Source organism: Rhizobium rhizoryzae (assembly GCF_011046895.1).
Classification (GTDB): Bacteria; Pseudomonadota; Alphaproteobacteria; order Rhizobiales; family Rhizobiaceae; genus Neorhizobium; species Neorhizobium rhizoryzae.
The window spans coordinates 1,462,501-1,520,171 of record NZ_CP049250.1 but is presented as its reverse complement, the minus strand read 5'-3'; the positions used below and the strand labels follow the sequence as shown (position 1 = coordinate 1,520,171).

The 57,671-nt window shown below is 58.2% G+C and carries 50 protein-coding genes, 1 tRNA gene, 2 rRNA genes and 1 pseudogene (2 of these 54 only partly in view); 27 read left to right on the top strand and 27 right to left on the bottom strand.

The features are described 5' to 3' along the window. The 5 genes in view from cyoB to G6N80_RS13345 are tightly spaced (at most 49 nt apart) and all read left to right on the top strand, a layout consistent with a single transcriptional unit that may run on beyond the window. A protein-coding gene (gene cyoB / locus G6N80_RS13365) for a cytochrome o ubiquinol oxidase subunit I (protein WP_165134443.1) crosses the window boundary here: on the top strand, positions 1-1,719 show its 3' portion. 288 nt of this gene lie to the left of the window's left edge; 1,719 of the gene's 2,007 nt are visible here — the last part of the coding sequence; its start codon lies beyond the left edge, outside the window; it ends in the stop codon at positions 1,717-1,719. A gap of 5 nt (positions 1,720-1,724) precedes the next feature. Next, on the top strand, positions 1,725-2,345 hold the full coding sequence (gene cyoC, locus G6N80_RS13360) for a cytochrome o ubiquinol oxidase subunit III (protein WP_062555901.1): 621 nt from the start codon (positions 1,725-1,727) through the stop codon (positions 2,343-2,345). Continuing rightward, positions 2,342-2,749: a cytochrome o ubiquinol oxidase subunit IV gene (cyoD, locus tag G6N80_RS13355; protein WP_062555902.1), complete on the top strand. Its 408-nt coding sequence runs from the start codon at positions 2,342-2,344 to the stop codon at positions 2,747-2,749. Before cyoC ends, cyoD begins: the two co-directional genes overlap by 4 nt. Positions 2,750-2,779: 30 nt before the next feature. After that, positions 2,780-3,505, top strand: a complete 726-nt coding sequence (locus G6N80_RS13350) for an SURF1 family protein (RefSeq protein WP_165134440.1) — start codon at positions 2,780-2,782, stop codon at positions 3,503-3,505. Positions 3,506-3,554: 49 nt separating this feature from the next. Next, positions 3,555-3,728 (top strand): hypothetical protein, encoded by a 174-nt coding sequence (locus tag G6N80_RS13345; RefSeq protein WP_156379270.1) that lies wholly within the window; start codon positions 3,555-3,557, stop codon positions 3,726-3,728. Here the strand turns inward: G6N80_RS13345 and G6N80_RS13340 are convergent, their stop codons facing one another. From G6N80_RS13340 to G6N80_RS13330, 3 genes are all read right to left on the bottom strand, one after another. Then, positions 3,729-4,175 carry a DUF4112 domain-containing protein gene (locus G6N80_RS13340; protein WP_082547262.1) on the bottom strand — a complete coding sequence of 149 codons (447 nt, stop codon included), beginning with the start codon at positions 4,173-4,175 and terminating at the stop codon, positions 3,729-3,731. Positions 4,176-4,277: 102 nt separating this feature from the next. Then, positions 4,278-5,810 (bottom strand): UxaA family hydrolase, encoded by a 1,533-nt coding sequence (locus G6N80_RS13335; protein WP_165134437.1) that lies wholly within the window; start codon positions 5,808-5,810, stop codon positions 4,278-4,280. 198 nt (positions 5,811-6,008) lie between these two features. Then, positions 6,009-6,701: a FadR/GntR family transcriptional regulator gene (locus G6N80_RS13330; protein ID WP_062555994.1), complete on the bottom strand. Its 693-nt coding sequence runs from the start codon at positions 6,699-6,701 to the stop codon at positions 6,009-6,011. 218 nt (positions 6,702-6,919) lie between these two features. Here G6N80_RS13330 and G6N80_RS13325 point away from each other — a divergent pair, with 218 nt between their 5' ends. From G6N80_RS13325 to G6N80_RS13285, 9 genes are all read left to right on the top strand, one after another. After that, entirely contained in the window at positions 6,920-7,933 is a 1,014-nt protein-coding gene (locus tag G6N80_RS13325) for an aldo/keto reductase (protein WP_165134434.1), read from the top strand. Between the two features lie 4 nt (positions 7,934-7,937). Beyond that, complete coding sequence (locus tag G6N80_RS13320) at positions 7,938-8,759, top strand: amidohydrolase family protein (RefSeq protein WP_165134431.1); 822 nt, start codon at positions 7,938-7,940, stop codon at positions 8,757-8,759. Positions 8,760-8,763: 4 nt separating this feature from the next. Further along, on the top strand, positions 8,764-9,771 hold the full coding sequence (locus G6N80_RS13315; protein ID WP_165134428.1) for a zinc-binding alcohol dehydrogenase family protein: 1,008 nt from the start codon (positions 8,764-8,766) through the stop codon (positions 9,769-9,771). Between the two features lie 96 nt (positions 9,772-9,867). Next, on the top strand, positions 9,868-10,599 hold the full coding sequence (locus G6N80_RS13310; RefSeq protein ID WP_165134425.1) for an SDR family oxidoreductase: 732 nt from the start codon (positions 9,868-9,870) through the stop codon (positions 10,597-10,599). A gap of 25 nt (positions 10,600-10,624) precedes the next feature. Continuing rightward, positions 10,625-11,470 carry a fumarylacetoacetate hydrolase family protein gene (locus tag G6N80_RS13305; protein WP_165134422.1) on the top strand — a complete coding sequence of 282 codons (846 nt, stop codon included), beginning with the start codon at positions 10,625-10,627 and terminating at the stop codon, positions 11,468-11,470. Between the two features lie 36 nt (positions 11,471-11,506). Beyond that, positions 11,507-12,817, top strand: coding sequence for an L-fuconate dehydratase (locus tag G6N80_RS13300; protein ID WP_165134419.1), 1,311 nt, complete (start codon positions 11,507-11,509; stop codon positions 12,815-12,817). Between the two features lie 165 nt (positions 12,818-12,982). Continuing rightward, positions 12,983-14,758, top strand: a complete 1,776-nt coding sequence (locus tag G6N80_RS13295) for an N-acetylglutaminylglutamine amidotransferase (RefSeq protein ID WP_165134416.1) — start codon at positions 12,983-12,985, stop codon at positions 14,756-14,758. Positions 14,759-14,760: 2 nt separating this feature from the next. After that, positions 14,761-16,557 (top strand): N-acetylglutaminylglutamine synthetase, encoded by a 1,797-nt coding sequence (gene ngg / locus G6N80_RS13290; RefSeq protein WP_165134413.1) that lies wholly within the window; start codon positions 14,761-14,763, stop codon positions 16,555-16,557. 8 nt (positions 16,558-16,565) lie between these two features. Further along, on the top strand, positions 16,566-17,687 hold the full coding sequence (locus tag G6N80_RS13285) for an osmoprotectant NAGGN system M42 family peptidase (protein ID WP_165134410.1): 1,122 nt from the start codon (positions 16,566-16,568) through the stop codon (positions 17,685-17,687). A 60-nt stretch (positions 17,688-17,747) separates the two neighbouring features. On the opposite strand, the gene iolB is transcribed toward G6N80_RS13285, so the two are convergent. From iolB to G6N80_RS13255, 6 genes are all read right to left on the bottom strand, one after another. Continuing rightward, complete coding sequence (iolB, locus tag G6N80_RS13280; protein ID WP_165134407.1) at positions 17,748-18,557, bottom strand: 5-deoxy-glucuronate isomerase; 810 nt, start codon at positions 18,555-18,557, stop codon at positions 17,748-17,750. Continuing rightward, positions 18,554-18,799 (bottom strand): hypothetical protein, encoded by a 246-nt coding sequence (locus G6N80_RS13275; RefSeq protein ID WP_156379271.1) that lies wholly within the window; start codon positions 18,797-18,799, stop codon positions 18,554-18,556. Before G6N80_RS13275 ends, iolB begins: the two co-directional genes overlap by 4 nt. A gap of 23 nt (positions 18,800-18,822) precedes the next feature. Next, on the bottom strand, positions 18,823-19,716 hold the full coding sequence (gene iolE, locus G6N80_RS13270) for a myo-inosose-2 dehydratase (protein WP_062555913.1): 894 nt from the start codon (positions 19,714-19,716) through the stop codon (positions 18,823-18,825). Position 19,717: 1 nt separating this feature from the next. After that, complete coding sequence (iolD, locus tag G6N80_RS13265) at positions 19,718-21,538, bottom strand: 3D-(3,5/4)-trihydroxycyclohexane-1,2-dione acylhydrolase (decyclizing) (RefSeq protein WP_165134404.1); 1,821 nt, start codon at positions 21,536-21,538, stop codon at positions 19,718-19,720. After that, entirely contained in the window at positions 21,535-23,478 is a 1,944-nt protein-coding gene (locus tag G6N80_RS13260) for a bifunctional 5-dehydro-2-deoxygluconokinase/5-dehydro-2-deoxyphosphogluconate aldolase (RefSeq protein WP_062555915.1), read from the bottom strand. Before G6N80_RS13260 ends, iolD begins: the two co-directional genes overlap by 4 nt. Before the next feature lie 113 nt (positions 23,479-23,591). Next, positions 23,592-24,407 (bottom strand): MurR/RpiR family transcriptional regulator, encoded by an 816-nt coding sequence (locus G6N80_RS13255; RefSeq protein ID WP_062555916.1) that lies wholly within the window; start codon positions 24,405-24,407, stop codon positions 23,592-23,594. Between the two features lie 119 nt (positions 24,408-24,526). Here G6N80_RS13255 and iolG point away from each other — a divergent pair, with 119 nt between their 5' ends. Continuing rightward, a complete protein-coding gene (gene iolG, locus G6N80_RS13250; protein ID WP_165134401.1) occupies positions 24,527-25,516 on the top strand; it encodes an inositol 2-dehydrogenase in 990 nt (329 codons plus the stop codon). Between the two features lie 31 nt (positions 25,517-25,547). Here the strand turns inward: iolG and G6N80_RS13245 are convergent, their stop codons facing one another. From G6N80_RS13245 to G6N80_RS13215, 7 genes are all read right to left on the bottom strand, one after another. Beyond that, positions 25,548-26,930: an FGGY-family carbohydrate kinase gene (locus G6N80_RS13245; RefSeq protein ID WP_165134398.1), complete on the bottom strand. Its 1,383-nt coding sequence runs from the start codon at positions 26,928-26,930 to the stop codon at positions 25,548-25,550. Beyond that, complete coding sequence (rhaM, locus tag G6N80_RS13240; protein ID WP_062555919.1) at positions 26,927-27,247, bottom strand: L-rhamnose mutarotase; 321 nt, start codon at positions 27,245-27,247, stop codon at positions 26,927-26,929. Before rhaM ends, G6N80_RS13245 begins: the two co-directional genes overlap by 4 nt. Further along, positions 27,244-28,254, bottom strand: coding sequence for an ABC transporter permease (locus G6N80_RS13235; RefSeq protein WP_165134395.1), 1,011 nt, complete (start codon positions 28,252-28,254; stop codon positions 27,244-27,246). The genes rhaM and G6N80_RS13235 overlap by 4 nt, the downstream gene beginning before the upstream one ends. After that, positions 28,251-29,240: an ABC transporter permease gene (locus tag G6N80_RS13230; protein WP_062555997.1), complete on the bottom strand. Its 990-nt coding sequence runs from the start codon at positions 29,238-29,240 to the stop codon at positions 28,251-28,253. Before G6N80_RS13230 ends, G6N80_RS13235 begins: the two co-directional genes overlap by 4 nt. A gap of 9 nt (positions 29,241-29,249) precedes the next feature. Then, entirely contained in the window at positions 29,250-30,785 is a 1,536-nt protein-coding gene (locus tag G6N80_RS13225) for a sugar ABC transporter ATP-binding protein (protein ID WP_165134392.1), read from the bottom strand. Positions 30,786-31,037: 252 nt separating this feature from the next. After that, positions 31,038-32,042, bottom strand: a complete 1,005-nt coding sequence (rhaS, locus tag G6N80_RS13220; RefSeq protein ID WP_062555922.1) for a rhamnose ABC transporter substrate-binding protein — start codon at positions 32,040-32,042, stop codon at positions 31,038-31,040. Positions 32,043-32,095: 53 nt separating this feature from the next. Then, entirely contained in the window at positions 32,096-32,908 is an 813-nt protein-coding gene (locus G6N80_RS13215; RefSeq protein ID WP_062555923.1) for a DeoR/GlpR family DNA-binding transcription regulator, read from the bottom strand. Between the two features lie 203 nt (positions 32,909-33,111). On the opposite strand from G6N80_RS13215, the gene G6N80_RS13210 reads away from it, so the two are divergent. From G6N80_RS13210 to G6N80_RS13170, 9 genes are all read left to right on the top strand, one after another. Continuing rightward, a complete protein-coding gene (locus G6N80_RS13210; RefSeq protein WP_165134389.1) occupies positions 33,112-35,208 on the top strand; it encodes a bifunctional rhamnulose-1-phosphate aldolase/short-chain dehydrogenase in 2,097 nt (698 codons plus the stop codon). 284 nt (positions 35,209-35,492) lie between these two features. After that, on the top strand, positions 35,493-36,785 hold the full coding sequence (rhaI, locus tag G6N80_RS13205; protein ID WP_165134386.1) for an L-rhamnose catabolism isomerase: 1,293 nt from the start codon (positions 35,493-35,495) through the stop codon (positions 36,783-36,785). 142 nt (positions 36,786-36,927) lie between these two features. Beyond that, positions 36,928-37,317 carry a DUF2946 family protein gene (locus G6N80_RS13200; RefSeq protein WP_165134383.1) on the top strand — a complete coding sequence of 130 codons (390 nt, stop codon included), beginning with the start codon at positions 36,928-36,930 and terminating at the stop codon, positions 37,315-37,317. 85 nt (positions 37,318-37,402) lie between these two features. Beyond that, positions 37,403-38,059: a helix-turn-helix domain-containing protein gene (locus tag G6N80_RS13195; protein WP_165134380.1), complete on the top strand. Its 657-nt coding sequence runs from the start codon at positions 37,403-37,405 to the stop codon at positions 38,057-38,059. Between the two features lie 54 nt (positions 38,060-38,113). Next, positions 38,114-38,614: a copper chaperone PCu(A)C gene (locus G6N80_RS13190; RefSeq protein ID WP_062555928.1), complete on the top strand. Its 501-nt coding sequence runs from the start codon at positions 38,114-38,116 to the stop codon at positions 38,612-38,614. After that, positions 38,611-39,213 (top strand): SCO family protein, encoded by a 603-nt coding sequence (locus tag G6N80_RS13185; RefSeq protein ID WP_062555929.1) that lies wholly within the window; start codon positions 38,611-38,613, stop codon positions 39,211-39,213. The genes G6N80_RS13190 and G6N80_RS13185 overlap by 4 nt, the downstream gene beginning before the upstream one ends. Before the next feature lie 476 nt (positions 39,214-39,689). Beyond that, a complete protein-coding gene (locus G6N80_RS13180) occupies positions 39,690-41,195 on the top strand; it encodes a sugar ABC transporter ATP-binding protein (protein ID WP_165134377.1) in 1,506 nt (501 codons plus the stop codon). Positions 41,196-41,222: 27 nt separating this feature from the next. Next, positions 41,223-42,227, top strand: a complete 1,005-nt coding sequence (locus G6N80_RS13175; protein WP_062555931.1) for an ABC transporter permease — start codon at positions 41,223-41,225, stop codon at positions 42,225-42,227. A gap of 94 nt (positions 42,228-42,321) precedes the next feature. Continuing rightward, positions 42,322-43,257, top strand: a complete 936-nt coding sequence (locus G6N80_RS13170) for an ABC transporter substrate-binding protein (RefSeq protein ID WP_062555932.1) — start codon at positions 42,322-42,324, stop codon at positions 43,255-43,257. A 124-nt stretch (positions 43,258-43,381) separates the two neighbouring features. Here the strand turns inward: G6N80_RS13170 and G6N80_RS13165 are convergent, their stop codons facing one another. The 5 genes from G6N80_RS13165 to G6N80_RS13145 form a co-directional block, all read right to left on the bottom strand. Then, positions 43,382-45,016, bottom strand: a complete 1,635-nt coding sequence (locus G6N80_RS13165; protein WP_165134374.1) for an FGGY-family carbohydrate kinase — start codon at positions 45,014-45,016, stop codon at positions 43,382-43,384. Between the two features lie 51 nt (positions 45,017-45,067). Beyond that, positions 45,068-45,796, bottom strand: a complete 729-nt coding sequence (locus G6N80_RS13160) for an SDR family oxidoreductase (RefSeq protein ID WP_165134371.1) — start codon at positions 45,794-45,796, stop codon at positions 45,068-45,070. Positions 45,797-45,819: 23 nt separating this feature from the next. Continuing rightward, positions 45,820-47,088 (bottom strand): sugar ABC transporter permease, encoded by a 1,269-nt coding sequence (locus tag G6N80_RS13155; RefSeq protein ID WP_165134368.1) that lies wholly within the window; start codon positions 47,086-47,088, stop codon positions 45,820-45,822. Further along, positions 47,085-47,906: an ATP-binding cassette domain-containing protein gene (locus G6N80_RS13150; protein WP_165134365.1), complete on the bottom strand. Its 822-nt coding sequence runs from the start codon at positions 47,904-47,906 to the stop codon at positions 47,085-47,087. Before G6N80_RS13150 ends, G6N80_RS13155 begins: the two co-directional genes overlap by 4 nt. Positions 47,907-47,980: 74 nt before the next feature. Beyond that, a complete protein-coding gene (locus tag G6N80_RS13145) occupies positions 47,981-49,027 on the bottom strand; it encodes an ABC transporter substrate-binding protein (protein ID WP_165134362.1) in 1,047 nt (348 codons plus the stop codon). Positions 49,028-49,302: 275 nt separating this feature from the next. Here G6N80_RS13145 and G6N80_RS13140 point away from each other — a divergent pair, with 275 nt between their 5' ends. Next, on the top strand, positions 49,303-50,316 hold the full coding sequence (locus G6N80_RS13140) for a LacI family DNA-binding transcriptional regulator (protein WP_246251483.1): 1,014 nt from the start codon (positions 49,303-49,305) through the stop codon (positions 50,314-50,316). A gap of 389 nt (positions 50,317-50,705) precedes the next feature. Next, positions 50,706-51,641: a helix-turn-helix domain-containing protein gene (locus G6N80_RS13135; RefSeq protein ID WP_165134356.1), complete on the top strand. Its 936-nt coding sequence runs from the start codon at positions 50,706-50,708 to the stop codon at positions 51,639-51,641. Positions 51,642-51,664: 23 nt separating this feature from the next. Here G6N80_RS13135 and G6N80_RS13130 read toward each other — a convergent pair whose 3' ends face one another. The 3 genes from G6N80_RS13130 to G6N80_RS13120 all read right to left on the bottom strand — a co-directional run bounded on the left by G6N80_RS13130 (position 51,665) and on the right by G6N80_RS13120 (position 53,305). Continuing rightward, positions 51,665-52,558, bottom strand: coding sequence for an alpha/beta hydrolase (locus G6N80_RS13130; RefSeq protein WP_165134353.1), 894 nt, complete (start codon positions 52,556-52,558; stop codon positions 51,665-51,667). Positions 52,559-52,703: 145 nt separating this feature from the next. Beyond that, positions 52,704-52,895: a hypothetical protein gene (locus G6N80_RS13125; protein ID WP_165134350.1), complete on the bottom strand. Its 192-nt coding sequence runs from the start codon at positions 52,893-52,895 to the stop codon at positions 52,704-52,706. 161 nt (positions 52,896-53,056) lie between these two features. After that, positions 53,057-53,305, bottom strand: coding sequence for an SDR family oxidoreductase (locus G6N80_RS13120; RefSeq protein WP_062555940.1), 249 nt, complete (start codon positions 53,303-53,305; stop codon positions 53,057-53,059). 217 nt (positions 53,306-53,522) lie between these two features. Between G6N80_RS13120 and G6N80_RS13115 the strand changes: the two are divergent. Further along, positions 53,523-53,831, top strand: a pseudogene (locus G6N80_RS13115) (SDR family oxidoreductase); the annotation flags it as partial. A gap of 382 nt (positions 53,832-54,213) precedes the next feature. On the opposite strand, the gene G6N80_RS13110 reads toward G6N80_RS13115, so the two are convergent. The 3 genes from G6N80_RS13110 to G6N80_RS13100 all read right to left on the bottom strand — a co-directional run. Beyond that, positions 54,214-54,290, bottom strand: a tRNA-Met gene (locus G6N80_RS13110). Between the two features lie 262 nt (positions 54,291-54,552). Beyond that, positions 54,553-54,667 (bottom strand): 5S ribosomal RNA (gene rrf / locus G6N80_RS13105). A 253-nt stretch (positions 54,668-54,920) separates the two neighbouring features. After that, positions 54,921-57,671: ribosomal RNA gene (locus G6N80_RS13100) — 23S ribosomal RNA — on the bottom strand (it continues 53 nt past the right edge of the window).

The window sequence follows — 57,671 nt, the reverse complement described above, 5'->3', positions numbered from 1 at the left end:
GCTTTCGGTGAGAACCAGGGCTACTTGCCGCCGCACCATTACGACCAGATCTTTACCGCCCACGGCGTGATCATGATCTTCTTCTTCGCCATGCCGCTGGTGACGGGGATCATGAACTACGTGGTGCCGCTGCAGATCGGCGCGCGCGACGTTTCCTTCCCCTTCCTGAACAACTTCTCGTTCTGGATGACCACGGCAGGTGCTGTCATCATCATGATGTCGCTCTTCGTCGGTGAATTCGCCCGTACAGGCTGGCTGGCCTACCCGCCGCTGTCGGGTGCAGACTACTCACCGGGGGTCGGCGTCGACTACTACATCTGGGGCCTGCAGGTCGCCGGTGTCGGAACGACGCTTTCCGGTATCAACCTCATCGCAACGATCGTGAAGATGCGTGCGCCCGGCATGACCATGATGAAGATGCCGATCTTCACCTGGACATCGCTCTGCACGAACGTTCTGATCGTGGCATCCTTCCCGATCCTGACGGCAACACTCGTCCTCCTGACCCTTGACCGCTACGTTGGCACGAACTTCTTCACTAACGATCTGGGCGGCAATCCGATGATGTATGTAAACCTCATCTGGATCTGGGGCCATCCGGAAGTCTACATTCTCATCCTGCCGGCCTTCGGTATCTTCTCGGAAATCGTTTCCACCTTCTCCGGCAAGCGCCTCTTCGGTTACGCCTCGATGGTTTACGCCACGGTCGTCATCACGATCCTGTCCTATATCGTCTGGCTGCACCACTTCTTCACCATGGGTTCGGGCGCAAGCGTCAATGCCTTCTTCGGCATCACGACGATGATCATCTCGATCCCGACCGGCGCGAAGATCTTCAACTGGCTCTTCACCATGTATCGCGGCCGTATTCGCTACGAAGTGCCGATGTACTGGACGATCGGCTTCATGGTGACCTTCGTCATCGGTGGCATGACCGGCGTCATGCTGGCCATTCCTCCGGCCGACTTCGTCCTCCACAACTCGCTGTTCCTGATCGCGCACTTCCATAACGTGATCATCGGCGGCGTGGTGTTTGGCCTGCTGGCGGGTATCAACTTCTGGTACCCGAAGGCCTTCGGCTACCGTCTCGATCCGTTCTGGGGCAAGATGTCCTTCTGGTTCTGGCTGACCGGCTTCTACTTCGCCTTCATGCCGCTGTACGTTCTCGGCCTGATGGGTGTTACGCGCCGCGTCAACCACTTCGAGGATCCGTCTCTGCAGATCTGGTTCATCATCGCAGCCTTTGGTGCCTTCCTAATCGCGCTTGGTATCGCTTCCTTCGTAATCCAGCTTGTCGTCAGCTTCTTCAAGCGCGAACAGTTGCGGGATACGACGGGCGATCCGTGGAATGGCCGTACGCTGGAGTGGTCCACGTCCTCGCCGCCGCCGGAATACAACTTCGCCTTCACGCCCGTCGTTTACGATCATGACGGCTGGTATGACATGAAGAACCGCGGCTATGTGCGTCCGCTGGAAGGTTTCAAGCCGATCCACATGCCAAAGAACACCGGAACAGGTGTCATCCTCTCGGCGTTCAGCGTCACGCTGGCCTTCGGATTGATCTGGTACATGTGGTGGCTCGCAGCCCTGTCGTTCCTCGCCATCCTGGTGGTGTCGATCGCACATACCTTCAACTACAAGCGTGACTACTACATTCAGGCTGAAACCGTCGTTGCGACGGAGAACGCCCGGACCAAGCAGCTTGCGGAACAGGCCTGATCACCATGAGCAACACACAAGCGGCGACGTCCGAAAAGCCCGTCTTCTACCTGACGGAAGAACATCATCCGGAAAACAGCACCAATCTGGGCTTCTGGATCTACCTGATGAGCGACTGCCTGATGTTCGCAGTGCTCTTTGCAACCTACGCCGTCCTCGGCCGCAATTATGCGGCCGGACCATCTCCAGCCGATCTCTTCGATCTCAAGCTGGTGGCTATCAACACCGCCATGCTGCTCTTCTCCTCCATCACCTACGGCTTTGCCATGTTGCGGATGGAAAAGGGTGACAAGAGCGGCACCCTGATGTGGCTGGGTATCACCGGCCTCTTCGGCCTCGCCTTCCTGGGGATCGAGCTCTATGAGTTCTATCACCTGATCCATGAAGGCGCGACACCGCAGCGCTCGGCCTTCCTGTCTGCGTTCTTCACGCTGGTCGGAACCCACGGTCTGCACGTCACCTTCGGCTGCATCTGGCTCGTTACACTGATGGTGCAGGTCGCGAAATTCGGCCTCATCGAAGAAAACCGCCGCCGTCTGATGTGCCTGTCCATGTTCTGGCACTTCCTTGACGTGATCTGGATCGGCGTCTTCTCCCTCGTTTACCTGGTTGGAGTGCTCGGATGAGTTCGCACCCTCACGCACCGGCGCATGAGAGCGCCCATAACACGCATCATGCTCACAGCCACGGTCACGAGGCGGCTCATGGCAGCTTCAAGAGCTACATGACCGGCTTCATCCTGTCTGTCATCCTGACCGCCATTCCATTCTGGCTGGTCATGGGCGATGTGCTGGAAAGCCGCGCGCTGACCGTTGGCATCATCATCATTTTCGGCGGCATTCAGATGGTCGTCCACATGATCTACTTCCTGCACATGAACACCAGTTCGGAAGGCGGGTGGACCATGCTGGCTATGATCTTCACCATCATCATCGTGGTAATCATGCTGGCAGGCTCCATGTGGGTCATGCACCACCTGAACACGAACATGATGCCGATGAACCCTGAAATGATGAAGAACATGCCCTGACGGGCAGGTTTTGCAGCAGAGTAAAACGTCATGACCGAGGCCCGCCCGACGACCGCAAAACGCCATACAGCCTTTGCGGCCATCATGGCGGGCCTCGTTCTCGTTTTTCTGGCCCTCGGCACCTGGCAGGTACAACGCCTGTTCTGGAAGCTGGATCTGATTGCCCGCGTCGATGCCCGTGTTCATGCGGAACCGGTTCCCGCCCCTCCCCCATCGACGAGTGTCAGCGCGGCGAATGACGAATACAAGCGCGTGACGACAACGGGGCGCCTTTTGAACGACAAGGAAGCGCTCGTTCAGGCCGTGACCGAACTCGGCCCCGGTTTCTGGGTGGTCACACCGCTTGAGACAGCAGATCAGGGGATCGTCCTCATCAATCGCGGCTTCGTGCCGAAAGAGAAGCGTGATCCTGCGGCCCGCGGGCAAGCGCAATATGAAAATCCTGTTACCGTGACAGGCCTCCTGCGGCTGAGCGAGCCGAAAGGCGGCTTTCTGCGTGCCAACGATCCGTCAGCCGACCGGTGGTACTCCCGCGACGTGGAGGCGATCGCCAAGGCACGCGGCCTCACAAATGTCGCTCCCTATTTCATTGACGCGGACGCGACACCCAATCCGGGTGGCTTTCCAGTGGGCGGGCTCACGATCGTGAATTTTCGCAACAGCCATCTGGTCTATGCGCTGACCTGGTACAGCCTGGCTGCCATGTCTGCGGGTGCGGTCTATTTCCTTCTGCGGCGCAGAAAAATGCCCGCCTGAAACTCAAGCGGGCATTGCTTGTTGGCTCTCTTTGAAGAGAGGTGAGCCCATGAACATGAAGCCCGAAAACGATCCCATCACGAACCCCGAAGACAGCCGCCCGGCAGCAGTGCGAAAGCAGCGGGCAGGACGCGGTATCGTTACCTTCTTCATCATCTTCGCGCTTGGCGCCTTCAGCCTCTACTTGTTTATTGTGCTGTATGGATCGCTGACGTCGAATTGATCAGCGAGACGCTCTCATCGCCTGCTCTCGGCTTACGCCAAAATGATCGAGGATCATCTGCACGTTGCGGCGGTGGGACTTGAAGTAGACGTCAAAGACATCGCCCAGCAGCGGCACGCTGCCGAGCACTGCATCGGCGCCGATGTTTCCCGCCATCTTCAGAAGCTTGTCGTTCGGCAGGCCAAGCCGTCGTGCCTCGTTGATGATGAAGACGCCGATCAGCGCACCGCTCGCATCGCCCACCACGGGCAGAAGACCGAGAATGGAGTCGGCGCCAAAACGAATGCCGACACCCGGGATGCGGATGGCCGTATCCATGACACGGGCAAGGCGCACAAGCCGCCCGATCCGGCGCAGTTTTTCCGCGTCCAGCGCGCCCGTGGCATGAGCCCGCCGGGAATTCCCAGACGAAAAACCGAATTGAGCCTTCGTACCTGCACCTGCCATTTTTGATGCCTCCAGAACGTCCGCGGCCCTTTGACCGCGAACAGAGAAGTGGGAAGCACCAATGGCGTTTGCAACAGTGATTACGAATATATTAGTGACGACTTATGTAACAGCTCCGACCTGCCACGGCACGAATTCATTGTCGCCGTAGTCGTAGATCTCGCTGAGTGTCTTCTGGCCAGATGCGACGGCAAGGATTTGTTCAAAGATGCGTTCACCGGATTGTTCGATGGTTTCGTCCCCCGTGACGATACCGCCGCAGTTCAGATCCATATCCTCCTTCATATGCTCATACATGTCGGTATTGGTTGCAATCTTGATGCAAGGCGAAGGCTTGAAACCGGAAACCGAGCCGCGGCCCGTGGTGAAACAGATGACATTACAGCCGCCCGCCACTTGGCCCGTCACGGCAACCGGATCGTAACCGGGCGTATCCATGAAGACGAATCCAGGTTCAGTGACCGTTTCGGCAAACTCGTAGACCGCCTTCAGCGGCATGGAGCCCCCCTTGGCAACGGCACCGAGCGACTTTTCCAGAATGGTGGTCAGGCCTCCGAGCTTGTTGCCATGGGATGGATTATTGTTCAGCTCATCACCGTTGCGGGCTGTGTAATCCCGCCACCAGTCGATCCGGTCTAGCAGCTTCTGGGCAACAGCGGGCGTCACCGCACGGCGCGTCAAAAGATGCTCGGCGCCATAAATCTCTGGCGTTTCGGACAGAACGATGGTCCCGCCATGGCGCACGATGAGATCCGAAGCATAACCCAGCGCCGGATTGGCCGAAATGCCGGAATAGCCGTCGGAGCCACCACATTCCAGCGCCAGCTTCAGCTTGGAAAGCGGCTGCGGCGTGCGTTGCGCGGCATTCACTGATGGAAGCATTTCCTTGATCATCGCGATGGCCGCATCGATGGTCTTCTTTGTACCGCCATATTGCTGGATGGTCATCGTGCGCAGCCGATCCCCCTCCTCCATTTTGTAATGTTCGAGGATCGGCGCGATCTGGTTCGTCTCGCAGCCAAGACCGATCATCAGGATGCCGCCGAAATTGGGGTGGCGCGCATAGCCCTGAATGGTGCGGATGAGCAGCCGATACCCTTCCGATTTATTGTTCAGCGCGCAGCCGCCGCCATGGGTCAGCGCCACGACGCCATCCACATTCTCGAAGCCTTCCAGCCCGCCCATGCGATTGAAGTAATCGGCAATGTAGCGCGAGACGGTGGCGGAACAGTTCACCGACGAGATGATGCCGATATAGTTGCGCGTGCCAGCGCCGCCGATGCCGCGATCATAGCCCATGAAGGTGCGGCGCTCTTCCAACGGCACCATGCCCTTTTCCTCGATATCGACGCAGAATTGATGCTCGTGCTCGGAGGGCAGCATGGCGAGATTATGCAGGTGAACGGCCGATCCTGCTTCGATATCCTGCGTGGCGAGACCAATGATCTGGCCGTATTTGCGCACTTCATGACCCGAGGGAATGGACCGAATGGCAACCTTGTGGCCGCGAGCAATCAGTTCGCGCGCGTTGAGATCACGATAACCGGTCGGTTGTCCGGCAGGAATGGCGCGGCGGGCTACAGCCACATCGTCGATTTCGTTGAGCAGAATAGTAGGCGAAACAGTATCACTCATGATGTCTTCCTCCTCCCCGGAGGTCCTTGGTTCAGCGAGCATTTCCAGCAAAGGTGTCGATCGGTTTTGCGTCCGGAAATGCGTTGAAGAAATCGGCTAGAGCGTCGGGCGACTAATCGGAAACGGCCCGCCGCTCTAAATTTTTTGTTGACGCATCGGTTTAGCGAAAAACCGGATTCCACTTTTTCGCCCGATGCTCTAACGCGGTTCACTGTCGAGCCAGCGGCGTTTGGATTGTTCCAGATGACGGTGCATGGCTACCTGCGCCAGAAGCGGATCGCGGGCTTCGAGCGCGGCAAAAATCGCCTCGTGCTCGGAAAGAGCCAGACTCCAGGTGTCCGGCGTCTCAAAATGCTCGCGCAATTGTGTTGCCAGTGGGCTATGCCGCTCATCGAAGAGATCACCGACAAGTCGCGTCAAAACACCGTTTCCAGCCTGCTGCGCGATAGTGAGGTGAAATTGACGGTCCAGTTCAACGGGCTTGCGCCCCTCGGCAACATCGGTGCGCATGCTTTCAAGAATCTGGCGAACGGATTTCAAACCCTCCAGTGTTATTCGCGCGCAGGCCTGTACAATGATCGTGCTCTCGACCATAGCCCGGGCCTCCATCAGCTCGACCGGGCTTTCGCCGATTGAGCTTGAAACGCTACGGCGCTCGGTGCTGGAGCTGACATAGATGCCGGACCCCATGCGGATCTCGACGGCACCTTCGATCTCAAGCGCAATCAGGGCCTCGCGAAGAGACGGCCGTGAAACCCCCAACTGTTGAGCGAGTTCCCGCTCCGCAGGCAAGCGCTGCCCCAGCCGGAAATGCCCCGTCTGGATCAAGGCGCGGATCTGGTCCGCTACCTGCTGGTAAAGCCGTCGCTCGACGGGCCGGATACTGTTCATGACGGCTCTCGATGATTTGGCCTTACCATAGGCATGGAAAAATAAACTGGCAAGACCGGCATAGATGCATTGAATTACAAGATCTATCATCAAACCTGCATGTGGCGACCGAAGGCATTTCGAAATTGGCTTGACCAGTTTCGTCAGCGCGCGTACCACTAGCCTCCAAGGGAGAATGCCTGGCAAATGTGACATGTCGGGCCGGAGGAAGACCTCGGATGAACATTACCGATCGACACATTCATGCACGTACCGGTGTCAGCCTGACTGGCATGGGCCTCGGCTGTGCCCAGATGGGCAATCTCTACCGTGTGACATCCTATGACGAATCCAAGAGCGCCTTCACGGCATCCTGGGATGCAGGGCTGCGCTACTTCGATACGGCTCCGTTTTACGGCTTCACCCGTTCCGAACGACGGCTCGGAACGATGCTGACTGATCTTCCGCGCGAAGATTATGTCGTGAGCACCAAGGTCGGGCGTGTGATGGTACCGGACGAGAGCGTCGGTCCGGAAGAACAGGGCTATGCAGAACCGCTGCCGTTTCGCCCGGTGTTCGACTATACCTATGACGGCGTCATGCGCTCCTTCGAGGCAAGCCAGCAGCGGCTGGGCATTCTCAAACCCGACATTCTCTATGTGCACGACATCGGCACCGTGACCCATGATGAGAAGCACCAGCATTACTGGAACCAGTTGACCGAAGGCGGCGGGTTCAAGGCGCTTGGCAAGCTGCGCGAGGAAGGCTCAACCCGCGCGATTGGCCTTGGCGTCAACGAATGGGAGATCATTCGCGATGCCATGCAGGTGGCCGACATCGACATCTGCATGCTGGCGGGAAGATACACACTGCTGGAGCAGCAAAGCCTTTCCTTCATGGATGACTGCGCCAAAAAAGGCGTCGGCATCGTGATCGCCGGTGCCTTCAATTCCGGCATTCTGGCGGGCAACAGGAAATTCAATTATACGGATGCACCGCCGGAGCTGCTGGCGCGGGTGGATTCGCTGCAGGCCGCCTGCGAGGAAGAAGGCGTGACCATGCAGGCCGCAGCCCTGCAATTTCCGCTGGCCCATCCGGCCTCACTCACCATTGTTTCCGGTGCGCGCAATGGCGAACAGTTGAAGGCCAATGCCGCCTGGTTCGCGGAAGACATCCCGGCCTCCTTCTGGTCCAACCTCAAGAAGCGCGGCCTTATCGCCGAGGGCGCCCCGGTTCCGGGTGATGGAGCCTGAGCGCATGCCGGTGATTGACGCGCACCAGCATTTCTGGCGAATGGCGGACCGCGTAGGCGAATGGCCGACGCCGGATCTGGAACCAATCTTCCGCGATTTCGAACCGTCGGATCTCGAGCCGCTGCTGAAATCGGCCCAAGTGGATGGCACGATTCTGGTCCAGACGCGTGAGAGCGAAGACGATACAGCCTACATGCTGGATCTGGCAGATCACCATGCCTTCATCAAGGGCGTGGTGGGCTGGACTGATCTGAAAGCGCCGGATGCGGCAGAGCGCGTTCGCAAGTTTGCAAAGCATCCGAAGCTCAAAGGCCTGCGCCCCATGCTGCAGGGCATCAGCGATCTGAGGTGGATCTGCGATTCTGCTGTCGAACCCGCAATAGAGACCATGATCGAGCATGATCTCGCCTTTGATGCACTCATCTTGCCGCCGCATCTGCCGCATTTCCACGAATTTGCAAAACAGCATTCGCAACTTCGCATCGTCATCGACCATGGCGCCAAGCCCTATATCGCAGAGGGCAAGATTAGCCTGTGGCGCAAGGGCATGGAGGCATTGAGCCACCTTCCGAACGTCTCCTGCAAGCTGTCCGGCTTGCTGACGGAAGCAGGCGACCAGAAGCCCCAGGCGATCCGGCCCTATGCGGAAACCATTCTTGATCTATTTGGACCTGAGCGCACCTTCTGGGGAAGTGACTGGCCGGTCTTGCGTCTGGCAGGTGACTATCAAGGCTGGCATGATCAGTGCCGGGATATTGTGCCCGTCGAGCACCATCAGGCCGTCTTTGGCGGCAATGCTTCCACCTTCTATCGACTGAACGGATAAGACCATGCTGACCATCGTCTGCGATACCCCCGGAAGCCTGTCCGCCATCGAACGGGACAAGCCCATTCCCGCTGCGGGCGAGGCACTGGTGCGCATTCGTCGCGTCGGCGTCTGCGGCACCGATCTGCACATCTTTACCGGCAATCAGCCCTATCTCTCGTATCCGCGCGTGATGGGACACGAACTGGCCGCAACAATCGTGGAACCGGCAGAGGGGAGCCGCTTCGAGACCGGCGATACGGTATCGATCATCCCCTACATTTCCTGCGGAACCTGTGATGCCTGCCGCAAGGGGCGCACCAATTGCTGCCGCAATATCGGCGTGCTGGGCGTTCATCGGGATGGCGGGATGACGGAGTATCTCTGCCTGCCTGAGGAGTTCCTGATCAAGGCCGATGGCCTGACGCTGGATCAGGCCGCCATGGTGGAGTTTCTGGCCATCGGCGCGCATGCGGTGCGGCGTGCAGGCTTGCGCGGCGGCGAGAAGGTGCTGATCGCGGGCGCGGGTCCGATCGGTCTCGCCGTCGCTCTGTTTGCAAAGCTGGAGGGTTCGGATGTGACGCTGATCGACAGCCGCCAGGATCGGCTGGATTTCGCGCGCGATCACCTCGGCATCACCTCGCTGGTGCAGCTTGGCGATGGTGACCGGGAAGAGCTTTCCGAGATTACCGACGGCAATTTCTTCGAAGCCGTATTTGATGCGACCGGCAACCCGAAGGCTATAGAGCGCGGCTTCGGCTTCGTCGCCCATGCGGGCACCTATGTTCTGGTTTCCATCGTGGCATCCGACATTACCTTCAACGATCCGGAATTCCACAAGCGCGAGACGACACTGCTCGGCAGCCGTAACGCCACGATTTCAGACTTCGAATATGTGATGGCCGCCATGCGTGCAGGCGAAGTGCCGGATGCGCTGATCACCCATCGCATGAACCTCTCGGACGTACCGCAGCTTTTCGGTGGCCTGACCGACCCTGCTGCGGGCGTTGTGAAGGCAATGATCAGCGTGTGACGGATTTTGCATAAATCGTCCTTGCAAACAGATCTGCGAGGGGAAAATCTGCGCCATTACGACAAAGAGGCCAGAGAGCCGGGAGAAGAGACGAACATGGCGGATCTGAGAGGGAAGACGGTACTCATCACCGCTGCGGGGCAAGGCATCGGTCGCGCAAGCGCCATAGCCTTCGCCAAGGCGGGTGCCACGGTTCATGCGACGGATATCAACGAGAAGACGCTGAAGGAATTGCCCAAGCTCGGCGGCTTGAGAACCCGTACGCTCGACGTGCTGGATGAGGCAGCCGTGACGGCCTGCGTCGATTCCATCGGGCAGGTGGACGTGCTGTTCAATTGTGCAGGCGTCGTCCACGGCGGCTCCATCCTCGAAATGAAGGATAGCGACCTCGATTTTGCGATCGACCTCAACGTCAAGGCGATGATCCGCACCATTCGCGCCGTGCTTCCGGGCATGATCGAGCGCAAGGATGGCGCAATCATCAACATGTCCTCCGTCGCCTCCAGCATCAAGGGCGTGCCGAACCGCTTCGCCTATGGCGTCTCGAAGGCAGCCGTGATCGGCCTGACCAAGGCCGTCGCCGCCGACTATGTGGCGCACAATATTCGCTGCAACGCCATCTGCCCGGGCACGGTCGACAGCCCGTCCCTGCAGGAGCGCCTGCGTGCGCAGGGCGATTATGAAAAGGCCCGCGCCGCCTTCGTGGCCCGCCAGCCGATCGGCCGCATTGGCGACCCGGAAGAGATTGCAGACCTCGCTGTCTATCTGGCAGGTGCCACCTATACATCCGGTCAGGCCATCGCCATCGATGGCGGCTGGACCATCTGAATCACGCATCAAGAAGGACTTGAACATGAAACTGCTTCGTTACGGCGCGCCCGGTTCCGAACGTCCGGCCATGGTGGATGCCAATGGCAAGATCCGCGATATTTCCGCTCATGTGGCCGATCTTTCCGGCTCCGTGCTGGACCCGGCCAATCTGGCAAAGCTGGCTGCCCTGGACGCATCTTCTCTGCCGGAAGTGGCAGCTTCCGAACGTCTTGGCCCCTGCGTCGCCAATACCGGCAAGTTCATCTGCATCGGCCTTAACTATTCGGATCACGCCGCAGAATCCGGCATGGCGGTTCCGCCGGAGCCAGTCATCTTCATGAAGGCAAGCTCCGCCATCTGCGGCCCGAACGACGATGTGCTGATCCCGCGCGGCTCTGAAAAGACCGACTGGGAAGTCGAGCTTGGCATCGTCATCGGCAAAAAAGCGAAATACGTGTCCGAAGCGGAAGCATTGGATTACGTGGCTGGCTACTGCGTCAGTCACGACGTGTCCGAGCGCGCTTTCCAGACCGAGCGTTCCGGCCAGTGGACCAAGGGTAAATCCTGCGACACCTTCGGCCCCATAGGCCCCTGGCTGGTGACAAAGGATGAAGTTGCCGATCCGCAGAACCTCAACATGTGGCTGAAGGTCAACGGCGAAACCATGCAGAACGGCTCCACCGCCACCATGGTTTATGGCGTGGCTTTCCTCGTGTCCTATCTCAGCCAGTTCATGAGCCTGCATCCGGGCGATGTGATTTCCACCGGCACGCCTCCGGGCGTCGGCATGGGCCTGAAGCCACCGCGTTACCTGAAGCCCGGCGATGTGGTCGAGCTCGGTATTGAAGGCCTCGGCACCCAGAAGCAGACCTTCCGCGCCGATACCTGATCGTCTCTTCCTCATAAAGCTGCCCGGAGAATGAGCATGGCCAAGATTACCGACATGCGGATCGTCGATCTCAGGTTCCCGACATCCCAGAGCCTTGATGGTTCGGATGCCATGAACCCGGATCCCGATTATTCGGCAGCCTATGTGATCCTCGAAACTGACGTGCCCGGCCTTGCCGGGCATGGCCTGACCTTCACCATCGGGCGCGGCAATGACATCTGCTGCATGGCCATCGACGCCATGCGCCATCTGGTGGTGGGAAGTGATCTCGAAACCTTCAAGGCAGCCCCCGGCAAATTCTGGCGCCATCTGACGGGCGATAGCCAGTTGCGCTGGATCGGGCCGGACAAGGGCGCCATGCATCTGGCAACCGGTGCCGTGGTCAACGCCTTCTGGGATCTTTTTGCAAAACAGGAAGGCAAACCCGTCTGGCGGCTGGTGGCCGAGATGACGCCGGAAGATATCGCCGATATCGTCGACTACCGTTATCTGACCGACGCGCTGACCCGCGACGAAGCCATCGAGATCCTGAAACGAGCCGAAGCGGGCAAGGTAGAGCGCATCGCCACCCTCGAACGCGAAGGTTACGCCTGCTACACCACCTCTGCCGGATGGCTGGGTTACGACGATGAAAAGTTGCGCCGACTGTGCCAGGAGGCAATCGACGCGGGCTTCAACCACATCAAGATGAAGGTCGGCCGCGATCTGGAGGACGATATTCGACGGCTGCGCATTGCCCGCGAAGTGATTGGCCCAGACCGCTACCTGATGATCGATGCCAATCAGGTCTGGGAAGTTGATCAGGCCATAGACTGGGTGAAGCAGCTTTCCTTCTGCAAGCCCTTCTTCATCGAAGAGCCGACAAGCCCGGACGATGTGGCCGGTCACCGCAAGATCCGCCAGTCCATTGCGCCGGTTAAGGTGGCAACCGGCGAGATGTGCCAGAACCGCATCATGTTCAAGCAGTTCATCGCGGAAGGCGCCATCGATATCGTGCAGATCGACAGCTGCCGCATGGGCGGTCTGAACGAGGTTCTGGCAGTTCTGCTGATTGCTGCCAAGTTTGGTCTCCCGGTGTGGCCGCATGCCGGTGGTGTTGGGCTTTGCGAATATGTGCAGCACCTTTCGATGATCGATTATGTGGCGGTGTCCGGCACCAAGGAAGGCCGCGTCATCGAATATGTCGATCATCTGCATGAGCATTTCCTCGACCCGTGCCGTATCGAAAACGCCGCCTATATGCCGCCTTCCATGCCCGGTTTTTCCATTGAAATGAAACCGGAAACGCTGGCGCAATTCCGGTTCGCCGCGACGAAATCCAGTACCGGCGACAGCCGTCCAGCTTGAGAACGCGAAGTCTCTAAGCGGATTCTGTTCCAGAAAAATCGCAACCAAACGCGCATTTTCTCGTTTGGCCTCCTGTGCAGGCCCGTCTCAAACGCGGGCCTGACGTCTCATTGCCTCGAATTTCGGGGTGAAATGCGATGAAGACAGCGAGGTAAGGACAGAACAGTGTGTGGCATCTGCGGAGAAATTCGGTTCGACGGCACCCAGCCCTCCCCCATGGTACAGGCCAGAATGATGGAGGCGATCGCGCCTCGCGGGCCGGATGGTTCAGGTCTCGTCATTCATGGTTCGACTGCACTTGCGCATCGGCGCTTGTCGATCATCGATCTTTCAGAAAAGGCACGCCAGCCCATGGTGGATGGCGAACTCGGCCTGACGATTGCCTTCAACGGCTGCATCTACAACTATCCCGAACTGCGGGCTGATCTGGAGGCGGAAGGTTACCGCTTCTTCTCGCATGGAGATACGGAAGTCATCCTGAAGGCGTGGCACGCCTGGGGCATAGAGTGCGTCAACCGCTTCCATGGCATGTTCGCCTTCGTCATCCATGAGCGTGACACGAACCGCGTGGTGATGGCCCGCGACCGCTTCGGCATCAAGCCGCTGTATCTGGCGAATGTGGAGGGCGCAGTCCGTTTTGCCTCGTCCCTGCCCGCGCTCGTTCAGGGCGGCGGCATCGATACCTCCATTGACCGTATCGCACTTCATCATTACATGAGCTTCCACGCCGTGGTGCCGCCACCGCGCACGATTCTGAACGGCGTGAAGAAATTCCCGCCGGCAACCATCCGCGTAATCGAACCCGATGGCCGCGAGACGGACACCCGTTACTGGAACCCGCCCTATGAGCGTGATGCCTATATGGCAGGTCTGTCACGTGAGGACTGGCGAGACCTGGTTTTGGATTCGCTGCGCACGGCGGTAAAGCGCCGCACCGTGGCAGATGTACCCGTCGGCGTGCTGCTCTCTGGCGGTGTGGACTCCAGCATCATTACCGGCCTACTGGCCGAACAGGGTCAGAACGATCTGATGACCTTCTCCGTCGGCTTCGAGGAAGCGAATGGCGAAAAGGGTGACGAGTTCGTCTATTCCGACCTGATCGCAAAACATTTCGGTACCGACCACCACAAGATTTTCGTGCCGTCCGACCAATTGATGGCGGCCCTTCCCGGCGTTATCTCGGCCATGTCGGAACCCATGGTCTCCTACGACAATGTGGGCTTCTACCTGCTGGCCAAGGAAGTGTCGAAGCACATTCGCGTCGTCCAATCGGGCCAGGGTGCCGATGAGGTATTTGGCGGCTATCACTGGTATCCACCTCTTGGGGATTCAAAGGATGTCGTGGGCGATTACGCTCGCGTGTTCTTCGACAGGAACAACGAGACACTGAAGAGCCAGTTGGGCGATGACTGGATTGCCGATCACGATGCAAGCCTTGAACTGGTACGTGCGCATCTGACGCAAGCAGGAGCAGCCACGCCCGTGGATGCCGCCCTTCGCCTCGACAGCCAGGTGATGCTGGTGGACGATCCGGTCAAGCGCGTCGACAATATGACCATGGCCTGGGGACTGGAAGCACGCGTCCCCTTCCTCGATCACGAACTGGTGGAGCTGGCTGCAAAAATTCCGCCGGAATTCAAGCTGAACGAAGGCGGCAAGGGTGTTCTCAAGGACGCTGCCCGCCTTGTGGTGCCGCATGAGGTGATCGACCGCAAGAAGGGCTATTTCCCCGTTCCGCAGCTAAAATATGTCGATGGGCCCTATCTGGACATGGTGCGCGACGCGCTGTCTTCGCAGGCTGCCCGCGAGCGCTCGATCTTCCGGCCAACCTATCTCGACCGGCTTTTCACAAATCCCTCTGATCACATCACGCCGCTGCAGGGCTCCGAACTCTGGCAGGTTGGCCTTCTGGAAATGTGGCTGCAGGCGCAAGGAATCTGACAATGACGACCAAGAGCACGGAACGTATGCAGCGCTTTCGCAGCGACAAGGCTGTGGCCCATCGGTTGAAACGCCAACGATTTGAATCCCTACGCAAAACCGGCCAGACCCATGAGGATGGCCCATCGCCTTCGGCCTGCGTGGATTGCGGCTGGGGACGGCTGATTTTCGCGCAGACCTTCGATGACGCAGGCGAGTTGGCGGCAGCGCTGCGGGAAGAGGCGCCGGAACATCGCGATATTGCCGTTTATGTCGGTGATCCGCACGTGCTGCTGGCGGAAGCACCGCAGGAAATCTTTCTCGATCCCTCGCATACCTTCCGTCTCGAGCTTTCCACCTATCGCTCTGGCCGTAAGCAGCCTCGCGGCTTCTTTGTGCGCCGCCTGACATCGGAAGCCGATGCGCGAGCCGTGAACCGCATCTATGCCTCGCGCGGCATGGTGCCGGTTCGCCCGGATTTCTTCTGGTCGAACCGCGACAACCGAGCCATCACCTATCTGGTGGCCGAAGACGAACACACCGGCGAAGTGATCGGCACCGTGACCGGCATCGACCATATCCGCGCCTTCTCCGACCCCGAACAGGGTTCCTCGCTGTGGTGTCTGGCGGTTGATCCTCAGGCGCGACATGCCGGTATTGGTGAGACGCTGGTGCGCAGGCTTGGCGAGCATTTCAAGGCGCGCGGCAATGCCTTCATGGATTTGTCCGTACTGCATGACAACGAACAGGCGATTGCACTGTATGAGAAGCTCGGCTTCCGTCGCATTCCAGCCTTTTCCGTCAAGCGCAAGAATTCCATCAACGAGCGCCTCTATGCCAGCCCGCTAGAGGCCTATGATGCGCTGAACCCCTATGCGCGCCTGCTGGTAGACGAGGCCCGACGCCGGGGCGTGCATGTGGAAATCACCGATGCGGAGGGCGGCTTCTTCCGGCTTTCGCATGGCGGCCGCTCCGTGCATTGCCGCGAGAGCCTGACCGAACTGACATCCGGTGTTGCCATGTCGATCTGCGACGACAAGGCTGTGACCCGCCGCGTTGTGGAGCGGGCAGGCATTCTCGTTCCCGAGCAGATGACGGCGGGTGAGGATGAGGAAGCGCTCGTAGCATTCCTCGAGAAGCATGGCCGCGTGGTGGTGAAGCCTGCGCGTGGCGAACAGGGGCGCGCCGTGGCCGTTGGACTTGTCACGCTGGACGAGGTGAAGGCTGCCATTCAGGCAGCCCGCGAGGTGTGCGACCGGGTGCTGATCGAGGCCTGTTTCGAGGGTGAAGATCTGCGGCTTGTCGTCATCGATTTCAAGCTGGTGGCTGCGGCCGTACGCCGCCCGCCGCATGTGGTAGGCGATGGGCGTTCCACAGTTCGGGAACTGATCGAGCGGCTTTCGCGCCGCCGTGCTGCTGCCACCGGTGGCGAAAGCACTATTCCGGTTGATGCGGAAACCGAACGCTGCCTCTCCATGTCCGATGTGACGTTCGACGATGTGCTGGAGGAAGGTCGCGAGATTGCGGTACGCAAAGCTGCCAACCTGCATACTGGCGGTTCCATTCATGATGTGACCGAGATCGTGCATCCGCGTCTCGTCGAGGCGGCCATCAATGCGGCTCGCGCCATCAATATTCCAGTCGTCGGCATCGATCTGATGGTGAAAAGCCCGACAGAGCCGGACTATGTGTTCATTGAGGCCAATGAGCGCCCCGGCCTGGCCAATCACGAGCCGCAACCGACTGCGGAACGCTTCATCGATCTGCTCTTTCCGCTTTCGGGCCATCGCGCAGCACGGCACGCGCTGGGACGGATTTGAGCAAAACCATGCAGATTACCATTGATGAAAACTATCTGCTGCGGCAGCTTGCGGCACTGCTGCAGATCGACAGCCCCACCGGTTATACCGATGAAGTGGTTCTCTATTGCGCGGAGGAACTGAAACGGCTTGGCCTTTCGCCGGAACTGACGCGGCGTGGCGCCATTCGCGCCGTCCGTCAAGGAAGCCGAAGGGCCGGAGCCCGCGCCATCGTCGCCCATGTCGATACGCTGGGCGCGCAGGTGAAGGCGATCAAGGAAAACGGCCGGCTGGAACTAGTGCCGATCGGCCATTGGTCTGCCCGCTTTGCCGAAGGTGCGCGCGTGACGATCTATGGCACCGGCGGCATTCATCGCGGCACCATCCTACCGCTCAAGGCATCCGGCCATACCTTCAACGATGAGGTGGATACGCTGCCCGTCGGCTGGGGCTATGTGGAGGTTCGCATAGACGCAATCACCCGTTCGGCTGAAGAGACCATGAAGCTTGGCATCGAAGTGGGCGATATCGTCGCCATAGATACGGGCACGGAATTTCTGGAAAACGGCTTCATCAATTCCCGCCATCTGGATGACAAGGCCGGTGTGGCAATTGCACTGGCAGCCATCGAGGCACTGGAACGCGCTGGTGCCAGCACGCCGGTCGATACGCATTGGCTATTCACGATTGCGGAAGAAGTGGGCGTCGGTGCCTCCTCCATCGTCACGTCCGAGACCGCTTCGATGCTGACCATCGACAACGGAACGACCGCACCGGGGCAGAATTCCTCCGAATTCGGCGCGACGATTGCCATGGCGGACCAGACCGGTCCCTTCGATTTCCACCTGACGCGCAAGCTGGTGGAACTCTGCTGCGAAAACCAGATCCCATACCAGAAGGATGTATTTCGCTACTACCGCTCCGATTCAGCCTCGGCGTTGGAAGCAGGGCATGACATTCGTACAGCTTTGGTGACCTTCGGTGTCGATGCCTCGCATGGCTACGAGCGCATCCACAAACATGCGCTAACGTCAGTGGCGCGGCTGGTAGCGGCCTTTGCGGTCAGCCCCGTGAAGATCCGACGGGATGCAAACGAGATGTCGGGGCCGGAAGGCTTTACCCATCTTCCCATTCGCGATGTGAACGAATGAAAAACGAAAAGGCCGGGCGGAGGAGAGCCACCCGGCCTTGATGCGAAATCCGAAGGAGGATCACGGATTGTCGCGTTTGAAGATCCAGTCATGGTCGGGATGGTTCTGGAACCGCCATTTACGCATCGGGCCAGCCATCACGTTGAGATAATACATCTCATATCCGTAAGGCGCGCCGCACGGATGATGGCCTTTCGGCACCAACACGACATCACCGCTTGACACGGCCATGGTTTCATCCAGCGAACCGTCTTCAGTGAAAACACGCTGGAAACCGAAGCCTTGGGCTGGGTTGAGACGGTGATAGTAGGTCTCTTCCAGATAGGTCATCTCCGGATAATTGTCCTCATCGTGCCGGTGCGGCGGATAGGACGACCAGTTGCCCGACGGTGTGAAAACTTCCGTGACCAGAAGGCTATCGGCGACATCGCGATCTTCCATGGCAATCGGGAAGATATGGCGCGTATTGGCGCCCTTGCCGCGCTCCGTGAGGTTGATGCCTGCCGGGCCGATGACTTGCGCCTCACGACCAGGCTTGGCCGGTGCTGTGCAGATGGCGAGCGTGCAATCCGTCGTCGCTTCTGCCGTCCAGTCGGAACCGGCAGGAACATAGACGCAGTGCGGCGGCTTTTTCTCGAACACGTTCATGCGGTCGCCAAGCTCACCGAAGTCTTTGCCCGAGCCGGAGATCTTCGCCTTGCCTTCCACGAGAACGAGGATCACCTCGGTCTCTCCTGTCGGCTCCGCTGCCTTTTCACCCGACTTCAGGTGATAGAGCCCGAAGCCCACATATCCCCAATTGGCGCTTTCCGGCGTGATGTCATGCACCTTGCCGGATGTGCCAGAAGGCTTGCGCAAGAGATTTCTCATTCCTCGTCTCCTTCCCGCTGAGCTTGAGCGGCAGCCTTCTTGGCTTCCGCCTCCGCAATCGAACGGTCATACATGATAAGAAGTTCATAGGCCGCATAGCCAGCTACAGCCAGGAACAGGAGTGCCCAAACCCACGACTGATTATAGGCTTCGATACAAGCCATGACTGCCGGGAACACAACTGTCAGGATGCGTACCCAGAAGGGCTTGTAGAAGGGATGCGTGGGATCGAGCAGTTTCAATGTGTTCATCCTTGGAACGAGGGTTAAATCAGACCCGCATCCTTGGCGAAGCCCTTCAGCGATTTCAAGCCGAGGCTCTGATATTCGAACGGATTGCGGACATCCGGGTCCTGTTCCGCCTCGATGACGATCCAGCCCTCATAGCCATGCTCTGCGGCAACTTTTAGAACCGGCGGGAAGTTGACGCCACCTTCGGCATCGCCCGGAACGGTGAACACGCCACGGCGCACGCCTTCGAGGAAGGAGAGTTTCTCATTGCGAACCTGTTCTGCGATCACAGGACGTACGTTCTTGGCATGGATATGGCCGACGCGGTGCATGTATTTCTTCGCAACCGCTTCCGGGTTTCCGCCACCGAAATAGCAATGACCGGTATCGAGCAGCAGCTTGGCATGCGGGCCGGTGTGCTGCATCAGAAGGTCGATTTCCTCTTCGCTCTCGACCACCGTTCCCATGTGGTGATGGTAGACGAGCGAGATACCCTGAGAGGCCGAAAATTCCGCCAGCGCCTCAACGCCTGCGCCAAACTTTGCCCAATCGGCTTCTGCCAGCTTCGGACGGTCGGCGAGCGCCGTATCGTCGGCACCGTGAATAGCGTTGGAGGTTTCGCAGACGATGATGACCTTGCAGCCCATTTCCTTCAGCACATCGAGGAAAGGCTGCATGGCCGCCTTTTCTTCCTCAACCGTATTGGTGAGCAGGTTCAGAGAATGCCAGCCGGAGACGAATTTGAGGCCGCGCGGTTCCAGAACGGATTTCAGGCCTGCCGGATCGGTCGGCAGCTTGTGGCCCTTCTCGATGCCGTCGAAACCGATCTTGGCGGTTTCATCCAGGCACTGCTCCAGGCTAATATGCGCGCCGAGCGAACGGTCGTCATCATTGGACCAGGCAATCGGGTTTGTACCGAAGAGGATCATCTTACATTCTTTCCTTCAGGGCAGCTTCGTAGGCGGCGCGCGCCTTGTTGACTTCTTCTCTGGCCGAGACTTCCGGCACGGCGACATCCCACCAATGGCCACCCGCACCCGGTGTCGGATAAGGGTCCGTATCGATGACGATCACCGTTGTCTGCGTTGCCTCACGGGCCGAATCCAGCGCCGTTTCCAGTTCCGCGATGGACGAAACCTTTGTGGATCTCGCGCCCATGGCAGCAGCGTGGGCGGCAAAATCGATTGCCATCGGGCTGACATTCGTATGGGCATAGAGGTTGTTGAACTCTGCACCGCCAGTGCCCATCTGCAGCCGGTTGATGCAGCCATAGCCCCGGTTATCGGTAATGACGACGGTGATCTTCACGCCCATGCCGACGGCGGTCGCAAGCTCCGAATTCATCATCATGTAGGAGCCATCGCCCACCATGACGATGACATCCCGCTCCGGTTCCGCCATCTTGATACCAAGGCCGCCGGCAATCTCATAACCCATGCAGGAGAAGCCATATTCCATGTGATAGGAGAGCGGCAGCTTGGCTTTCCACAGCTGGTGAAGCTCACCGGGCATGGTGCCCGCCGCACACATGACGACGGTGTTATCCCTCGAAGCGCGCTGAACCGCACCGATGACCTGCATGTCTGTCGGCAGCGTGTTGGCTTCTTGAGGTGCGGCAGTCACCGCATCCGCCTTGGCAAACCAGCTGGTCTTGAGGCCTGCATCGGGGCTGCCAAAGCGATGATCGCCAAGTGCCGCCGAAATCTTCTCAAGGCCGACCTTGGCATCGGCGACCAGCGGAATGGCATCATGCTTGGCGCTATCATAAGGCTGAACATTCAGCGCCAGAATCTTGCGGTTGGGGTTCTTGAACAGCGCCCAGGAACCGGTGGTGAAATCCTGGAAACGCGTACCGACGCCCATCACCAGGTCGGCATTTTCCGAAACAATGTTCGCGCTTTCGCAGCCGGTGACACCAACGGGGCCGAAGTTCAGGCCATGATCCCAGGCAAGCGCTGACTTTCCGGCCTGCGTTTCGACAACCGGAATCTGGTGTTTTTCGACAAAGCTCTTCAGCGTATCCGTGGCACCCGAGAAATGCACGCCACCGCCTGCGACGATGACAGGGTTCTGCGCGGCCTTGATGGCGGCGATAGCGGCTTCCAGTTCCACCACATCCGGCTCTGGACGGCGGAAGCGCCATGTCTTTTTCGCGAAGAAGCTTTCCGGGTAATCGTAAGCCTCCGCTTGCACATCCTGACAGAAGGCGAGCGTGACAGGGCCGCAATCGGCTGGATCCGTCAGGGTGCGGAAGGCACGCGGCAGTGCCGTCAGAAGCTGCTCAGGCCGCTCGATACGGTCGAAATAGCGGCTGACCGGCTTGAAGCAATCATTGGCGGAAATCGTGCCGTCTTCGAAGTCCTCGATCTGCTGGAGAACCGGATCGGGGCCACGATTGGCAAACACGTCGCCGGGAATGAAGAGAACCGGCAGACGGTTGACATGCGCAAGTGCCGCAGCCGTGACCATATTCAGTGCGCCGGGACCGATGGAAGACGTGACCGCCATGGCACGACGTCGACCAAGCTGCTTGGCATAAGCAATGGCCGCATGCGCCATGCTCTGCTCGTTCTGACCGCGATAGGTCGGCAGTTCCTCGCGAATGCCGTAGAGCGCTTCGCCTAGACCGGCCACATTGCCGTGGCCAAAGATGGCCCAGACACCGGCGATATAGGGAACGCCATCCTCATTCAGCTGATTGGCAAGGTAGCGCACAAGTGCCTGCGCCGCCGTTAGACGGATCGTTTTCATGCCTTTCCTCCCACTGTTCCTTTGACAGCTTCGGCCTTGGCTTCGGCGCGAGCTCTATCCCACACCGCGCACAGGCTCTTGTAGCGTGCCACCATATCCTCCACGGCGGCCTCATCGCTGATCTGACCGGAGAGCCACTTGCGGGCAGCATCGCCGAAGATGGTGCGGCCAACTGCAAAACCCTTGACCAGATCGAAACCGGCGGCAAGCGCAAAGCTCTCCTCAAGCTCTGCCTGCGGGGCATCCAGACCCAATACCACGATGCCACGGGTATGCGTATCGTGACGTTCTACCGCAGCACAGGCATTGGCCCAGGCAGCATTCGTCTTCATCGGCTCCAGCTTCCACCAATCGGGATAGACGCCGATCTCATAGAAGCGATCAATGATCTTCGCCGTCGTCTCGTCATCGATAGCGCCAACCTTGGACGGAATGACTTCCAGCAGGAATTCAAGGCGGTTGCGGCGCGAGGCTTCGAACAGGCGCTTCACCGTCTCTTCCTGTTTTTCCTTCACCTCGGCCGTATCGTCGGGATGATAGAAGCAGAGCACCTTCACCACATGTTCGGCAGCCCATTCGCTCAAGCCACCGCAATCGAGGCCCAGTTCCGGCTCCAGCGTCAGCGGGCGTGAGCCCGGCCATTCGGCAGGACGACCGATCCAGAGGCCCGTTCCGGCTGCGGCATAAAGCGCTTCCTTGCCGAGGCGGCCATCGCAGAGGATGCCGTAACCGCGCTCTCCGCCAGCCACGGAGGTGGCAGCCTGCAAGCAGAGCTTCTTGAAGGCACCGATACGATCCGTCGGGACGCCCGCCTCTTCCGCCATGGCTTCCAGCTGCATGCGGTGATCGAAAGCGAACACCCGCATGGTAGACCAGTCGCCCTTGCGGTTGGTGGACCAGTGAACCTGCTCAAGGGCTGCATCCTTGCGCAGCGCCTTGTTCTTGATTCCGGTTTTGAAGAAATATTGAAGCTCTTCCCAGCTCGGATAAGCGGGCGTGCAGCCATGGCGCGATACGGCAAAAGCACCGCAGGCATTGGCATATTTCAGCGCCGTTGGCCAATCCTCACCCGTCAGCCAGCCCTTCAGCAGGCCCGCCATGAAGCCATCGCCCGCACCCAGCACGTTGAAGACCTCGATCGGGAAGCCGGGGCCGGTCTGACCCTTGTCGAGGCTATCGGGGATCTCGCCTTCAAAGACGGCAGCGCCCATGGGCCCGCGCTTGCACACAAGTGCTGCCTTGGACACCTGGCGCACGGCGCGCAGCGCTTCCAGCGTATCGGTGGAGCCGCCCGCGATATGAAACTCTTCTTCCGTGCCGACGATCAGGTCGAACAGATGCAGCGTGCTTTGTAGCTTGGCGGTGACCTTGGCCGATTCCACGAAACGACTTTCGCCATCGCCATGGCCCGCCACACCCCAGAGGTTCGGGCGGTAATCGATGTCGAGTGCCGTCTGGGCGCCATGTTCGCGCGCCAGCTTCAGCGCCTTCATCACAGCCGCTTCCGTGCGGGTGTGCGAAAGATGCGTTCCGGTGACCGTGATGCAGCGGGATTCTGCGATGAAGGCCGGGTCGATATCGTCTTCGCAGAGCGCCATGTCAGCGCAGTTTTCGCGGTAGAAGATCAGCGGAAACTGGTTCTCGTCACGGATGCCCAGCAGCACCAGCGCCGTCAGGCGTTCCGGGTCGGTGACGACGCCGCGCACATCCACGCCTTCGCGCACAAGCTGTTCGCGGATGAAGCGGCCCATATGCTCGTTACCGACACGGGTAATCAAAGCGCTTTTCAGGCCAAGCCGCGCAGCCCCGGCCGCAATATTCGTCGGAGAGCCGCCAATATATTTGTTGAAGGAGGACATATCCTCCAGACGACCACCCACCTGGGCGCCATAAAGATCTACGGACGAGCGTCCGATGGTAATCACGTCGAGTGGCTTCAAGAGGCCCTCCCTTTGGCCGCAGATGGCGCTTTAAGTCAGCGCGACGGCACCTCCCGTGCCGATCAGTTATTTTGGACTATAAATTCTATTTTTGACGCTTTCAATACGAATATTCAGTTTTTGCGTTTTGCTCCGACTGCTGCCGACAGCGCGATGGCGACACAGAGTGTGGCAGACAGCGAACGAAACGCCCCGAAATCCACTTCCGAGACGGTGAGGATCGTCGCACCCATCTTGCGAAGCGGATTGACGGAGGTATCTGTCAGCGCCACCACGGGCACGCCCCGCGCCCGCACAGCCTCCACCAGATCCAGTGTTTCAGCCGAATAGGGCGAGAAGGTGATGGCGAGCAGCGCATCGCCCGGACGAATAGCGGCGGAACTATCCAGCCTGCCTGCGACACTGTGCAGCATGGCAGGCACCTGCATTTTTTCCAGCGCATAGGCGATGTAACTGGCGACCGGAAACGACCGGCGCAGACCGATGATATGCACAAGATTGGCGCCCGCGAGCGTTTCCACCGCATCCTCAAGCGCCTGAGGATCAACGGATTTCAGCAGATTTTCCAGTGAAGCCCGTCCAGCCTCGACGAACTCCGCAAGAAGGCGCGGACCGCTATGCTCGCCCATGTCCCTTAGATGGTCGAGCCGGGTGGAATAATCCGGCCAGCCGCCCACGTAGTTTTCGCGAAACAGCCGCTGCATTTCCGAATAACCGGAAAAGCCCATGATCTGACAGAACCGCATGAAGGCCGAGGGTTGAACGCCCGCCGCTTCCGCCATTTCGGCAACGGTCGACACGGCAATGCGGTCTGTATTGGCCGCCACATAGTCTGCGCACTGCTTCAAGCGCTTGGGCAAAGAGGCCGAGACTTCCAGAAGCTTTTCCTCGAATTCCACCACACTCGCCGGTGCCCCACCCTCCGCCATTCAATCGTCCCTTTTCTACGCTTGACATAAATATGGCTACACTCTAGCAAAATGGAACAGATATTCCAAACGCGTTTGGAACAAAAATTCTATCGACATATCAAGTGGAGGAGAACCCCATGGTGACGAGATTGGCCCTGCTCGGTGCAGGACGTATCGGCAAGGTGCATGCAAAGGCGATTGCGTCCGATCCTCGCGCAAAGCTCGTGGCTGTCGTGGACGCCATGGAAGCGGCCGCAAAGGCCATTGCCGATGAGGCAGGCGCCGAAGTCAGCACCATTGACGCTGTGCTGGCCAACAAGGATGTGGACGCGGTCATCATCTGCACCCCCACCAACACGCATGCGGACCTGATCGAAAAGTTCGCCCGCGCCGGCAAGGCGATCTTCTGCGAAAAGCCGATCGATCTGGATGTTGCCCGTGCGCAAGCCTGCATCGACGTGGTGAAGGAAACCGGGGCCAAGGTCATGCTCGGCTTCAACCGCCGCTTCGACCCGCATTTCCAGGCGGTTCGCAAGGAAATCGACAAGGGCAGCATCGGCAAGGTCGAGATGGTGACAATCACCAGCCGCGATCCGGGCGCACCGCCGGTCGAATACATCAAAGTGTCCGGTGGCATTTTCCGCGACATGACCATCCACGATCTGGACATGGCACGCTTCCTGCTGGGCGAAGAGATCAAGTCCGTGTTTGCAACCGGTGCCGTTCTGGTCGATCCAAAGATCGGCGAAGCAGGCGATTACGATAGCGCGAGCCTGATCCTCACCACGGCCAGCGGTCGTCAGGCGGTGATCTCCAACTCGCGTCGCGCAACCTATGGCTATGACCAGCGCATCGAAGTGCATGGCTCGCTGGGTTCGGTTGCTGCGGAAAATCAGCGTCCTGTTTCCATCGAAGTCGCCAACAAGGATGGTTACACCCGCCCGCCGCTGCATGATTTCTTCATGACGCGCTACACGGAAGCCTATGCAGCTGAGATCAAGGCTTTCATCGATACGGTTGAGAACGGCGCTGCCGCTTCGCCTTCCGCTGAAGATGGCCTGATTGCCCTGAAGCTTGCCGATGCAGCGCTGAAGTCCGCACAGACGGGCGCGGCTGTCGCGCTCTGATCAGATAGAACTGGATGAATGTGAGGGCCGCCTAACTCGCGGCCCTTATTTTTGCCTTCCAGTCAGCCGCATAGGCCTGCACCGTACCCTTATCGAGACGGCTAACGATTTCCTTCAAGTGCGCGGAAAGCTTCACGCCCGCCAGAAGCCCGGCCCCCTGGCTAGTGCCTGTAGACCCGGAAACGGAAATGACCTGACGCCCGAGCAGGGCCTGCAAAGCCTCCAGATAAACAGGATTGGAGGCAAACGGCCCTTCCACCAGAGCCGGACCTTTGGCACCGATCAGGCCGAGGCAGGTCTCGGTCATCAGCGCCAGATAAAGACAGGCCGCCGCCCATTTCTCGTGAACAGAGGCACAGTCTGTATTCAGCCACTGGCCTTTGAGACCCGGATAGGGGCCGGAACCTGAGGCGAGGTTCGGCATAAGCGACAGGCGCTTTTCCAGCACGGCAGGCAGGGCGGCGAAGGCCGCATCCAGATCCAGCGGTCCCAGCTGTGCCGTCAGCAGTTCGAATTCGCGACCGCCCATGAAACGGGAGGATGGCACGGCGCGGCCATAGGCATCGACATTGGCAAGCGTATCGCGGGCGGGATCGAGATGTTCCAGATCACCACCCACGGCGAAATTGATCACCCATGTTCCTGTTGAAACCACGGCAAAGGGAGCTTCGCGATCCACCAGATGCGGCAAGAGTGACGCGTTGGAATCGTGAATGCCGCAGTAGACCGGCACCGGCTGTTGAAGCCCGAGTTCCGCCACCAGCTCCGGTCTCACCGGTCCCAGCGCGTCGAAGGCGGATCGGATCGGAGCCATCTTGTCCCGGATATCCAGCCGATCCACCAGCGAAGAAAACGTGCCCCTGCCCGGCTGCCACAGATCCGTATGGCATCCAAGCGAGGTTGCCTCGTTTACCGCAACGCCCGTCAATCGGTAAGCCCAGTATTGCGGATAGGTAAGGATCGTCGCAACCTTGGCGAACTCTGCCGGAAACGCGACCTTCTGGAAATGGATCTGGGCACCCAGGTTCAACCCCATCGACAAAGCGGGCGAGAAGGTTTCCAAAAAGGGCGGGCGCAGTGCCGCATAGGCAGTGCGGATGTGTTCCGGGTATTCATGTTCATAATCCAGCACCGGCAGCGCCAGAGCACCCGCGGCATTCAACAGCACGCCAGACGCGCCGTGGGTGGTGATGGAAATGGCGTCAAAGCCGGGAGAACGGCTCAAATCCTGGAGAGCATTACGGAAGAACTGCCACAGCCCTTCGATATCGTAATGGGGATAGGGATCAGCCGCGATCACCTTGTTTGGACGACGGCGCACATCAAGCTCTTCGCCACTCGCACAATCCAGCACCAGCACCTTGGCATTGGTCTTGCCGATATCGAGAACGGCAATGCGCTTTGCCTCGCTCATGGCAGATGAAACACGGCTAAAAGATCGACAGCAATGGGCGAATTATCCGGGTTAGTTTCCATGATATCCGCCATATGCGCCCACCAGCGCTTCATGACCGGATGCTCCGGCAGGCTGGCCATACCGTGGTCTTTTGGACGAGACAAAACACCGAACAGAATGTTCGTCTCCGGGTCGAGGTAGATGGAATAATCGCTGACGCCCGCCTGATGCAGCAGTTCAACAAGCTCCGGCCAGATCTCGTCATGCCGCTTCTTGTATTCGGCCTGCATACCGGGGTTCAGCTTCATTTTGAATGCATGTTTTTCAAGCGTCATGATTTGGAAGCCTGCTTGATACGGCGCGCCAGAATGGGCAACGCGATGGTGATGATGAGAAGAAGGCCGACAAAGATCGACATCACGATACCGGGCACATTCAGGAGGCCAAGTCCGAAGGTGACGAGACCCATGACGAAAGCGGCAATGACGACACCCGCAATCGTGCCCGCGCCGCCCAGAATGGAAACGCCGCCCAGCACGACCATGGTGACCACTTCCAGCTCCCAGCCTTGGGCGATGGAGGGCCGTGTGGAACCGAGACGCGAGGTAAGGCAGACGGCAGCGATACCGCTCATCAGGCCCGTCAGCAGGAAGAGAATGAACTTCACCCGCTCCACCGGCACGCCGGAAAAGCGCGCGGCAAAGTCATTGTTGCCGATGACATAGACCTGGCGGCCAAAATTCGTGGCGTGCAGCAGCACCGCAAACAGGGCAGCGCAGAGAAGGAACAGGCCGAACTCGAACGAGAAAACCCAGAAGAGATAGCCCTGGCCGAAATAGGCGAAGCTTTCCGGATAGCCGCCATAGGCTTTGTCGCCCAGCACGATATAGGAAATGCCGCGAAACAGGCTCATCGTACCGATGGTGACGACGATGGAGGGCAGCTTCAGTACCGAGACCAGCGTGCCGTTGAATGCCCCGCAAAGAACCCCGACACCGATGCCGATGGCGACCAGCCCCGGCGTTCCAACCCCGGCCTGTGCCGCTGCACCCATGGCAGTCGAGGCGAGCGCGATGATTGCGGCGACCGACAGATCGATTTCACCGGCAATGATCAACAGCGCCATGGCGAAGGCAATCATTGCCTTTTCGGTGAAGTTGAAGGTGGCGTCCGACAGGTTCCACGCGTCCAGGAAGTAAGGCGAAGCCAAGGAATTGGCGATGAAGATCAATACCGCCACGCCAAACAGCAGCACTTCCCAGCTGGAAAGAACGCGGCTGACGGGTGTGCCCAGACGATCAGGGATAGCACGGCGGCTGGAATTTGCGTTCACGTCGCTCATGCTGTCACCTCTGTGGTTGCGCGGTCGCGCAGGATGATGCGGCCCTTCTTTGCCTCGGCACGAGCATTGAAAACGACGGCGAGAATGATGACCACGCCCGAAATCGCCATCTGCGCAAAGGGCGAAATACCGATCACCGGCAGCGCATTCTTGATGACTCCGAGGAAGAGCGACCCCAGCACGGCACCGGCAACGGACCCGATGCCGCCTGCAATGGAAATGCCACCGATGACGCAGGCCGCAACGCTATCCAGTTCGAAGCCGGCGGCGATATCGACATAGGCAACTGCGTAGCGAGATACCCAGAGGTAGCTGCAAAGTCCCGCCATGGCGCCTGAGAGTACGAAGGCGAAGAAGCGCGTGCGACCAATATCGATGCCCGCATAGACGGCGGCTGTCGGGTTGCCGCCAGAGGCATAGGCCGAACGACCGAAGGACGTACGGGTCAGCAGGAAGGCCATGCCCAGAACGACGGCAATAGCCACCCATGACAGGATAGGCAGGCCCAGAACAACCGCGCGCGGCACATTGAGGAAGGTCGGCGTCATCTGATGCGCATTCACCCAGCCGCCACCGGACAAGACAAAAGCCATGCCGCGATAGATGGTGAGCGTGCCGAGCGTGACGACGATCGGCGGGATCTGCAGAATCCAGACGAGGAAGCCGTTCATCGCGCCGAGAGCTGCCCCAATACCGAGCGCCATGACGATGAGTAGCACAAGCGGCAGATCAGGAAAGGCAGCATTCGTCATCGCAACAGCCATGCCGGTAAAGGCAAGGTTGGCAGCCACCGAAAGATCGATGGATTTCGTCAGGATCACCGTCATCTGCGCGAGCGCCAGAATGATGAGGATGGAGGTGTCGTTGAAGATGTTCACCAGATTGCCGGGCTCGGCAAAACCTTCGGCGCGGGTCGCAAAGCCCGCAATCATCAAGGCGATGATGCCGGATAAAAGCAGTTCGCGGCTTTTGAAAAGTTTGGTCATGATGCACACTCACGCATTGCCGGTCGCGGCGCGCACCAGCACTTCTGCCGTCGCCTCCGACCGGTCATAAAGCGCCGCCATCAGCCCCTCGCGCATCACCATGATCCGGTCCGACATGCCAAGAACTTCCGGCAGTTCGGACGAGACCATGATGATCGACAGGCCCTGGGAGGCAAGTTCGGAAATGAAGCCGTGCACGGCAGCCTTGGAGCCGATATCGATGCCCTTGGTCGGCTCATCGAGAATAATAACCTTCGGCTGGGTGGCCAGCCACTTGCCGATGACCACCTTCTGCTGATTGCCGCCGGATAGCGTGCCGACCGGCACGGACAGTGCCGCAGCCCGCAAATCCAGCCGCTCTGCATATTGCCGCGCCAGCTTCAGCTCGTTGGCAGCCTTCAGGAAACCGGAGCGCGAGGTTTTCGCCAACGATGGCAGCGTCATGTTCTGGTAGATCGGCATGGGCAGCGCCAGACCGTGACGCCCGCGCTCTTCCGGCACGTAGACAATGCCCGCCGCAATCGCATCCTGCGCAGAGCGGATTTCGACGGACTGGCCTTCCAGCGTCAAGCGTCCCGATGACGGCTTTGTAATACCGAACAGCGACTGGCAAAGCTCGGAGCGACCGGCACCGATGAGGCCGTAGACGCCCAGAATTTCGCCGCGCTTCAGGTCGAACGATATATCGCGGAATTCGGTCGGGTGGCTGTAACCTTGGACCGAGAGAACGACCGGCCCGATCTGCGCTTCCACCTTGGGAAAAACATCGTGAACATCACGACCTACCATCAGGCGCACGATTTCGCCTTGCGGTGTTTCCTTCAGACGACCATGACCGACAGCCTTGCCATCGCGGAAGACAGCAAAGTTCTCAGCGATTTCATAGAGCTCATCGAACTTGTGGCTGATGAAGAGGATGGCTTTACCCTGCCGCTTCAAGCCTTCGACAATACGGAAAAGATCATCAATTTCCTTGCGGGAAAGGGCCGCCGTCGGCTCATCCATGATGACAATGCGCGCCTCGACGGAAAGCGCGCGTGCAATCGCCACCAGATGCCGCTGAGCAATAGACAGATCTTTCAGCCGGATGGTCGGATCTATATCGCTTTCCAACTGGCGCAGAAGTTCACGCGAACGGGCATTGATGGTGCGCCAGTCGATGGTGCGAAACCGCGTGCGCGGCGCATGGCCGAGAAAGATGTTTTCCCCCACCGTCAGCTCATCGAACAGCACGGTTTCCTGATGGATGGCGGTGACGCCGGCGTCGATGGCGCCTTGAGCGCTTGCAAATTGCACCGGCTTTCCATCCAGCAGGATTTCACCTTCGGTTGGACGATAAATGCCGGTCAGAATCTTGACGAGCGTGGATTTGCCCGCGCCGTTCTCACCGATCAGCGCCGTCACCTGCCCCGGATAAAGGCTGATGGACACCTGATCCAGCGCCTTCACACCCGGAAAGACCTGGCTGATGCCGCGCATTTCCAGAATGGGTGCAGCAACCGAGGTTAACTCGGTTGCAATCGGCTGCGTTCGTAGAGACATCATTTGCTCGACCGGTTCGTTTCAATTCAATCGCAGGCGAGCACCCTCCTCTGTCCTGCCGGACATCTCCCCCTCAAGGGGGGAGATCGGCAAGAAAGATAGCTCGTCTGTCGTCGTCACCCTCGGTCATGCCGAGAGCATGTATGCCGGAAATAGGCAGGGTTGGTGCCACACCCGATCTCCCCCCTTGAGGGGGAGATGCCCGGCAGGGCAGAGGGGGGTGTGACAACCGCCCTCATATAATATGAATAATGATCAGAAGATCTTCGAGAACTGATCGATATTCGAGGAATTGTAGACGAACGGATCAGCCATTGCGGCTTCCCCATTGTCGCCAATCTTGATCGAGCCCATGCGTCCGGCCTTCACCTCAGTGCCCGGCTTGCCGGTCGCATCACCCTTGACGAGGTGATAGGCGATCTGCGTTGCGGAGTAACCGAGATCGATCGGGTTCCAGATAGCGAATTCCTTCGTCGCGCCGGACTTGATCGCACCCGCCATTTCAGATGGCAGGCCAAGACCCGTGACGTAGACCTGACCGATCTTGCCCGCATCCTTCACCGCCTGCGAGGCGGCGAGAACGCCAACGGTCGTCGGAGCAACAATAACCTTCACGTTCGGCTGTGACTTCAGGAGGCCCTGCGCTTCGCGATAGCTCTTGTCGGCAAGGTCATCGCCATAAACTGTCGTGGCAAGATTCAGGCCCGGGAAATCCTTCAGCTGCTTTTTCATTTCCGCGATCCAGGTGTTCTGGTTCGTGGAGGTGGTGGTGGCAGACAGGATGGCAAAATCGCCCTTGCCATCAGGCAGATGGTTCTTTGCCAGCGTCAGGCACATCTTGCCGATCAACTCGTTGGATGACGGGTTGAGGTGCATTATGCGACCAGCGGGTGCAACGCCCGAATCCCAGGAGATGACCTTGATGCCGCGCTGTGCAGCCTTCTTCAGCGCCGGAACGACGGCATCCGGATCGTTGGCAGAGATCGCGATTGCGTCAACGCCCTGCGCAATCAGCGAATTGATGACTTCGATCTGGCCCTCGGCCGTGGTGCTTGTCGGACCGGTGTAGATGATCTTCACGCCGCCCAGTTCCTTGGCAGCTTCTTCGGCACCCTTGTTGGCCGCTTCAAAGAAGCCGTTGCCAAGCGATTTGACCACCAGCGCGATCTTGATATCAGCGGCAGATGCCATGCTGGCCATGGAAACAGATGCGGCCAGCGCCATTGCTGCTGCGCCGAAATGACGTCTTGTCAGTTTCATGCTCATTCCTCCCAAGAATAATGACTTGCTTCTCCCCCTCCCCGAGCGCGATCTCATGCGACCGAGGAAGCATCCTCCTTGATCGATGACGCCGTCGGCTTCACCGTCAAAACCTTCACGCCTGCATTTTCCAGCATGGCGACCGCCTCTTCCGAGACACCATCATCGGTAATGATGGTCGAAACATTCTCGAGCGGGCAGAGGATCATGCTGGAGCGGCGATTGAACTTGCTCGAATCGACCATCACGATCAGCTCATCCGCCTGGCGCATCAGCCGTTGCTCGCTCTGGATCACCAGCGCATCCGGCTCCATCACTCCATGGGAGGAGATGCCCTGCGCGCCAATGAACATGCGCCGCGCATAAAAATTTCGGATCGCATCATTCTCGAACGGTGACAGGATCAGGCTCTGGTCGCGATAGATCGCGCCCCCAGGGACTGAAACTGTGCATTTGGAGTGCTTGACCAGATGTTCGGCGATAGCGAAGGAATTCGTCATAACCTGAAGACGGCGCGCCGACATGAAGTGCACCATCTGGAATGTTGTCGTGCCACCGTTGATGATGACGGAATCGCCTTCCTCGCAAAGCTCAACCGCAGCGCGCGCGATTGCGCGTTTCTTATCGATATTGACTGATTCCGACACGCGGAACGGACGTGCCGCGAGATTCCCCTGCTGCGGCGGATGCACGGCTTCCGCCCCACCCCGCACGCGACGGAGCTTACCCTGCACATGGAGGGCTGCAATATCCCGCCGGATCGTTGCCTCGGAAGCCTCTGTCAGCTCGGCAATATCCTGCACTGTCACCACAGGCTTTTCCTGAATGGCGCTCAAGATGATGCGATGTCGCTCACGTTCGTGCATGGGTTCCTCCGTGTTCCGATTTATTCGAAACGATTTCAGCATGTCAATCATAAACGATCAAAAAAGATTATATTGCAGCGCACAATGAACGTTTGTGATCGTTTATGATTGACAACAGACCTGAGCATGCGCGATATCCTCAGCCCAAAGGAGATGCTTCGCGGCGGACCGTGGAGCGCACGAACACTTGGGAGGACTGTTCCATGTCGGGCAAAACCCGCCTTCTGGATAATCGCTGGGATGATGCTTACGCCGCAAAGCTCGATGAGCCCGGCAAGCTGCTCTATCGCTCTAACCTTTTGGGCGCAGACAAGCGCATCACCAATTATGGCGGCGGCAATACCTCCGCCAAGGTCATGGAAACCGATCCGCTGACTGGCCAGAAGGTGCAGGTTCTCTGGGTCAAGGGTTCTGGCGGCGATGTCGGCACCATCAAGCTCGATGGCTTCGCGACCCTCTATCAGGACAAGCTGGATGCGCTGAAGGGCATCTATCAGGGCGTTCATGATGAAGACCGCATGGTGGGTTTCCTGCCGCATTGCACCTTCAACCTGAACCCGCGTGCTGCTTCCATCGATACGCCGCTGCATGGCTTCGTGCCCTTTACGCATGTCGATCACATGCACCCGGACGCGATCATTGCGATTGCCGCTTCGAAGAATTCGAAAGAGCTGACGCAGCAAATTTTCGGCGCTGACATTGGCTGGCTGCCCTGGCGTCGTCCCGGCTTCCAGCTGGGTCTCGATCTCGAAGCCTTCGTCAAGGCAAACCCCAATGCCAAGGGTGTTGTGCTGGAAAGCCATGGCCTGTTCACCTGGGCGAATGATGCCAAGGAATGCTACGAGCTGACGCTGGAAATCATCAACAAGGCAATCGAATGGTTTGCAGCTCAAACGGAAGGCAAGGTCATTTTCGGCGGTGCCGTGACCCAGAGCCTGCCCGCCGATCAGCGCCGCGCGATTGCCGCGAAGCTGATGCCGGAAATTCGCGGTCGCATTGGCAAGGCTGAGCGCAAGCTCGGTGATTTCGACGATCAGGACGCCGTTCTGGAATTCGTGAATTCCAGGAACCTGAAGCCGCTGGGCGCGCTCGGCACCTCTTGTCCCGACCACTTCCTGCGCACCAAAATCCGTCCGCTGATCATGGATTTTGATCCTGCCAATCCGGATGTGGATTTAGCCATTGCTGGTCTCGACAAGGCGCTGGAAGACTATCGCGCCGACTACACGCGCTATTATGAGGCCTGCAAGCACGATAACTCGCCGAAGATCCGCGATCCAAACCCGGTTATCTTCCTGGTTCCGGGCGTCGGCATGCTCTCGTTTGCCAAGGACAAGGCAACCGCGCGCATTGCCGGTGAGTTCTACGTCAACGCCATCAACGTGATGCGCGGTGCTTCCACCGTTTCCGAATATCAGGGCCTTCCCGAACAGGAAGCCTTCGACATCGAATACTGGCTGCTGGAAGAGGCAAAGCTGCAGCGTATGCCCAAGCCTAAGAGCCTTGCGGGTCGCGTGGCCTTCGTGACCGGCGGTGCCGGCGGCATTGGCCGCGCAACCGCAGAACGGTTGATGGCGGAAGGTGCCTGCGTCGTACTGGCCGATATTGATGCCGAAGCGCTGGATACGGCGAAAGGCGATTTTGCCAAGCGCTACAGCAGCGATGCAGTTCGTTCCGTTCAACTGGATGTCACGAAGGAAGACGCCGTCACCACAGCCTTTGCGGAGGCTTGCGTGGAATTTGGCGGTGTCGACATTCTGGTCTCCAACGCTGGCATCGCATCTTCTGCGCCAGTGGAAGAAACGACGCTTGCCATGTGGGACAAGAATATCAGCATTCTCGCCACCGGCTATTTCCTCGTTTCCCGCGAAGCCTTCCGCCTGTTCCGTCGCCAGAAACTTGGCGGCAACATCGTCTTCGTGGCGTCCAAGAACGGCCTTGCTTCGTCTCCGAATGCGTCCGCCTATTGCACGGCCAAAGCTGCGGAAATCCATCTCGCCCGCTGCCTTGCGCTGGAAGGTGCAGATGCCGGTATCCGCGTCAACACCGTCAACCCGGACGCGGTGCTTCGAGGCTCGAAAATCTGGAACGGCGAGTGGCGCGAACAGCGTGCCGCTTCCTCCAAGATCGAAGTGACGGATCTGGAAGAGCATTATCGCAAGCGCTCCATGCTGAAGCTGAACGTCTTCCCGGAAGATATCGCGGAAGCCATCTACTTCCTGGCTTCCGATCTCTCGGCAAAATCCACCGGCAACATCATCAATGTGGATGCCGGTAACGCCCAGAGCTTTACGCGCTAAATTGCAATCTGTGCGTGGTGGCCGGATACTTACCCCCCTCTGCCTTGCCAGGCATCTCCCCCTCAAGGGGGGAGATCGGCAGAATGGCAACCCACTCGCTCCCTCGCAAATGTCGACGCGCGCGGAAGAGTGACCGGGATTCCAGGCATATCAGTCGGTCGCCACGAGTCGATCTCCCCCCTTGAGGAGGAGATGTCCGGCAGGACAGAGGGGGGGGGTACTCCCCGCGACGCAGCTTAAAGATGGGCAGTGATAAAAGTGAACGCTCTGCACGGGAGGAACCAATGACAGGTCTGAAAATTTCGAGCGATGTGATCGCCGCTGAGAACGAGAAGCGCGCAGCCGCTCACAAATCGGACTATGCAGCGCTGGGTGAAAAGCTGGCCCGCAGCAATATCGATATCGACACCATCACCAAAAAGGTGGCCGAGTTCTTCGTGGCCGTCCCCTCCTGGGGTGTTGGCACCGGTGGCACGCGCTTTGCGCGTTTTCCCGGTCTTGGCGAGCCACGCCATATCTTCGACAAGCTGGAAGATTGCAGCGTCATCCAGCAGCTGACGCGGACAACACCGACTGTTTCGCTTCACATTCCGTGGGACAAGGCGGACCCGAAGGATCTGAAGGCGAAGGGCGATGCGCTCGGCCTCGGCTTCGATGCCATGAACTCCAACACGTTTTCCGATACACCGGATCAGGCGCACTCCTATAAATACGGCTCGCTGTCCCATGTGGATGCGGCAACGCGTGCACAGGCGGTTGAGCATAATCTCGAATGCATCGAGATCGGCAATGCACTCGGCTCAAAGGCGCTGACGGTGTGGATCGGCGACGGCTCCAACTTCCCCGGCCAGTCGAATTTCACCCGCCAGTTCGAGCGCTATCTCGACAGCATGCGTGACATCTACAAGGCGCTGCCAGATGACTGGCGCCTGTTCTCCGAACACAAGATGTATGAGCCTGCCTTCTATTCAACGGTCGTGCAGGACTGGGGCACAAACTACCTGATCGCGCAGACGCTAGGCGAAAAGGCCTTCTGCCTCGTCGATCTCGGCCATCATGCTCCGAACACCAATATCGAGATGATCGTGGCCCGCCTCATTCAGTTCGAGAAGCTCGGCGGCTTCCACTTCAACGATTCCAAATATGGCGATGATGATCTGGATGCCGGATCGGTTGAGCCCTACCGGCTGTTCCTTGTGTTCAACGAACTGGTGGATGCCGAACATCGCGGCGTGAAGGGCTTCCATCCGGCCCATATGATCGACCAGAGCCACAATGTGACAGACCCGATCGAAAGCCTGATTTCATCCGCCAACGAAATCCGCCGCGCCTACGCCCAGGCTCTGCTGGTGAATCGCGGCGCACTGGAAGGCTTCCAGAACGACAATGATGCGCTGATGGCAACCGAGACGCTGAAACGCGCCTATCGCACGGATGTCGAAGCCATTCTGGCCGAAGCGCGGTTGCGTTCCGGTGGCGCTATCGATCCGGTCGCCACCTATCGCGCCAGCGGCTACCGCACACAGGTCGCAGCCCAGCGTCCTGCGGTCAAGGGTGGTTCCGGCGGGATTGTCTGACCCCCTGCTTCCGACTGAATTCAGAAACGCCCGGCAAAGTGTCCGGGCGTTTTTTGTGACCTGATTGCGCCGCATCAAAGACGAAAATGCCGCATTGCGGTCAATGATGCTCTCGGATACATCTTGCGACAGAGGATCTCGGATGGCACGATCAGGACACATGGCAGCGACATGGCTACGCATTCTGTGCGTAATCGCCCTCTTCATGCTGTCATTTGCCCACCGCCCGCCGGAGGCTGTTGCCGCACAGTTGACGGCACCCGAACTCTCCGCCATCGCATTGCCTGACGGCTCGATCCCGGTGATCTGCTCGTCCGATGAGGACGGCAAGACAAAACCGCATGTGCATGCCTCGAACCAGTGCGAAGCCTGCCGCCTCAGCGCATCCGTCCTGCTGCCCGAACCTTCGGCGCAAGCCGGACTGATCGTTTCCTTCGCGGAGACGATGGTTTTTGCAAAACGGATCGAAGCTCATTATCGCCAGCAGATTCCTCCGAACGCCAATCCCCGCGCGCCGCCCGCCTCTGCCTGATGAATGGTCATGCACCGTTGTGACACGGTGTCCGTTCAATCGGCATGCGGCCTGTCAAGGCTGAATGCCTTCCGGATTGCGCTTCATGCTAGAGCATATCGAACCAGCGGGTGGTTCTGTTCCGTTCCGTCTAACCAATACCCAGACACCTCTTCGTCAGGAGCGGTGGGTCGCACCTCAAACAACACTCGTTCCGCCAGCTCAATGGCGTGACGCGGCAGTCAGGATAGGCCGGGGCTGCCTGATCGTATCCCATGAATTGCCAGACGGCCGACGGCAGATCCTTGATGTGTTGGGTCAGGGGCGCGTGCTGTTCTGCTCCATGCTGACCCATGGAACGGCCAAGGCACGCTCACTGACATTCACCAATGTCGAAAGACTGGATGAGCATTGCGACCGCGATGCAATCGAAGAGGCGCGCCAACTGGCAATGAAGAGGGCCTATGAGCACGCTCTGCTGCTGGGTCGCAAGAAAAGCACGGAAAAGGTAGCGACCGCGCTGCTCGATCTGGCGGATCAGTTCGCCCGCAACGCTGACACCCAGATGCGCCCCTCGTTTAACCTATACCTTATGCGAAACGAACTTGCCGACTGGCTGGGCCTGACGCTCGAAACCGTCAGCCGTTGTCTGAGCGACTTCAAACGCAAGGGCCTGATCGCCTTTGAACGGACAGACCGCATGACCATTCGCGAAAAAACGGCTCTGCGCGCTATCGCGGACGGACTGGCGCCCTCCACCTGAATTCAACTGCGGCCCAGCCGCGCACGTCCAACAATTCAACCTAAGAGAAAAGCAATGAAACAGAAACTGATTTCCCTCGCCGCCGTCCTGCTGACGCTCGTCGGCGTAACATCTGCATTTGCCCATGGTTTTCAGATCGGCGATCTGAAGATCGGCCATCCCTACAGCCGCGCCATGCTGCCCGGTGCAAAAGTTGGCGGCGGCTATCTGAAGATTACGAATGCCGGTGCCGATGATCGCCTCGTGAGCGCTTCATCCGACCGCGCAGCCTCGGTCCAGATCCATGAAATGAAGATGGATGGCGGCATCATGGAGATGCGCGAGTTGAAGGACGGTCTGGCCGTTCCGGCAAACAGCACCGTTGAATTGAAGCCCGGTAGCTATCATCTGATGTTCATGAATGTCGCCCAGCCTTTCAAGGAAGGTGAAATGGTGAAAGCAAAGCTCGTGTTCGAAAAGGCAGGATCCGTTGACGTGGAATTTGCTGTCGGACCTGCGAGTGGCGAGGCCAAGAACGACCACGCTGGCCACGGCGCTGGAGACCATAAAAAATGACAAAACGTGTCAGTCCATTCATGCTGCTGGGCGGGGGTGTGGCTGCCGTTTTCGTCGCGGCGCTGGTTGGCGTCATGACCTGGGTCGCGCAGGACACGCCGAGAGCCAGCCCGTTCAACGCGCGCTTCTCACTGGTGGATGATCAGGGAAATCCCGTCGATCAAAGCCTTTTCAAGGGCGCGCCCTCCATTGTCTACTTCGGCTACACCCATTGCCCGGAGGTTTGCCCGACAACGCTCTTCGAAGTTGCTGACTGGCTGAAGGAACTAGGACCCGACGGTAAATCACTGCGAGCCTATTTCTTCACGATCGATCCGGCACGCGACACCCCGGACGTGATGAGAAGCTATGTAACGGCGTTCACGGATCGCATCACCGGCATTACGGGCACCGAAGCGGAGATGAAGAAAGTGATCGATGGCTGGATGATCCATGCTTCGAAACTTCCCAGTAGCGATGGCGACTACCACATGAGCCATACTACCTCGCTGCTTCTGATCGGAGCGGATGGGCGGCTGAAAGGCATGATGCCCTACGGCATCAACGAGGACGAGGCGCTCAAGAAGATACGCGCCTCACTGCTTCGGCAAAATTCCTGATGACTGAGTGACCCGCTGCGCAAGCCTCAGCGGGTCGCATTTTCATGAACACCATGCGTAAGTGTCGTATTTGAAACAAGTAACGTCTCTTATAGACATAATTCAGGTGAAGTGACGAAATCCTCTTCAAGTATGATTTTATAGATTGAAAATTGCTTGTTTTCTTGAGCATTATATAGCCGAGGCGCCTAGCTGGCGCCTGAAAGCGATGACCTGATGGCTGGGGAGATGTCAGGTCGTATCGGTGCGCTTGCGGGAGGACAAAATGCCAAGATCAAGACAACTGCACTGCTGATTTTCGTCCGGCACGTTTGGCCAGTCCATCGGAAGCTATTGGCTCTGATGTGAGTGCGTAGGGACGTAACTGGATTAGCCGGTTCCAGCCAGAATGAAAGCAATCTGCACTCGCTCATCATTGGGCGAGAACGAATTTCCTTGGCCGGCTCTCAGGCCAGAATCGCAATCAGGATCATGGCATGCACAACACGTCAGACACGGTTCCGCTGATTTCGGTCGAGGCGATCCACAAATCCTTTCCAGGCGTCAAAGCGCTTGTGAATGCACGGTTCGACCTGCGTCCGGGCGAAGTTCACGCGTTGATGGGGGAAAACGGCGCGGGCAAATCCACCCTGATGAAAATCATGACCGGCATCTACCAGCCGGATGCTGGCGAGATTCATATCAGTGGCCAGAAGGTGAACCTATCCGATCCGCGTGCGGCCCAGGCGCTTGGCATCAGCATCATCCATCAGGAACTGTTCCTGATGAACCATCTGACGGCCGCACAGAACATCTATATAGGCCGCGAGCCTCGCAAGGGCTTCGGTGTGTTCGTCGATGAAGCGAAAATGCGGGCCGATACGGCAGCGCTGTTTGCCCGCATGAAGGTGGATCTCGATCCGGATGTCGAGGTGGGCACGCTCACGGTGGCGCGCCAGCAGCTTGTGGAGATTGCCAAGGCACTTTCCTTCAATTCTCGCATCCTGATCATGGATGAGCCGACATCTGCCATCAACGACAAGGAGGTGGAGCACCTCTTCGCGATCATCAACGACCTGAAGGCGCATGGTGTGGGCATCATCTACATCACGCACAAGATGGATGAGGTAAAGCGTATCGCCGACCGGGTGACAGTCATGCGCGACGGCCAGTATATCGATACGCTGCCTGCCGCCACGACCGACATGTCCAGGATCATCTCCCTCATGGTGGGTCGTGAACTGGCGGATGCCACACGCGCCACGGGCCAGGGCGGCGATGTGGTTCTGGATGTGAAGAACCTCAACCGCGGGCGCGCAATTCGCAATGTCAGCTTCTCGCTGCGCAAAGGCGAGATCCTGGGCTTTGCGGGGCTGATGGGCGCTGGTCGAACGGAGGTCGCGCGCGCCATCTTCGGTGCAGATCCCATCGACAGCGGCGAGATCAGCATTCACGGGGTGACGCAGGCCATCCGCAGCCCGCAGGATGCCGTACGTCTGGGGTTGGCCTATCTCAGCGAAGACCGCAAGCACTACGGGCTCGTGACCTCGATGACGGTTGGAGACAACGTCACCATGTCGTCATGGCCGCGCTTCACACGAAGCAGGGTCTTCATGAACGATGCGCGCATGAGCGCAGCCGCCAATGATTATATTCAAAAGCTGAGGATCAAGACGCCCTCGGTCGATCAGGAAACACGCCTTCTCTCCGGCGGCAACCAGCAGAAGATCGTCATTTCCAAGTGGCTGCTGCGCGATTGCGACATCCTGATTTTCGATGAACCGACCCGCGGCATCGATATCGGCGCAAAAGCCGAAATCTACAAGCTGCTGCAATCGCTGGCTGACCAGGGCAAGGCCATCATCGTCATCTCATCCGAATTGCCGGAAGTACTGCGGCTGTCGCACCGCATTCTCGTGATGTGCGAGGGGCGGATCACCGGCGAACTGACGGGACGCGATGCGACCCAGGAAAGCATCATGACGCTTGCGACACAGCGGTGACAGGGCCTCGATAAGGAAAAACCGATCATGACCGATCTGACACTCGACCAAGCCGGCAAGACAAAATCGGCCCTCGTTTCAACCTCTACCCTGCAAAAGGGCGTGGCCTTCGTGGTGCTGATAGCACTGCTCGTCTTCTTCAGCGTCTTCACCGAAAATTTTGCGGCCTGGAACAACGTCGTCAACATCATGCAGGCCACTGCGGTGAACGGCGTGCTGGGCGTGGCGGTGACATTCGTCATCATCTCCGGTGGCATCGATCTGGCTGTCGGCACCATGATGACGCTGACTGCCGTGATGGCCGGCATCATTCTCACCAATCTCGGCATGCCCTTGCCGCTGGGTATTCTGGGTGCGATGGCATCTGGTGCGGTCATGGGTGCGATCTCCGGCACGGCGGTCGCCAAACTCAAGATCCCGCCGTTCATTGCCACACTCGGCATGATGCAGATCGCGCGCGGCCTTGCACTCGTCTTCTCCGGCACCCGTCCGATCTATTTCAACGACACCCCGAACTATGGATTGATCTCACCGGAAAGTTCGCTTGCGCTTCTGATACCCGGGCTCGAAATCCCCAATGGCGTGATGATCATGTTCATCGTCGCCATCATTGCCTCGATCATTCTCAACCGCACGCTGTTCGGGCGCTACATCTTTGCGCTCGGTAGCAACGAGGAGGCCGCGCGTCTCTCTGGCGTCAATGTCGACTTCTGGAAGATCCTGACCTATGCGTTGAGCGGCCTGATCTGCGGCATTGCCGGTCTCATCATATCGTCGCGCCTGAATTCGGCGCAACCGGCACTCGGGCTTGGCTACGAACTGGATGCGATTGCCGCAGTCGTCATCGGCGGCACCTCGCTTTCCGGCGGGCGCGGCACCATTCTCGGCACCATTATTGGCGCCTTCATCATGAGCGTTCTCACCAACGGCCTTCGCATCATGGGAGTGCAGGAGGAATGGAAGATCGTCGTGACGGGCGTCATCATCATCGTCGCCGTCTTCGTCGACATCATGCTGAGAAGGAGGGCCTGATCGGCGAAAGAGAGGAGCTTTCGCAGGACTGGGAAATCGAACCGCAAGACGCAAAGCCTCTTGCAATTAACAAACATATCATTGGGAGCGAGATATGAAGAAAACCACCACCGCAGCCATCCTGGCCCTGAGCGCGGCATGCGTGTTCAGCACAGGTGCAAAAGCACAGGAAGCCTATTTCCCCATTGTCGCCAAGGGCTTCAGCCACCAGTTCTGGCAGGCGGTCAAGTCTGGAGCCGACAAGGCTGCCAAGGCCAACGGCGTGAAGATCACCTTCGAAGGCCCGGAAACCGAGGCGCAGATCGACAAGCAGACGGACATCCTGAACGCCGCCATCGCAAAGAAGCCGCAAGGCCTTGGCTTTGCCGCGCTCGATTCCAAGGCGCAGGTGCCCGCTTTGAAGAAGGCCGCCACCGCTGGCATCCCGATCGTGGCGTTCGACTCCGGCGTCGACAGCGATCTGCCGCTCACCACGTGCTCGACTGACAACAAGACGGCCGCAGCGGCCGCGGCCGACAAGATGGCGGAAGCCATTGGCGGCAAGGGTGAAATTGCAGCTGAGATTCACGACCAGACTTCCGCGACAGGTATCGGACGCCGCGATGGCTTCCTGAACCGCATCAAGGAAAAGTATCCGGATATCAAGGTTGTCGAAGTTCAGTACGCCAACGATGCCCTGAAAGCCGCTGACGATATCAAGGCCATGTTGCAGGCTCATCCCAACATCAAGGGTATCTTTGCCTCCAACGAAGGTGCGGCCATCGGTCTGGCCGTCGCGCTGAAGGAATCCGGCAAGAAGATCGTCGGCATCGGCTTTGACTCAGGCAAAACCCAGAAGGATGCCATCAAGAACGGCGCGCTTCTGGGCTCCATCACCCAGAACCCGGTTGGCATCGGCGAATGCGTCGTCAATTCGCTGGCAAAGGCCGTCAAGGGCGAGAAGCTGCCGAAGATCATCGATACCGGCTACTACTGGTACGACAAGAACAACATGAACGATCCGAAGATCGCAGCCGTTCTTTACGATTGATCAATCAAGGGTGGGCGGCTGACGTCGCCCACCACAACTCCGTTCTGTGCCTCAACCTCGTGCACGCTCTTCGCGTGGGGTGAGGCACGAGATCAGAGGACAGCGAAGCTCAATCGTCTCTGGCTCAACTGGACTGGATGACGCGCGCAGTTTCCTGAAGACGCAGAAACGCCTCGTACCGACTGTTGTGACGCTCCTCGAGTTCATTCTCGACGGGCAGATACTCATCTGCCACGCGCGAAAGCGCATCCATGGCATCCCGCACGTTGGAAAACGCGCCGCCAGCAACACTGCCAAGGATGGCAGAACCGAGCAGAACCGGCTCTTGCGCCGAAATGGTCGTGACGGGCTTTCTGCTGGCATCGGCGAGGATCTGGCGAACGAGGGGATTGGAACCGGCACCGCCGCTGATGACGACCCGTTCCACGACAGCGCCGGATCCCGCCTGTGTATCGATGATCTGGCGCAGTCCATAGCCGATGCCGCATAAGCCGGCGACATAAAGCGCGACCAGGCTTTCAAGATCGCGTTCCATCCCCAGGCCGGCGATGATGGCGCGGGCATGTGGGTCTGCGAATGGCGCACGGTTTCCGAGAAACTCAGGCACGACATGATAACCGGTTGCCAGCGCGACGACATCCGATGGATGGGACACCTGTTGCAGAGCATGATCCGCAAGAAGCGCGGGAAGTGACTTGCCTTGCGAAGACGCCAGTTGCGCAGCCTCTGCTGCAGCCGGGTGGAAGCTGGTCAACTGGTCTATCGCCGCGCCCGCCGCACTCTGTCCCCCCTCGTTCAGCCAGATGCCCGGAACCATGGCGGAATAATAGGGACCCCATACCCCCGGCACGAAAACCGGTTCTTCGGTGGATGTCATGGTGCAGGAAGAGGTTCCGAAGACATAGGCCATGTTGCTCGTCGGTTTTCCGCCCACGCCCACGGTCCCGATCCCGCCCGCATGGGCATCGATCATTCCGGCGGCAACGGCTGTTCCCGGAAGAAGGCCCATCAGATCTGCGGCCTCTTGAAGAAGCCCCTGCCCCAGCGGCGTTCCGGGCTCGACGATCCGTTGACCGATCCGGGCGAAAGCATCCTCTGCCAGATTGCCCAGACCGATTTGCTCGAAATAACTCGGATCCCATCGCTGCTCATGGGCCAGGTAGGTCCATTTGCAGGTTACCGTGCAGGTTGACCGTGCAAGATCACCGGTGGACTTCCAGGTCAGGAAGTCGGCCAGATCGAAAAACTGCCACGCAGCATCGAAGATATGGGGGCGGTTCTCCTTGAGCCAAAGAAGTTTCGGCGTCTGCATTTCGGGCGAGATTCGTCCACCGACATATCTGAGAACCTCGTGACCCATCTCGTTGATGCGCTCTGCCTGCTTTACAGCCCTATGATCCATCCAGACCACGATATCTCGATGGGGCGCATCAGACGGACCGACTGCCAGAGACCGACCACCTTCGCCCAAAACGACAAGCGAACAGGTGGCATCGAAGCCCAGCCCGATAACATGCGCCGGATCGACGCCCGCCAAGGCTACGGCCTCACGGACAATGTCGCAGACCGCGATCCAGATTTCTGTGCTCGATTGCTCGACCACCGAACCGGCATCCCGAAAAAGGGAGATATCTCGCTTGGAAACGGAAAGCATGTTTCCATTGAGATCGAAGAGACCCGCACGAGCGCTTCCTGTTCCAACATCGACGCCAATGACGTATCGTTGCGCCGCGTGGTTCAAATTGTCGTGCCCGCTCATGGTCTGTCGCCCTTGCTGCCGCGTCTCATTTTTGGTCGGATCAGCGCCTGATCAAAGGTCAACGCTGTTGGGAAGGATCACCAGATCCCGGATCGTGACATTGCGCGGTCGCGACAGCATGAACAGGACAGCATCGGCTACCTCTTTCGGCTGCATCAGACTGCCGTTGGCAAGTGCCTCCTCCATCTTGGCTTTCGGCCAATCATCAAGGAGAGCTGTGACCACAGGACCGGGCAGCACCGCTCCGACACGCACACCATGCGGCGCCACCTGGCGACGGGTGGAATGCACGAAGGCCTGCACCGCAAACTTCGATGCCGTATAAATCGGCTCCCAGACGACGGGAACGACCCCGGCAATCGAGCTTGTAAAAAGAATATCGCCGGACTTCTGAGCAATCATGTGCGGCAGCACTGCATGCACGGAGCGGAACGCCGCGTTGATGTTCAGATTGAGCATCCGATCCCAGGCGTCTGGATCGCCCTCCGCCACCGGACCGCCGATATAGGCTCCGGCATTGGCATGAAAGATATCCAGACGGCCCGCGCGTTCCAGGATCTTGGGCAGCATCCCGGAGACTTCGGCGCCATTCAGGAGATCAACCACCAATGGCTTTGCCCGTTCGCCAAGCTCCTTGCAGAGGGCCTCCAGCTTGTCCCCGGCGCGGTCGATCAACACCACCGTAGCGCCTTCGGAGATCAGCGCGCGAGCGCACTCAAGCCCTATGCCAGAGGCCGCACCCGTTACGGCAGCAACCTTGCCCTTCATCAAATCGGTCATCTTCATTCCTCCAAATCTATGGATCAGGCACGTCCGTGGCTGACACGAGAGCGCCGTGCCAGAGAATCCACGATTACGGCTATGGCAAGAACTGCCCCAGTAATCATGTAGCGAAGCGATGAGCTGAGGTTGAGGAGTGTGAGGCCATTCGAAATGGCTTGGATCACGATAATCCCCAGAAGCGCCGAATAGGCACTGCCGCGTCCCCCGAAGAGGCTTGTTCCGCCAATGACTGCAGCTGCAATCGCGTTGAGATTGACATCACCCGTCCCTGCCTGCTGGCTGGAAGAGGCGAGGCGCGCGGCGGACAGCGTTCCGCCAAGAGCAGCAAGTGTCGAACACAAGACAAAGGCGCTCATGTAGATTCGGCGGACATTGATGCCGGAACGTCGCGCCGCTTCACGATTGCCGCCGACGGCAAACATGGAGCGGCCCCATTTCGTTCTCGTCAGCGCATAGTTCAAAACGATGACCAGCAGGACAAAAAGACCGAACATCCACGGCACGCCACGACCGAGATTGAGATAGTAGACGGCAGCCTGGAGGATCAGTGTCAGGACCGCGACCTTGACAAGAAGGCTGCTGAGCGGCTGGGAAGACAGGTTGACCCTCTGGCGCCGGGCACGAATTGCAAGGCCGGTAACGATCAGCACTGCGCCCGGCAGAAGAGCAAGCAGGTGCGAGAGCCAGCGTGGCATGACGAGGATCTGCCCGAATCGGACAAGCGGTGAGGCATAAGGCAGGTTGATGCTTCCGGTCGGGCCGAGGATGTAAAGCTGCAAACCGAGAAGCGCGAGAAGTCCGGCAAGCGTTGCCACGAAGCTCGGCATGCCGAGGCGATTGTATAGCAGGGCGTAGAGCGCACCGACAGCAGCGCCTGTTACGAGCGCAGCGCCGATCGCCAGAGGCAAGGGAATGCCTGAATTGACCCAGACAACACCGATGATTGCCGAGGCAAGCCCGCTCATCGATCCGACCGAAAGGTCGATTTCGCCAAGGATCAAGACACAGACGATGCCAAGCGAAATGATACCGACCGTTGCGCAATCGAACAGAAGGTTCACCAGATTATTGGGAGCAAGAAAGATCGGATTGAGAATGCTGAACACCGTGGAGATGACGATCAGTCCCACGGCAACGGGCAGCATGCCCAGATCACCGGAGCGGACGCGACCAATGAAGGCCTTCAGCAGGCCCGCGAGACCATCTGCGTGATTGACACGCTCATCGCTGCGGTCGAGCGCCAGGGGGGCTGGTTCGGACCTGGACTTGGAAGACATTTGCGTAGTCATGCGTGGCTCCCGCGATTGGCTGCCTGCTCGTCCGCCTTGCGGCCCACTCGGCGCGAAACGGCATTTTCCGTCGCACCGGTAATGGCAGCGACGAGTTCCTGATTGGATGTATCGGGAGTGAACACGCCATTGTTGCGCCCGAGACGCAACACGACGATCCGGTCCGCCACGGCCCGCACATCCTCCATGTTGTGGCTGATGATGATGACCCCCAGACCGCGCTCACGCACGCGTTCGATCAGGTTCAGAACCTCCGCCGTCTGGGCGACGCCGAGTGCCGCAGTCGGCTCATCGAGCATGATGATCTTGGGATCCAGCAGGAGAGAGCGTGCGATGGCAACGGTCTGGCGCTGCCCACCGGAGAGTGAGGCGATCGGCTCGCGCACCGACGGTATGCGGGCGGCAAGCTCACGAAGCAGCGTCCAGGCGCGTACTTCCATCGCAACTTCATCGAGACTCCAGGGTGACAATTCGTGACCGAGGAAAAGATTGGCGACAACATCAAGATTTTCGCACAGCGCCAGATCCTGGAACACCGTAGCAATTCCAAGTTCGAGAGCACGGCTTGGGCTGTCGAGGCTGACCTCCTTGCCGCAGAACTCGATGCGACCGGACGAAGGCTGGTGAACACCGGCCAGAACCTTGATCAGAGTGGATTTTCCAGCGCCGTTGTCGCCGACAAGGGCGACAACCTCCCCCGCCTTCACCTCCAGTTCTATGTCCGTCAGCGCCGAGACCGCGCCAAAATTCTTCGACACGTTGCTTAACTTGAGGATGGTCGTGCCTGGTGCCGGTAGGCCTATGTCATTTCGTTGCATGACGAAGTGCTCTTTGTTGTGACGTGACAGCACCCGGCCCGGAAGGCTCCGGACCGGGTGTTCCGGGGAGGATGTTACTGGAGAATACCAAGCTTCTTGCAGCCGGCAGCATATTCGCCCGTGCAGATTTCTTCAGGCTTCTGGATCCCCTTGTCGAAGATTTCCGCCTTGATGTTCTTCGCAGTGACGACTGCGGGAACGAAGAGCTGGGACGGCGTTTTGTAAAGCGTGGTCTTGGCTTCCGGCTTCTCGCCCTTCAGCAGTTTCACGGCGATATTTGCAGCGGCAGCAGCCACGATTTCGGACGGCTTCGAAATGGTATTGTACTGATCGCCCGAAATGATCAGCTGAAGTGCTGCGATCGTCGCATCATTGCCCGTGACCGGGGGGACGGGATTGACACCGGCTGCCTTGAAGGCTGCGATCGCACCGCCGCCAGTGCCATCATTTGCCGCTACGACGCCCTTGATCTGCGCGCCGAACCGGGTGATCTGGCCTGCGGCCCACTCCTGCGCCTTTGGCGGCGCCCATTCCGGCGTATCAAACTCCGCGAGCGTCTTGTAACCGGAGTCCTTCAGTCCGCGATGGATACCATCACGGATCAGGCCGGCAGCAGCATCGGTCGGAGAGCCGTTGATTTGCAGAACTCCGGAACCGGCCGGTACACCTGTTGCCTTCAACTGGTCGACCAGGGACTTCGCAATGGCGTGACCAATGCCTTCGTTATCGAATGATACATAATAGTCAGCGGCCTTGTCCGGGATCGGGCGGTCGTAGGCGATAACCTTCACGCCCTGGGACTGCGCAATTTCCACAAGTGCAGCAGCGGCGGCTGAATCCACCGGATCCAGAACGACGACCTTCGCACCCTGGGCAATGACCGAGTTGAACTGCTGTTGTTGAAGCGCAGCATCGGCATTCGCGTTCTGGTAAATGACCTTGCAGGATGCGCACAGCTTGGCCATCTCGGCCTTGAAGCCGGGATAATCGTGCTTCTCGTAGCGCGTGGACGCCTGGTCAGGCATCAGAAAGGCGACCGTCGAGCCTTCCTGCGCCAAGACAGGAGCGGAAAGCAGTGTCATCAATCCGGCAGTCGCAAGCAGCATGGAACCAGTTTTCATAGATCTTCTCCTCCTTGAATGGGCAAGGGTCTGCTTCGAAAGACCAGCCCGGACCTCCGCTCTCAACGCCCATTCCGCGCCCGGCCAAGCAAGCGCAGATCTTCCGTCGTCGCCGTGCAATGCGGCGCCGAAGAATTCGGACTTTGAATGAACGCCTCCCGGTCAACCCTCCACAGCCAACCTGTATCATCGATTGAGCTACACTGCTCAATCGATGAAGCAAGAATTGCCACCTTCTCCGTTTAATGTCAAGTTGCCTCTCACAGGAGGAATTCGTGAATCACCAACGACCGCAGAAGAAAACGACCATCTATGATCTCGCCGAGCTTGCGGGCACATCCGCGAGCGCTGTCAGTGCCGTACTGAACGGAAACTGGAAAAAGCGGCGCATCAGCAGTCAACTTGCAGACAAGATCACGAAAATCGCCGAGGAGCAGGGCTATGCCGTCAATATGCAGGCCAGCCTGCTGCGTCGTGACAAGTCACGCATTATCGGCATGCTGGTCCCGAAATATGACAATCGGTACTTCGGCTCCATCGTCGAAACCTTCGAGATCATGGCGCGCGAGCGGGGATTGTTCCCCATCATAACATGCACCCTCCGCAATCCTGAGCTCGAGGTGGAAGCCGCCCGGACAATGCTGTCCTATCAGGTCGAATGGTTGATATCGACCGGCGCAACAGATCCGGATCGTATTACCGATCTTTGCCTTGCAGGTGGGGCCCGCAGCCTGAACCTCGATCTTCCGGGCTCCAAGGCAACCTCGATCATCTCAGACAATTTCAGCGGGGCGCGCGAACTCACCCGCCGTACTCTGCTCAATCTTCAGCGAAAAAAGGGCGCCCTTCTTCCTCTTCTCTTCATCGGCGGTCGCGGCACTGACCACAATACGGCCGAACGAATTCGCGGTTTTCGCGCAGCACATCAGGATCTGGGCGTCACGATTGAAGAGCATCATATTCTCGCCTGCGGCTATGCTCCGGAAAAGGCAGCAGACGCCTTGAACGCACTGGTAACGTCGGAAGGCCGCGTGCCTGCGGGACTGTTCGTCAATTCGACGATCTCGCTCGAAGGGGTCATGCGCTGGCTCAAATCATCACCGGTGGGCGTCAATAGCCAGCCAGTCATTGGATGTTTCGACTGGGATCCGTTCGTGGCATTGATGGGTCACGAAATTGAGATGGCCAGGCAGGATGTTGCGGGCATGCTCAAGGCCGTCTTCGATATTATAGAGACAGGGGATAGCGGCGCTCGCAAGCTGATAGAGATCCAGCCGATCTTTGCCTGAGGGCATTTTACTGGGTGGTTGCCGGACGGCTCATTGATTTCAGTCGGCAGCCACATACCGTGCATCCATGTCGCTCACCTGACCGACAACAGACTGGTCAAATCACGGTGTTCTTGAGCCAGCACATCACGCAGAACCGCCAATCCGCCACAAACAATCCAGTCCTGGGACGAGCGGGTGTTCACTCAGATAAGTTGCGTCGACCGCTCGGCGATTTCAAAGCATAGGCGGTGGCGGAGAACCCGCCGTATCCGGCTGTTCAGGCGGCAACCTATTTCAAATCAAAACTTGATATTCTTGGTCAGGAGGGTCACCCTTTACGGGGGAGGACTTGCTGACCTTGAGGAGGACCAAAGCCTCAATGTCAGCATGCAAAGCGGAGAGACAAAATGACAAACCTTGCGTCGTTTTGTGAGGCCTTCCTGAACTGGGACCTCAACATCTCACCTGAAGCTGCCAAAGACACCCGACTAGAGTGCCGGTACTACGGGGATGTGCGGATTTCGTCACTCGAAGGCGGAATATGCAGGGGCGTTCGTTCAGAATTCCACAATGCGCTCGATGGTGGTGAATACACGGGTCTGGTCACCTTGATGCGGGGAAACATGCTCGTAAGTACCGAGGGGGTCGAGATGGAGCTTTCCGAAGGTGACACTTTGATATGGAGCAATAGAGGGAACCACGAATTTTATGTCAGCGACTGGGTTCAACAGTTGATCATCATCGTCCCAACCAGTCGTTTCCAGACTTACATGGCCCGTCCTCTGCCATTCAAACAATGGGCGCTCCAGGGTAGAACCCCCGTTGGCGGCCTCATTTCAGGGTTCATGCGCGCGCTGTCACAGAACATTGAGCTATTGGACAGACGGTCAGGCGAGACGGCGGTCGACATGTTCCTCGCCATGCTGAGCAAGGCGATCAAGGGCACGCACGTAAACGTCGAGGCGACACCGCGAACTGCAAGATACGACCGTATTCTGTCGTTCATCGAAGATCATCTTGCGAACGCCAAGTTGACGCCTGCTTTCATTGCGCGAGCACACAATATCTCTACTCGATACCTAAATTTTCTTTTCCATCAGCACGGTCAAACTGTTGTTGGCTGGATCAGGGAGCGCCGCCTTGTTCACGGCGCCGAAGATCTGCAGGAAAGTCAGGACGCACTGAGTATTACAGAAATCGCGCATAAATGGCATTTTAGCGACGGCGCGCACTTCACAAGATCGTTCAAGACCAAATTCGGGGTCACGCCAAGCGCTTGGCGTCGCGACAATCAACTGACCAAGGATGGGGTCCAGTCAAATGCGCCGCGACGCCGAAACTAGTCCAAGCCGACTGCGTCAAACGGTCAGAGGTGTTTCTTGAACCATGCCAGCGCCAGCTCTGCGGCTTCATCGAACTTGTCGTAGTAAAGGTCAAAGTGCCCGCCTTCGACGATAGCAAGGTTCTTCGGATGGCCGGCCCGATCAAAGGCTGCCTGCGCGATGTCGGGAGTCGTGACGCGGTCGGTAGAGCCGATGATCATCTGGAATGGCCGGGGCGAAATCAGATGAATGAGGGCTGCCGGTTCATAGGTGCTGGCGAGTTCCATGGAGCGCACGGTCACCTGATTTTCCCAGGTTTTCGACTTACCCCGATGAGCCATTGTATAGGCCCAGGCATCCGCCATCGGCATAACAGCCGGCTCCATCGAGTTTTCTGTCACCACAGGCATCATCTGGGGAGGCTGGCCCGCCATGCGTCCCAATCTGTCGCCTGCCCATATTTTCCGCACCATGGCAAGAAAATCCGGGCGGACCTGACGCGCGACGGTTTGGCTGCCGCTGACAAAGGGTACCTGCACCGAAACGCATTTCACGCGATGATCAATCGATGCGATATTGATTGCATGACCACCGCTGAAGCTCGACCCCCAGACGCCAATGCGCTCCGCGTCAATTTCCGGCTGCAATTGGGCGAAGGTGATCGCATCGCGCATGTCTTCGACCTGTTGTTGCGGCAGGACCTCTTGCCGTTGCGCACCATCACTCAGGCCGAAATTCCGGTGATCATAGAGAAGAACTGAAAAGCCTCCGCGCGCAAAATACTCGGAGAAGCCTTCATGATTCGAAAAATCGACGGTGGAACTGATTCCGCCAGTCATGATGATCAAAGGCTTTGCAGTAGCATCACCGGCGCCGCTGTAAAGGCGCCCGCGCAACATGGTGCCGTCAGCTGTCTGGAAAGAAACTTCTGAGTACATGCGTGGTATCCCTATTGGAGTTTGTCTTGAGGTGACGAACGTTCCGGCCGCGAGAAGATCGGACAGGCTCTACCATTCTAGTTTTCAAGGACCGGGATTTGATTACGCCGCTGCTCTTGCCACAGCGGTCGCGCTTCTGGCGCAGCTAAAGAGAAAGAGCGCAAAGCTTCCAATGACGATTGCCAGCTAGCCTGCCCGCCGTAAAGCTGCACATTTCAAAGATGATGCTGACGTTTAACGTGTCGAACCAGGCCGAAAACGCCGCAGTGTCGTTCGCGCCGCACATGTGTTCGGCAATCAAAGCGACCGCTGACAGCTTCGTGTCAACGTTGTTCATCTGCCTCTCCCGGAGATAAGAGGCCGAGCCAGCTTCCTCCAAGGACGGCAAGGCATGATAGGTTTCAGCTGACGCTTGCGCCTGCATCGACTTGCAACGAAACCCCGGTCATGCCGCTGCTTTGATCGCTTAACGGGAAGACAACGCTGTCGGTGACCTCCTTAACGGTCACTGCTCATCGCAGGGGGTGTCTGATCTTCAGCATTTCCTGAAAGCCGGGGTCGGCAAACACTGGACCCGTCATCGGCTTTTGCGCCCTTGGTCTCCTCTGCAAGCCGCTGAGCACCAGCGACGTCGTAATCGGCGATCGCTATGCGTGCGCCGCCTGCAGACAGCGGCTCAACGATCTTGGCGCCCAGGCCTGATGCGCCTCCCGTGCCAAAGATAACCTTGCCTTCAAAATCTTTCATAATATCCTCCCTCTCAGACGAGCACTGTCATATTCCCAGGCTCTGCCTGATCTGCAAAGGCTAGCCTGCATTCGCAGCCAATACTTGTTTTTACGGGAAGGAAGACTTGAATGGTTGAGAAGTGTCGAAACGATGCTCTTGGAAAACAGGCCCAGATCAACGGCCAAATACCGGAAACTCGGATAGAGGTGCCTGCAACCGAAGCCTCCTTCGAACCGGCATCCGCGTTGCGTCCTATACATCGAGCAAGCACGCGGTTGCCGGTCTGACCAAACTCATGGCCAACGAGCTTGCGGCCAAGGGGATCACGGTCAACGCGATTGCACCGGGTTACATGGATACGGACAATACGGAAGCGTTGAGAAACGACCCGAACAGGAACCGTTCGATTCTCGAGCGTATTCCAGCTGGTCGATGGGGCACGCCCTCCGACCTGGATACGGCAGCACTGTTCTTCGCCTCTCCAGCGAGTGGCTATGTGACCGGCCAGGTACTGGCTGTCGATGGCGGCTGGCTTGCGAGGTAGTGGATGCCTTGGTGTGAGCCCTTGAGGGGTTCACACCTTTTTCCGCGCTGGTCGACGATGTCAATTGGTTTGCTTTGTTGGTGACGGCTGGTGGCTTTGCGGGGAGGAGCGCCGTTGACGCTGTGTAGTGCCATCTCATCTGGGTGAGACATTATCGTATCGTATGGGGTTTTGTGGCGTTTCGTGCGCCCCTTGGGCCGACGTCGATTGCCTCGAGATGTCGTCTCACGACTGACGGACAGTATGTCGAACGCATCCATGCGGACTGCTCAGTTTTGCGATCCCCGTGTTGATGCGGGTGTTTGGGATCGTCTTTGTGTAGCGTTGGTTTGGAAACGCAAAAAGCCCCACAATGGGGGCTCTCTGGTATCACAGGGATTGTTGGTTGCGGGGGCAGGATTTGAACCTGCGGCCTTCAGGTTATGAGCCTGACGAGCTACCGGGCTGCTCCACCCCGCGTTATGTTTGAGCATTGTCTGGTTATTTGCCAGACTATGTTGTTTCTGTGTCCGTGGCGCATGCCCGGTTGTTTATTGTTTTGTCCTGCCTTTGGCCACTTTTGGTGTCCTTTGGTGGACAGGGCTGCTCTTGGCCTGTGCGTCGCATTTTTGGTATGACGCTTCTAGATTATTTTGCAGCAAAAAGGCCGCGTTGTCAGCGGCCCTTGTCTGTCGGCTTGGGCCGAAGTTTGTGTTGAGAAGATTTTGATTGCCTTTAGCAGACCTGGCAGCGACCTACTCTCCCGCGTCTTAAGACGAAGTACCATTGGCGCTGGGGCGTTTCACGGCCGTGTTCGGAATGGGAACGGGTGCGGCCGCCCCGCCATAACCACCAGGTCGGCTAAGGGCAATGTGATTGAGAAGCTGGTGAAGGTATGAGCCTTCGTTTTTGATTTGAACACGTTATTTGTTTTGTCTCTTTTTGTCTTTGACCTGTTTGAGTGTGCCACCCCTACAGGCCAGCGGCCGTCGCCAATCGTTTGGCGCGCCGTCCTTAAGCCGCAGCAAGCTTTGCTTGCGACAGCGTGAGGACAAAACAGATGGCATCATCTGTGCTGCAGGGCAGCACGGATGAGCATTTTCAATGAGAACGATCAAGCCAATCGGGCTATTAGTAAGGCTAAGCTTCATGCGTTACCGCACGTCCACACGCCTCCTATCAACGTGGTCGTCTTCCACGGCCCTGATAGGGAATACTCGTTTTCAGGTGGGTTTCCCGCTTAGATGCCTTCAGCGGTTATCCCTTCCATATATAGCTACCCTGCTATGCCGTTGGCACGACAACAGGTCCACCAGAGATATGTCCATCCCGGTCCTCTCGTACTAGGGACAGATCCTGTCAATATTCCTACACCCACGGCAGATAGGGACCGAACTGTCTCACGACGTTCTGAACCCAGCTCACGTACCGCTTTAATTGGCGAACAGCCAAACCCTTGGGACCTGCTCCAGCCCCAGGATGCGATGAGCCGACATCGAGGTGCCAAACAACCCCGTCGATATGGACTCTTGGGGGTCATCAGCCTGTTATCCCCGGCGTACCTTTTATCCGTTGAGCGATGGCCCTTCCACGCGGGACCACCGGATCACTATGACCGACTTTCGTCTCTGCTCGACTTGTCAGTCTCGCAGTCAGGCGGGCTTATGCCATTGCACTCGACGACCGATTTCCGACCGGTCTGAGCCCACCATCGCGCGCCTCCGTTACTCTTTCGGAGGCGACCGCCCCAGTCAAACTACCCACCATACACTGTCCCGGATCCGGATAACGGACCGCGGTTAGACATCCATGACGATAAGGGTGGTATTTCAAGGATGGCTCCACGAGAACTGGCGTCCCCGCTTCAAAGCCTACCACCTATCCTACACATGCCGACACGAATGCCAGTGTAAAGCTATAGTAAAGGTGCACGGGGTCTTTCCGTCTGACCGCAGGAACCCCGCATCTTCACGGGGAATTCAATTTCACTGAGTCTATGTTGGAGACAGCGGGGAAGTCGTTACGCCATTCGTGCAGGTCGGAACTTACCCGACAAGGAATTTCGCTACCTTAGGACCGTTATAGTTACGGCCGCCGTTTACTGGGGCTTCGATTCAAAGCTTGCACCTCTCCTCTTAACCTTCCAGCACCGGGCAGGCGTCAGACCCTATACGTCGTCTTATCGACTTCGCAGAGCCCTGTGTTTTTGATAAACAGTCGCTACCCCCTGGTCTGTGCCACCCCAATACACTTGCGTATAATGGGGTCACGCTTCTTCCGAAGTTACGCGTGCAATTTGCCGAGTTCCTTCAACATAGTTCTCTCAAGCGCCTTGGTATACTCTACCTGACCACCTGTGTCGGTTTCGGGTACGGTCTATAATGATGGAGCTATTTCCTGGAACCGCTTCCCTGCCCATCCAATCCAATAAGAATGAACAAGTTACGCAATCCGTCACTACCACCAGGCCCACGAATATTAACGTGGTTCCCATCGACTACGCGTGTCCGCCTCGTCTTAGGGGCCGGCTAACCCTGCTCAGATTAACTTTAAGCAGGAACCCTTGGTCTTTCGGCGAGGGGGTCTCTCACCCCCTTTATCGTTACTCATGTCAACATTCGCACTTCCGATACCTCCAGAGGCCCTCACGGGTCCTCCTTCACTGGCTTACGGAACGCTCCGCTACCACACATCTTACGATGTATCCTCAGCTTCGGTGCATGGCTTTAGCCCCGTTACATTTTCGGCGCAAAGACCCTTATTTAGACCAGTGAGCTGTTACGCTTTCTTTAAATGATGGCTGCTTCTAAGCCAACATCCTGGTTGTTTTGGGATCCTCACATCCTTTCCCACTTAGCCATGACTTGGGGACCTTAGCTGGAGGTCAGGGTTGTTGCCCTCTTCACGACGGACGTTAGCACCCGCCGTGTGTCTGCCGACTAGTACTCCTCGGTATTCGGAGTTTGGTTAGGATCAGTAAGACGGTGAGTCCCCATAGCCCATCCAGTGCTCTACCCCCGAGGGTATTCGGTCGACGCTCTACCTAAATAGATTTCGCGGAGAACCAGCTATCTCCGAGTTTGATTGGCCTTTCACCCCTAGCCACAAGTCATCCCAATCTATTGCAACAGATGCGGGTTCGGTCCTCCAGTTGGTGTTACCCAACCTTCAACCTGCTCATGGCTAGATCACTCGGTTTCGGGTCTAATGCAACTAACTAAAATCGCCCTATTCAGACTCGCTTTCGCTGCGCCTACACCTACCGGCTTAAGCTTGCTAGTTACACTAAGTCGTTGACCCATTATACAAAAGGTACGCCGTCAGCGTTTCCGCCTCCGACTGCTTGTAGGCATCCGGTTTCAGGTTCTATTTCACTCCCCTTGTCGGGGTGCTTTTCACCTTTCCCTCACGGTACTTGTTCGCTATCGGTCATGCACGAGTACTTAGGCTTGGAGAGTGGTCTCCCCATGTTCAGACAGGATTTCACGTGTCCCGCCCTACTCAAGGACAATAAGTCATCTTACGCTTACGGGGCTATCACCCATTCTTGCCAGGCTTTCCAACCTGTTCAGCTTTATTCCTCATTGCCACTGGCCTGGTCCGCGTTCGCTCGCCACTACTTGCGGAGTCTCGGTTGATGTCCTTTCCTGCAGGTACTTAGATGTTTCAGTTCCCTGCGTTCGCTTCTTACCCCTATGTATTCGAAGGTAAGATACCTTATAAACAATGCTTAGAAACCCAAGCCGTCATCGCTGACAGTTTGGATTTTCTAAGCATTTAAGGTGGGTTGCCCCATTCGGAGATCCATGGATCAAAGCTCATTCGCAGCTCCCCACGGCTTTTCGCAGCGTATCACGTCCT

Coding starts and splice junctions, on each gene's coding strand:
- rhaM (WP_062555919.1), bottom strand. CDS start 27,247: ATGACGCTTGAAAAACATGCATTCAAAATGAAGCTGAACCCCGGTATG.
- G6N80_RS13215 (WP_062555923.1), bottom strand. CDS start 32,908: ATGCACGAACGTGAGCGACATCGCATCATCTTGAGCGCCATTCAGGAA.
- G6N80_RS13315 (WP_165134428.1), top strand. CDS start 8,764: ATGCTGACCATCGTCTGCGATACCCCCGGAAGCCTGTCCGCCATCGAA.
- G6N80_RS13145 (WP_165134362.1), bottom strand. CDS start 49,027: ATGAAAACTGGTTCCATGCTGCTTGCGACTGCCGGATTGATGACACTG.
- G6N80_RS13235 (WP_165134395.1), bottom strand. CDS start 28,254: ATGAGCGACGTGAACGCAAATTCCAGCCGCCGTGCTATCCCTGATCGT.
- iolD (WP_165134404.1), bottom strand. CDS start 21,538: ATGAAAACGATCCGTCTAACGGCGGCGCAGGCACTTGTGCGCTACCTT.
- G6N80_RS13300 (WP_165134419.1), top strand. CDS start 11,507: ATGGCCAAGATTACCGACATGCGGATCGTCGATCTCAGGTTCCCGACA.
- iolB (WP_165134407.1), bottom strand. CDS start 18,557: ATGAGAAATCTCTTGCGCAAGCCTTCTGGCACATCCGGCAAGGTGCAT.
- G6N80_RS13245 (WP_165134398.1), bottom strand. CDS start 26,930: ATGAGCGAGGCAAAGCGCATTGCCGTTCTCGATATCGGCAAGACCAAT.
- G6N80_RS13310 (WP_165134425.1), top strand. CDS start 9,868: ATGGCGGATCTGAGAGGGAAGACGGTACTCATCACCGCTGCGGGGCAA.
- cyoD (WP_062555902.1), top strand. CDS start 2,342: ATGAGTTCGCACCCTCACGCACCGGCGCATGAGAGCGCCCATAACACG.
- G6N80_RS13130 (WP_165134353.1), bottom strand. CDS start 52,558: ATGTACTCAGAAGTTTCTTTCCAGACAGCTGACGGCACCATGTTGCGC.
- G6N80_RS13155 (WP_165134368.1), bottom strand. CDS start 47,088: ATGACTACGCAAATGTCTTCCAAGTCCAGGTCCGAACCAGCCCCCCTG.
- G6N80_RS13330 (WP_062555994.1), bottom strand. CDS start 6,701: ATGAACAGTATCCGGCCCGTCGAGCGACGGCTTTACCAGCAGGTAGCG.
- G6N80_RS13320 (WP_165134431.1), top strand. CDS start 7,938: ATGCCGGTGATTGACGCGCACCAGCATTTCTGGCGAATGGCGGACCGC.
- G6N80_RS13160 (WP_165134371.1), bottom strand. CDS start 45,796: ATGACCGATTTGATGAAGGGCAAGGTTGCTGCCGTAACGGGTGCGGCC.
- G6N80_RS13135 (WP_165134356.1), top strand. CDS start 50,706: ATGACAAACCTTGCGTCGTTTTGTGAGGCCTTCCTGAACTGGGACCTC.
- G6N80_RS13185 (WP_062555929.1), top strand. CDS start 38,611: ATGACAAAACGTGTCAGTCCATTCATGCTGCTGGGCGGGGGTGTGGCT.
- G6N80_RS13335 (WP_165134437.1), bottom strand. CDS start 5,810: ATGAGTGATACTGTTTCGCCTACTATTCTGCTCAACGAAATCGACGAT.
- G6N80_RS13230 (WP_062555997.1), bottom strand. CDS start 29,240: ATGACCAAACTTTTCAAAAGCCGCGAACTGCTTTTATCCGGCATCATC.
- G6N80_RS13225 (WP_165134392.1), bottom strand. CDS start 30,785: ATGATGTCTCTACGAACGCAGCCGATTGCAACCGAGTTAACCTCGGTT.
- G6N80_RS13200 (WP_165134383.1), top strand. CDS start 36,928: ATGGCACGATCAGGACACATGGCAGCGACATGGCTACGCATTCTGTGC.
- G6N80_RS13325 (WP_165134434.1), top strand. CDS start 6,920: ATGAACATTACCGATCGACACATTCATGCACGTACCGGTGTCAGCCTG.
- cyoC (WP_062555901.1), top strand. CDS start 1,725: ATGAGCAACACACAAGCGGCGACGTCCGAAAAGCCCGTCTTCTACCTG.
- G6N80_RS13195 (WP_165134380.1), top strand. CDS start 37,403: ATGCTAGAGCATATCGAACCAGCGGGTGGTTCTGTTCCGTTCCGTCTA.
- G6N80_RS13340 (WP_082547262.1), bottom strand. CDS start 4,175: ATGGCAGGTGCAGGTACGAAGGCTCAATTCGGTTTTTCGTCTGGGAAT.
- ngg (WP_165134413.1), top strand. CDS start 14,761: ATGACGACCAAGAGCACGGAACGTATGCAGCGCTTTCGCAGCGACAAG.
- G6N80_RS13150 (WP_165134365.1), bottom strand. CDS start 47,906: ATGCAACGAAATGACATAGGCCTACCGGCACCAGGCACGACCATCCTC.
- rhaI (WP_165134386.1), top strand. CDS start 35,493: ATGACAGGTCTGAAAATTTCGAGCGATGTGATCGCCGCTGAGAACGAG.
- G6N80_RS13165 (WP_165134374.1), bottom strand. CDS start 45,016: ATGAGCGGGCACGACAATTTGAACCACGCGGCGCAACGATACGTCATT.
- G6N80_RS13125 (WP_165134350.1), bottom strand. CDS start 52,895: ATGAACAACGTTGACACGAAGCTGTCAGCGGTCGCTTTGATTGCCGAA.
- G6N80_RS13175 (WP_062555931.1), top strand. CDS start 41,223: ATGACCGATCTGACACTCGACCAAGCCGGCAAGACAAAATCGGCCCTC.
- G6N80_RS13180 (WP_165134377.1), top strand. CDS start 39,690: ATGCACAACACGTCAGACACGGTTCCGCTGATTTCGGTCGAGGCGATC.
- G6N80_RS13305 (WP_165134422.1), top strand. CDS start 10,625: ATGAAACTGCTTCGTTACGGCGCGCCCGGTTCCGAACGTCCGGCCATG.
- G6N80_RS13170 (WP_062555932.1), top strand. CDS start 42,322: ATGAAGAAAACCACCACCGCAGCCATCCTGGCCCTGAGCGCGGCATGC.
- iolE (WP_062555913.1), bottom strand. CDS start 19,716: ATGATCCTCTTCGGTACAAACCCGATTGCCTGGTCCAATGATGACGAC.
- rhaS (WP_062555922.1), bottom strand. CDS start 32,042: ATGAAACTGACAAGACGTCATTTCGGCGCAGCAGCAATGGCGCTGGCC.
- G6N80_RS13190 (WP_062555928.1), top strand. CDS start 38,114: ATGAAACAGAAACTGATTTCCCTCGCCGCCGTCCTGCTGACGCTCGTC.
- G6N80_RS13350 (WP_165134440.1), top strand. CDS start 2,780: ATGACCGAGGCCCGCCCGACGACCGCAAAACGCCATACAGCCTTTGCG.
- G6N80_RS13285 (WP_165134410.1), top strand. CDS start 16,566: ATGCAGATTACCATTGATGAAAACTATCTGCTGCGGCAGCTTGCGGCA.
- G6N80_RS13255 (WP_062555916.1), bottom strand. CDS start 24,407: ATGGCGGAGGGTGGGGCACCGGCGAGTGTGGTGGAATTCGAGGAAAAG.
- iolG (WP_165134401.1), top strand. CDS start 24,527: ATGGTGACGAGATTGGCCCTGCTCGGTGCAGGACGTATCGGCAAGGTG.
- G6N80_RS13210 (WP_165134389.1), top strand. CDS start 33,112: ATGTCGGGCAAAACCCGCCTTCTGGATAATCGCTGGGATGATGCTTAC.
- G6N80_RS13345 (WP_156379270.1), top strand. CDS start 3,555: ATGAACATGAAGCCCGAAAACGATCCCATCACGAACCCCGAAGACAGC.
- G6N80_RS13120 (WP_062555940.1), bottom strand. CDS start 53,305: ATGAAAGATTTTGAAGGCAAGGTTATCTTTGGCACGGGAGGCGCATCA.